This window comes from Binatus sp. (SeqCode) (genome assembly GCF_035272065.1).
Classification (GTDB): domain Bacteria; phylum Desulfobacterota; class Binatia; order Binatales; family Binataceae; genus Binatus.
In genome coordinates, this window is record NZ_DATEQZ010000036.1 from 1 (window position 1) to 57,671 (window position 57,671).

General features: G+C 62.1%; 49 protein-coding genes (1 of these 49 running past the window's edge). 14 read left to right on the plus strand and 35 right to left on the minus strand.

What is annotated here, in order from left to right:
• Positions 1 to 143: 143 nt before the first annotated feature.
• Positions 144 to 461 carry a metal-sulfur cluster assembly factor gene (locus VJX68_RS05885; protein ID WP_324094734.1) on the plus strand — a complete coding sequence of 106 codons (318 nt, stop codon included), beginning with the start codon at positions 144 to 146 and terminating at the stop codon, positions 459 to 461.
• Between the two features lie 197 nt (positions 462 to 658).
• A complete protein-coding gene (locus VJX68_RS05890; protein ID WP_324094735.1) occupies positions 659 to 1,027 on the plus strand; it encodes a hypothetical protein in 369 nt (122 codons plus the stop codon).
• A gap of 302 nt (positions 1,028 to 1,329) precedes the next feature.
• On the opposite strand, the gene VJX68_RS05895 is transcribed toward VJX68_RS05890, so the two are convergent.
• Entirely contained in the window at positions 1,330 to 2,943 is a 1,614-nt protein-coding gene (locus VJX68_RS05895; protein ID WP_324094736.1) for an FAD-binding oxidoreductase, read from the minus strand.
• Between the two features lie 251 nt (positions 2,944 to 3,194).
• Here VJX68_RS05895 and VJX68_RS05900 point away from each other — a divergent pair, with 251 nt between their 5' ends.
• Complete coding sequence (locus VJX68_RS05900; protein WP_324094737.1) at positions 3,195 to 4,037, plus strand: transglutaminase family protein; 843 nt, start codon at positions 3,195 to 3,197, stop codon at positions 4,035 to 4,037.
• Between the two features lie 307 nt (positions 4,038 to 4,344).
• Here VJX68_RS05900 and hpnR read toward each other — a convergent pair whose 3' ends face one another.
• Positions 4,345 to 5,874 carry a hopanoid C-3 methylase HpnR gene (hpnR, locus tag VJX68_RS05905; RefSeq protein WP_324094738.1) on the minus strand — a complete coding sequence of 510 codons (1,530 nt, stop codon included), beginning with the start codon at positions 5,872 to 5,874 and terminating at the stop codon, positions 4,345 to 4,347.
• 117 nt (positions 5,875 to 5,991) lie between these two features.
• Between hpnR and VJX68_RS05910 the strand changes: the two genes are divergently transcribed.
• From VJX68_RS05910 to VJX68_RS05920, 3 genes are all read left to right on the plus strand, one after another.
• Entirely contained in the window at positions 5,992 to 6,165 is a 174-nt protein-coding gene (locus VJX68_RS05910) for a hypothetical protein (protein ID WP_324094739.1), read from the plus strand.
• A gap of 383 nt (positions 6,166 to 6,548) precedes the next feature.
• On the plus strand, positions 6,549 to 7,562 hold the full coding sequence (locus VJX68_RS05915) for an aldo/keto reductase (protein WP_324094740.1): 1,014 nt from the start codon (positions 6,549 to 6,551) through the stop codon (positions 7,560 to 7,562).
• 138 nt (positions 7,563 to 7,700) lie between these two features.
• A complete protein-coding gene (locus VJX68_RS05920) occupies positions 7,701 to 8,114 on the plus strand; it encodes a VOC family protein (protein WP_324094741.1) in 414 nt (137 codons plus the stop codon).
• Positions 8,115 to 8,312: 198 nt separating this feature from the next.
• On the opposite strand, the gene VJX68_RS05925 is transcribed toward VJX68_RS05920, so the two are convergent.
• The 3 genes from VJX68_RS05925 to hpnK all read right to left on the minus strand — a co-directional run bounded on the left by VJX68_RS05925 (position 8,313) and on the right by hpnK (position 12,426).
• Positions 8,313 to 10,880, minus strand: a complete 2,568-nt coding sequence (locus VJX68_RS05925) for a M1 family metallopeptidase (RefSeq protein WP_324094742.1) — start codon at positions 10,878 to 10,880, stop codon at positions 8,313 to 8,315.
• A 106-nt stretch (positions 10,881 to 10,986) separates the two neighbouring features.
• Positions 10,987 to 11,520 carry a GNAT family N-acetyltransferase gene (locus tag VJX68_RS05930; RefSeq protein ID WP_324094743.1) on the minus strand — a complete coding sequence of 178 codons (534 nt, stop codon included), beginning with the start codon at positions 11,518 to 11,520 and terminating at the stop codon, positions 10,987 to 10,989.
• Positions 11,521 to 11,565: 45 nt separating this feature from the next.
• Positions 11,566 to 12,426: a hopanoid biosynthesis-associated protein HpnK gene (gene hpnK, locus VJX68_RS05935; protein WP_324094744.1), complete on the minus strand. Its 861-nt coding sequence runs from the start codon at positions 12,424 to 12,426 to the stop codon at positions 11,566 to 11,568.
• A 100-nt stretch (positions 12,427 to 12,526) separates the two neighbouring features.
• On the opposite strand from hpnK, the gene VJX68_RS05940 reads away from it, so the two are divergent.
• Positions 12,527 to 13,330: a phosphorylase family protein gene (locus VJX68_RS05940; RefSeq protein ID WP_324094745.1), complete on the plus strand. Its 804-nt coding sequence runs from the start codon at positions 12,527 to 12,529 to the stop codon at positions 13,328 to 13,330.
• On the opposite strand, the gene VJX68_RS05945 is transcribed toward VJX68_RS05940, so the two are convergent.
• From VJX68_RS05945 to VJX68_RS06005, 13 genes are all read right to left on the minus strand, one after another.
• Positions 13,287 to 14,081: an SDR family NAD(P)-dependent oxidoreductase gene (locus VJX68_RS05945; RefSeq protein WP_324094746.1), complete on the minus strand. Its 795-nt coding sequence runs from the start codon at positions 14,079 to 14,081 to the stop codon at positions 13,287 to 13,289. The genes VJX68_RS05940 and VJX68_RS05945 overlap by 44 nt on opposite strands.
• Positions 14,082 to 14,159: 78 nt before the next feature.
• A complete protein-coding gene (locus VJX68_RS05950) occupies positions 14,160 to 15,059 on the minus strand; it encodes a carotenoid biosynthesis protein (RefSeq protein WP_324094747.1) in 900 nt (299 codons plus the stop codon).
• An 8-nt stretch (positions 15,060 to 15,067) separates the two neighbouring features.
• Positions 15,068 to 16,072, minus strand: coding sequence for a hopanoid-associated sugar epimerase (hpnA, locus tag VJX68_RS05955; RefSeq protein ID WP_324094748.1), 1,005 nt, complete (start codon positions 16,070 to 16,072; stop codon positions 15,068 to 15,070).
• Between the two features lie 15 nt (positions 16,073 to 16,087).
• Positions 16,088 to 17,452, minus strand: a complete 1,365-nt coding sequence (hpnE, locus tag VJX68_RS05960) for a hydroxysqualene dehydroxylase HpnE (RefSeq protein WP_324094749.1) — start codon at positions 17,450 to 17,452, stop codon at positions 16,088 to 16,090.
• A gap of 1 nt (position 17,453) precedes the next feature.
• Positions 17,454 to 18,377 carry a presqualene diphosphate synthase HpnD gene (hpnD, locus tag VJX68_RS05965; protein WP_324094750.1) on the minus strand — a complete coding sequence of 308 codons (924 nt, stop codon included), beginning with the start codon at positions 18,375 to 18,377 and terminating at the stop codon, positions 17,454 to 17,456.
• Positions 18,358 to 19,284 carry a squalene synthase HpnC gene (hpnC, locus tag VJX68_RS05970; RefSeq protein ID WP_324094751.1) on the minus strand — a complete coding sequence of 309 codons (927 nt, stop codon included), beginning with the start codon at positions 19,282 to 19,284 and terminating at the stop codon, positions 18,358 to 18,360. Before hpnC ends, hpnD begins: the two co-directional genes overlap by 20 nt.
• A 4-nt stretch (positions 19,285 to 19,288) precedes the next feature.
• Positions 19,289 to 20,458 (minus strand): 1-deoxy-D-xylulose-5-phosphate reductoisomerase, encoded by a 1,170-nt coding sequence (locus tag VJX68_RS05975; RefSeq protein WP_324094752.1) that lies wholly within the window; start codon positions 20,456 to 20,458, stop codon positions 19,289 to 19,291.
• Positions 20,459 to 20,468: 10 nt separating this feature from the next.
• Positions 20,469 to 22,427 (minus strand): squalene--hopene cyclase, encoded by a 1,959-nt coding sequence (shc, locus tag VJX68_RS05980; RefSeq protein WP_324094753.1) that lies wholly within the window; start codon positions 22,425 to 22,427, stop codon positions 20,469 to 20,471.
• Positions 22,428 to 22,437: 10 nt separating this feature from the next.
• On the minus strand, positions 22,438 to 23,505 hold the full coding sequence (locus VJX68_RS05985) for an alcohol dehydrogenase catalytic domain-containing protein (protein ID WP_324094754.1): 1,068 nt from the start codon (positions 23,503 to 23,505) through the stop codon (positions 22,438 to 22,440).
• Positions 23,502 to 24,392 (minus strand): polyprenyl synthetase family protein, encoded by an 891-nt coding sequence (locus VJX68_RS05990; protein ID WP_324094755.1) that lies wholly within the window; start codon positions 24,390 to 24,392, stop codon positions 23,502 to 23,504. Before VJX68_RS05990 ends, VJX68_RS05985 begins: the two co-directional genes overlap by 4 nt.
• Before the next feature lie 106 nt (positions 24,393 to 24,498).
• Positions 24,499 to 25,503, minus strand: a complete 1,005-nt coding sequence (gene hpnH, locus VJX68_RS05995; protein WP_324094756.1) for an adenosyl-hopene transferase HpnH — start codon at positions 25,501 to 25,503, stop codon at positions 24,499 to 24,501.
• A 37-nt stretch (positions 25,504 to 25,540) separates the two neighbouring features.
• Positions 25,541 to 26,251 (minus strand): TetR/AcrR family transcriptional regulator, encoded by a 711-nt coding sequence (locus VJX68_RS06000; protein WP_324094757.1) that lies wholly within the window; start codon positions 26,249 to 26,251, stop codon positions 25,541 to 25,543.
• A 192-nt stretch (positions 26,252 to 26,443) separates the two neighbouring features.
• Positions 26,444 to 27,454 carry a Gfo/Idh/MocA family protein gene (locus VJX68_RS06005; protein ID WP_324094758.1) on the minus strand — a complete coding sequence of 337 codons (1,011 nt, stop codon included), beginning with the start codon at positions 27,452 to 27,454 and terminating at the stop codon, positions 26,444 to 26,446.
• Between the two features lie 214 nt (positions 27,455 to 27,668).
• Between VJX68_RS06005 and VJX68_RS06010 the strand changes: the two genes are divergently transcribed.
• The gene (locus VJX68_RS06010) at positions 27,669 to 27,908 is read left to right on the plus strand and encodes a hypothetical protein (protein ID WP_324094759.1); all 240 of its coding nucleotides are present in this window, start codon (positions 27,669 to 27,671) and stop codon (positions 27,906 to 27,908) included.
• A 13-nt stretch (positions 27,909 to 27,921) separates the two neighbouring features.
• Here the strand turns inward: VJX68_RS06010 and VJX68_RS06015 are convergent, their stop codons facing one another.
• The 4 genes from VJX68_RS06015 to truB form a co-directional block, all read right to left on the minus strand.
• Positions 27,922 to 29,184 (minus strand): M16 family metallopeptidase, encoded by a 1,263-nt coding sequence (locus VJX68_RS06015; protein WP_324094760.1) that lies wholly within the window; start codon positions 29,182 to 29,184, stop codon positions 27,922 to 27,924.
• 7 nt (positions 29,185 to 29,191) lie between these two features.
• Positions 29,192 to 31,285 (minus strand): polyribonucleotide nucleotidyltransferase, encoded by a 2,094-nt coding sequence (pnp, locus tag VJX68_RS06020; RefSeq protein ID WP_324094761.1) that lies wholly within the window; start codon positions 31,283 to 31,285, stop codon positions 29,192 to 29,194.
• Positions 31,286 to 31,442: 157 nt separating this feature from the next.
• Positions 31,443 to 31,712, minus strand: coding sequence for a 30S ribosomal protein S15 (rpsO, locus tag VJX68_RS06025; protein WP_324094762.1), 270 nt, complete (start codon positions 31,710 to 31,712; stop codon positions 31,443 to 31,445).
• 204 nt (positions 31,713 to 31,916) lie between these two features.
• Positions 31,917 to 32,810 (minus strand): tRNA pseudouridine(55) synthase TruB, encoded by an 894-nt coding sequence (gene truB / locus VJX68_RS06030; RefSeq protein ID WP_324094763.1) that lies wholly within the window; start codon positions 32,808 to 32,810, stop codon positions 31,917 to 31,919.
• A gap of 93 nt (positions 32,811 to 32,903) precedes the next feature.
• On the opposite strand from truB, the gene VJX68_RS06035 reads away from it, so the two are divergent.
• From VJX68_RS06035 to VJX68_RS06050, 4 genes are all read left to right on the plus strand, one after another.
• Positions 32,904 to 34,211: an NAD(P)/FAD-dependent oxidoreductase gene (locus tag VJX68_RS06035; RefSeq protein WP_324094764.1), complete on the plus strand. Its 1,308-nt coding sequence runs from the start codon at positions 32,904 to 32,906 to the stop codon at positions 34,209 to 34,211.
• 174 nt (positions 34,212 to 34,385) lie between these two features.
• On the plus strand, positions 34,386 to 35,771 hold the full coding sequence (locus VJX68_RS06040) for a M16 family metallopeptidase (RefSeq protein ID WP_324094765.1): 1,386 nt from the start codon (positions 34,386 to 34,388) through the stop codon (positions 35,769 to 35,771).
• Entirely contained in the window at positions 35,768 to 37,150 is a 1,383-nt protein-coding gene (locus tag VJX68_RS06045; RefSeq protein ID WP_324094766.1) for a M16 family metallopeptidase, read from the plus strand. The genes VJX68_RS06040 and VJX68_RS06045 overlap by 4 nt, the downstream gene beginning before the upstream one ends.
• A gap of 40 nt (positions 37,151 to 37,190) precedes the next feature.
• Entirely contained in the window at positions 37,191 to 37,691 is a 501-nt protein-coding gene (locus tag VJX68_RS06050; protein WP_324094835.1) for a DUF488 domain-containing protein, read from the plus strand.
• Here VJX68_RS06050 and uvrA read toward each other — a convergent pair.
• The 7 genes from uvrA to VJX68_RS06085 form a co-directional block, all read right to left on the minus strand.
• Positions 37,688 to 40,522, minus strand: a complete 2,835-nt coding sequence (uvrA, locus tag VJX68_RS06055; protein WP_324094767.1) for an excinuclease ABC subunit UvrA — start codon at positions 40,520 to 40,522, stop codon at positions 37,688 to 37,690. The genes VJX68_RS06050 and uvrA overlap by 4 nt on opposite strands.
• Positions 40,523 to 40,527: 5 nt before the next feature.
• A complete protein-coding gene (gene pdxA / locus VJX68_RS06060; protein WP_324094768.1) occupies positions 40,528 to 41,577 on the minus strand; it encodes a 4-hydroxythreonine-4-phosphate dehydrogenase PdxA in 1,050 nt (349 codons plus the stop codon).
• Positions 41,578 to 42,831: a peptidylprolyl isomerase gene (locus VJX68_RS06065; protein ID WP_324094769.1), complete on the minus strand. Its 1,254-nt coding sequence runs from the start codon at positions 42,829 to 42,831 to the stop codon at positions 41,578 to 41,580. It lies immediately after the preceding gene.
• Positions 42,818 to 46,393: a transcription-repair coupling factor gene (mfd, locus tag VJX68_RS06070; protein WP_324094770.1), complete on the minus strand. Its 3,576-nt coding sequence runs from the start codon at positions 46,391 to 46,393 to the stop codon at positions 42,818 to 42,820. The genes VJX68_RS06065 and mfd overlap by 14 nt, the downstream gene beginning before the upstream one ends.
• A gap of 121 nt (positions 46,394 to 46,514) precedes the next feature.
• The gene (locus VJX68_RS06075; protein WP_324094771.1) at positions 46,515 to 47,327 is read right to left on the minus strand and encodes a DUF72 domain-containing protein; all 813 of its coding nucleotides are present in this window, start codon (positions 47,325 to 47,327) and stop codon (positions 46,515 to 46,517) included.
• 68 nt (positions 47,328 to 47,395) lie between these two features.
• Positions 47,396 to 48,250 (minus strand): PDZ domain-containing protein, encoded by an 855-nt coding sequence (locus VJX68_RS06080; protein WP_324094772.1) that lies wholly within the window; start codon positions 48,248 to 48,250, stop codon positions 47,396 to 47,398.
• Positions 48,251 to 48,388: 138 nt separating this feature from the next.
• A complete protein-coding gene (locus VJX68_RS06085; protein WP_324094773.1) occupies positions 48,389 to 49,207 on the minus strand; it encodes a PDZ domain-containing protein in 819 nt (272 codons plus the stop codon).
• A gap of 130 nt (positions 49,208 to 49,337) precedes the next feature.
• Here VJX68_RS06085 and VJX68_RS06090 point away from each other — a divergent pair, with 130 nt between their 5' ends.
• The gene (locus tag VJX68_RS06090; protein WP_324094774.1) at positions 49,338 to 50,345 is read left to right on the plus strand and encodes a D-2-hydroxyacid dehydrogenase; all 1,008 of its coding nucleotides are present in this window, start codon (positions 49,338 to 49,340) and stop codon (positions 50,343 to 50,345) included.
• A gap of 189 nt (positions 50,346 to 50,534) precedes the next feature.
• Positions 50,535 to 50,999, plus strand: coding sequence for a GNAT family N-acetyltransferase (locus tag VJX68_RS06095; RefSeq protein WP_324094775.1), 465 nt, complete (start codon positions 50,535 to 50,537; stop codon positions 50,997 to 50,999).
• Between the two features lie 299 nt (positions 51,000 to 51,298).
• Here the strand turns inward: VJX68_RS06095 and VJX68_RS06100 are convergent, their stop codons facing one another.
• From VJX68_RS06100 to VJX68_RS06125, 6 genes are all read right to left on the minus strand, one after another.
• Positions 51,299 to 52,756 (minus strand): UDP-N-acetylmuramate--L-alanine ligase, encoded by a 1,458-nt coding sequence (locus tag VJX68_RS06100; protein WP_324094776.1) that lies wholly within the window; start codon positions 52,754 to 52,756, stop codon positions 51,299 to 51,301.
• Entirely contained in the window at positions 52,749 to 53,879 is a 1,131-nt protein-coding gene (locus VJX68_RS06105) for a serine hydrolase domain-containing protein (RefSeq protein WP_324094777.1), read from the minus strand. Before VJX68_RS06105 ends, VJX68_RS06100 begins: the two co-directional genes overlap by 8 nt.
• 26 nt (positions 53,880 to 53,905) lie before the next feature.
• Positions 53,906 to 54,832 carry a S66 peptidase family protein gene (locus tag VJX68_RS06110; protein WP_324094778.1) on the minus strand — a complete coding sequence of 309 codons (927 nt, stop codon included), beginning with the start codon at positions 54,830 to 54,832 and terminating at the stop codon, positions 53,906 to 53,908.
• An 80-nt stretch (positions 54,833 to 54,912) separates the two neighbouring features.
• On the minus strand, positions 54,913 to 56,217 hold the full coding sequence (locus VJX68_RS06115) for an MFS transporter (RefSeq protein WP_324094779.1): 1,305 nt from the start codon (positions 56,215 to 56,217) through the stop codon (positions 54,913 to 54,915).
• A gap of 208 nt (positions 56,218 to 56,425) precedes the next feature.
• Positions 56,426 to 57,409: an NAD(P)H-quinone oxidoreductase gene (locus VJX68_RS06120; protein ID WP_324094780.1), complete on the minus strand. Its 984-nt coding sequence runs from the start codon at positions 57,407 to 57,409 to the stop codon at positions 56,426 to 56,428.
• Positions 57,410 to 57,418: 9 nt separating this feature from the next.
• Positions 57,419 to 57,671: the 3' portion of a DUF2141 domain-containing protein gene (locus VJX68_RS06125; protein ID WP_324094781.1), read on the minus strand. It continues 209 nt past the right edge of the window; the window shows 253 of its 462 coding nt (coding positions 210–462); the start codon falls outside the window, past its right edge; the stop codon is at positions 57,419 to 57,421.

Consider the following 57,671-nt stretch of genomic DNA (forward strand, 5'->3'; position numbering starts at 1 on the left):
TGTCGTCGGCGTATGCGTCGATCGCCTGGTCGTAGAGTTCTTCTTTGTCGGGCATCTCGGACCTCCGGTGAATGCGCGCGCCGCACCTTGCGGGACCGCGGATTTCGCGCACACCCACCATCTTATATACTAGACTCCGCATTATGGAGAATTCGCCCGCACCGACCGAAGCAGACGTTTATGAAGTCCTGCGCGAGTGCTACGACCCGGAGATTCCCGTCAATCTGGTGGATCTCGGACTCATCTACGGCGTCGCCATCGACAACCGCGTCGTCAACGTTACGATGACGCTCACCGCGCCCGGCTGCCAAATGGGCATGATGATCACGCAGGAGATCCAGGACAAGCTGCTCGGCATTCCCGGCTGCGACGACGCCTGCGTCGAGATCGTCTGGGATCCGCCATGGACGCCGCACATGATGAGCGAGGCGGCGAAAAAACAGCTCAACCTCGACGACTAGCCCCCTGAGACCTTCGAGATGTAATGCGACTCTTCCATTCCATGTCCGCACTCTTGTTCTTGTCGCTGTTTGCACTTCCTAGTTACGGAGGCTCTTCGGAGGTTCAACTGTTTTCAGGACGTGCTGTTTCGGTCCGGGATCTTTGGCCCCCCAATCTTTTTTGGCCCAGCGAACCGACCGGAGCAAAGGGAAAGTCGGTGGCGGTACCTTCGCCGAACGGAAAAAAGAAGCTGATATTTCCAGGTGACTGGGTTGAAAAGGACGATACTGTCGCATACACCTTCTTCGCGGTTGTTGGGCAGCACCAATATCCGATACATATTGACGGCCATCTTTCTCCGCTCGTCATATGGGCCAAGGACTCATCCGGGGTGCTGTTTTCTTTCAGCGATGGCGGGGCGAACTGTTGCTATGAGACCAAGCTCATCTCATTCAATGGAGAGCACGTTAGCGTCATCGATCCAACCGCCCAGGTTGCGCATGACTTTATTTCCTACCGAGACAAGCTTGGCATTACGTGCAGGGCATGGCCCCACGAATACCCCAACCTTTTCCCAATAGGCTAGCTCGATCGGTCACACGCACTCATCGCGGCTGAGACCGTGCATCATAGCAACTGCGATTGTTGGGGTTCGTTCCGCGCTTACGAGATCGAGCTGCCGTCAGGCAGAATCGTGAACGCCATAAACCAGCTGCTCGCAAAGAAGATGTTCGACGGAAACCTTCCGTGGGATCTCTCGGAAGCTTCCAACGACGACTGGGATACCAATCCAAAATCGTGCCGCCCGCCGGATAATCAATCGCCGTGAGCATCTATTGCGACGCGGCGAAAAAACAACTCAACCTCGACGACTAGCGCCGGCTCCGCTCAGTCCGGATCGATCAGCACGCCCGGGTTGAGAATCCCGCGCGGATCGAGCGCGCGTTTCGCCGCCTTCAGCGCGCGCGCGAATCCATCCGGACGCTGCCGGTCGTACCACGGCCGATGGTAACGGCCGACCGAGTGATGATGCGTGATCGTGCCGCCCAGCCGCATCAGCTTGTCCGAGACCGCCGCCTTTATCTCGTCCCACTGCTCGATCTCCGAGCCGCGTTTGCCCGGCGCCAGAACCGTGTAGTACGGCGCCGGCCCGTCGGGATAAACGTGCGTGAACCGGCACGTGACCGAGCCCTTGCCGCACACCCGTGCGATTGCGTCGCGCGCGTACTCCATCACCTGGCGATGAAATTCCGGGAATCGCTCCCACGTGATCGCGGTCTCGAACGTGTCGCTCACCATTCCCATCGCGGCTACCGTGTCCATCAGGTACGGCGCGCTCAGAAACGCGTTGCGCCACGCTCCCGCCGATCCTTCGTGCGTCGCGTCGGCGTCGGTGCGAGTCTTCGCGGCGTCCGCCGGGATTTTCCCGCCGTGATCCGCGCAGCACTCCAGCGCGCGCTTCATCCATGCTTCCAGCGGATGGTCTGCCGACTCGAATGCGAGCACCAGCACGGCCTCATCGCCGTTGCCCGCGCCGGAATTGAAGGCCTCGCCTTCGTCGAGAACCCGGCAATTCGCGGGATACAGCCCCGCCTGCGAAATCTGGCGCACCGCCTCCGCCGCCTCGATCATGCTCGGAAACGGGATCGACGCGCCCGCGCGAAACGTCGGCCGATCCTGAAGCCGCATCCAGGCCTCGGTGATGATGCCGAGAATTCCTTCGGAGCCGATGAACATCCGGTCCGGGCTGGGACCTGCGCCCGAGCCGGGTAGCCGGCGCGATTCGACGACTCCGGTTGGAGTCACGACGCGTAGCGATTCGACGAAGTCGTCGATATGTGTGTACAGCGTCGCGAAATGGCCGCCCGACCGCGTCGCGATCCATCCGCCCAGCGTCGAGAATTCGAACGACTGCGGAAAATGACGAATCGTCAGGCCGTGCGGCTTCAACTGCGCGTCGAGCGCGGGACCATACACCCCGGCCTGAATTCGCGCGGCGCGCGAGACCCGGTCCACTTCCACGACTTTGTCCAGATGCATCAGATCGATCGAGACCGCGCCGCGATAACGGTCGCCCTCGGGTGCTTCGACTCCGCCGACGACGCTTGAGCCGCCGCCGTATGGAACCGCTGCAATCCGCGCGCCGTCGCACCATTCGAGCACCGCAGTCAGTTCTTTCTCATCGCGCGGAAACGCGACGACGTCGATCGGATTCGGATAGTAACGCCTAAACGCCCGCCTGAGATCGCGCGATCCCTTGCCGTAGGTGTGGCCGGCGCGATCGTGGATGCTGGTCGAACAAATCGCTTCGAGCGCCGCCGGTGGTTTCACCCGCGGCGCGCGCAGATTTAGCTCGCTTTCCATTGGCGCCGGCGTGAGCTCGATTGGCCCCAGCCCAAATCGCTGGGCGATTCGCTCGGCCATGTGTTTTTGCTGTTCGGGAGTCGGCCCCTGGTCCTCGTAGCCCCATCCCCAGAACTTTCGCCTGCGATTCTCGGCCATCGGATTGATCCTCGTGATACGCCAAAGTTGCTATATTTCAAGTTTGCTGACTGCCGCGATTTTGCGCCCGCCACGCCCGCGAGGGCAAACAACAAACACTGCGCACGGCGACGGTCAAGGTCGTCCGCTTCATACCGGAAGAATCGCCGGGTGAGATAGGACTATGGCTCGCCGATTGGTATAGATCGATCTGAAGAAATAGCCTGAGGCACGTGGAAACCCCGCAAGAATACTACCAGCGCAGTGGGCCGATGATGGCTCTGGGAGCGCACGCGGCCGAATTCAGCGCGCTGCCCGGGGACATCGCGTCGCTATGCGAAGTCATTCAAGGCGTGCTGATTCATCGCGACATCGCGCCTTTCTTGTACCGCGTCACACTGTCCGAAGAGGATCGCGCCGACGCGCACATCCGTCCGATTGCGCAAATGCTGACGCGGATTCATGCGCTCGACGCGCGCCCGCTCACGATCGCGCGCGAGCCCGCCCACCGACTGCCCAGTGTCTGTCGTCATTTCTCGCTGATGCTTTGCGCCATCCTGCGCGATCGAGGTATTCCGGCGCGTCCACGATGCGGCTTCGGCGCATACTTTGAGCCCGGTAAATTCCTTGACCATTGGGTATGCGAGTATTGGAACGCCGCGGATGCGCGCTGGATTTTGGTAGACGCGCAGCTCGACGCGATTCAGCGCAAACAATTCAAGCCGGACTTCGATACGCTCGACGTACCGCACGATCGCTTCATCATCGCCGGCGATGCGTGGAAACAATGCCGCTCGGGACGCGCGGATGCGAGCCGCTTCGGAATTCTCGACATGCACGGGTTGTGGTTCGTCGCCGGCAACCTGCTGCGCGACCTCGCATCGCTCAATCGAATGGAGATGCTGCCGTGGGACGTTTGGGGATTGATGGAGATGGGCGACGATGCTCTGACCTCCGAGAAAAAAACGCTGCTTGACCGCGTCGCTGCCCTCACGCTTGCGGGCGACGACAAGTTCGGCGATGTCCGCGCGATCTACGAGTCCGACGATCGTTTGCGCGTGCCGCCGGTCGTCTTCAACGCGCTCCGCAACGCCCCCGAACCAATCGCAACGTGAGAACTAGTTCGAGGCTTCGATCCTATCGGCGATTACGCGCAGCGCTAGCGCCTCAACAGCCGCGAGTGCCTCTGCACGGGTCTTGCCGTATGCAAGCACGCCCGGCAACTCGGGGACCTCGACTACAGCGCCCTACTTTCCCCCTTAACAAGTTCTAACAGGGACGAAGTCCCGCATCTTCTCTTGTCACCGGGTGCAGGGACCACCCCTGGCCGTGGCGACGGCAGCGCAGTATTAAGCCGTTGGCAGGGGCCGCGCCCGCCAACGGCGGGCGGCCTTACTACTGGGTGCAGGGGTCACCCCTGCCTCACCTGCCGCTGCCCGCGGCGGTGCCGACCGCGACTGGTTCCGGAGCCTGCGGATGCGACGGCTTCGGCATGTGTATATACAGCTTGTCGGCCGCTGGACGTCCGTCGCTATGCATCGACGGCGGGCGCATCGCGTACTTCACTTCCCGCGAATGCTCCGCGAGCTGCCGGTCGGGATTGTACACGCTGTTGAACTTCCACAGCATCTTGATGAAGTTGGTTTGCCCTTTGAGCGCGAGCTTGCCCGCGATCGACGCCACCGACTTCAGCGCCGCGAACCCGAGATGCTTGCGGTTGAGCACGTCCTGCGTCTTCACCAGCTCCTGGTAGAACTGCAGCAGCGGCAGCTTGGTCGGCAGCACCGCATGCTGGATGTCGTACAGCCGGTAGTCGAGCGTCGTCAGCTTGCGCGATTCCGTGAACCACAACTCCGTGCCGGGATACGGCGTCGCCACCGTCAGATGAACGATCTCCGGGATGCTGATCGCCCACTGGCGTATCACCTCGAAGCGCTTCTCGTCCCATGACGGGTCCGCGATCAGGTTGATCGCGACGGTCAGGCCGATCTCGCGCGCGACTTCGAGCGCCTTGAAGTTGACGCCCATCGACGAGCGCTTGCGATGCAGCTTCAGCCCCTCCTCGTCGATCGCTTCCAGGCCGAGGAACATGTACTCCATGCCGAGCTTGCGCCAGTAGCGGAACACTTCCGGATTGCGGCATAGCACGTCGGCGCGAGTCTCGAGGTAGTACTGCTTTTTGATCTTGCGTTTTTCGATTTCGTGGCCGATCGCAAACCCATGCTCGGGATGGATGAACGCGACGTCGTCGACGATGAAGACGTTGGGCTCCTTGATCGACAGCATGTCTTCTGCCGCGGCTTCCGGCGTCGATTTGCGGTAACTGCGGCCGTAGAACGTCCACGCGCTGCAGAACGAGCAATCCCACGGGCATCCGCGCGTGAACTCGATCGACGCGCACGGGTCGAGCACGCCGATAAAGTACTTGTTGCGCCGGCGCCCGAGGTCGCGCGCCGGAAAAAACTTGTCGAGGTCGTCGAGCATGACCGGCGTCGGTCCCGCCCCCTGCGTCGTCATCACACCGGGAACTTTCGCGATCGAGCCGGTGCCGATCGCGTCGAGCAACATTGGCGTCGCCGTCTCGCCCTCGCCGCGGATGACCGCGTCGATCGCGCCTCCCGCATGCTCGAGGATTTCGTCCGCGACGAACGAGCCGCTGTGCCCGCCGCTGAAGACGAAAATATCCTTCCTCAACCGCTTCACGTCTTTGGCGAGATCGATCACCTCGGGCACGTTGGCGAGATAGTTGAGCGAGAACCCCACCGCATTGGGGCGGAAGCTCTCGATCTCGGCGAATAGATCGCGATGCTTGAAAATCTGCAGGTCGATAATCCTCACGTCGTGGCCGGCCGCGCGCGTTGCCGCCGCCACCCGCTCCATCCCCAGCGGTTCGAGCCGCAAATAAATCTCGCTGTACATAAGCGGACTCGGATGTACGAATAGAACCCGCATAGACTCCCTCCGGCGCCGCCTGACCAATCGGCCAGCGGGATTGCCAGCATCCTAATATGCTGGCCGAGGCAAGGAAATAGCATGTCAAAAACCGCCGTCATGCTATTAATGATTCTTATGGCCACGAGCGACGCGCCTCGGCCGGGAAAGTACGTCTTCATCGCCGTCATCTTTATTGCGGTGTTGATCGACGCCGTGCTGTTCGCGCACGTGCGCGCAAATTTTATTCATGATCGCGGCTACGACGTCCGCCCGCGGCACCGCGCGGTCGCCAAGCCCGCCCCGCCCTGACGCCCTCGGATTTCAGGCACTGTTTGGGGATGAACTGTTCAGCCTGACCCCGGCGGATTTGGCGTGCTACACATACGCTATGGTCAACCGCCAGGATGTCCCGTACTCGCAAGTCTCGCTCGAAATCGGGCGACCCCCGCTCGCGGCAGAAATAGTTTTTGACGGAACAAAGCTAGCCATAGAGCGGAGCCGTCCCAAAACCACTACAGATGGTAGAAAATTGCTCTTCCCAGCTCTATTCGATCAACCGAAAAATCAGAATCGCGCCCGTCGCAGCCTGATCTCATTTCACTTCGGCCTTGACACGCGAGCGCGCGCGCCGGAGTTTTGGCTGAACGCCCGGAACTCCAATTCGAAAACCCGAAAAACAATTCGGAGAAACCATGCAGTACTCAAAATTGGGCAAGACTGGAATCACCGTCTCTCGCATCTGCCTCGGATGCATGAGCTATGGCGACAAGAAATGGCGCGATTGGGTGCTGACGATGGACGAGGCGCGCGAACACTTCGCCGCCGCCGTCGAGTCGGGGATCAACTTCTTCGACACGGCCAACGTCTATTCAATTGGCGTGAGCGAGGAGGTCACCGGGCGATGGCTCGGCGAGATGGCGAAGCGCGACGAGATCGTCGTCGCGACCAAAGTGCACGGCCCGATGGCGTCGGGTCTCAATCGCGCGGGGCTGAGCCGCAAGAATATTCTCGAAGCGTGCGACGCGTCGCTGCGCCGCCTCAAGATGGATTTCATCGACCTCTACCAAATCCACCGCTGGGACTACACGACGCCGATCGAGGAAACCCTCGAGGCGCTGGACTCATTGGTGCGCGCCGGAAAAGTGCGCTACCTGGGCGCGAGCTCGATGGCCGCGTGGCAATTCGCCAAGGCGCTTCATCTGCAGAAGGAAAACGGATGGCACCGGTTCGTCTCGATGCAAAACCATTACAACCTCGTCTATCGCGAGGAAGAGCGCGAGATGAATCCGCTTTGCATCGACAACGGCGTCGGCTTGATTCCATGGAGCCCGCTCGCGCGCGGATTTCTGGCGGGCAATCGCGACAAGGGCGGCACCGGTCCAACGGCGCGCGCCAAGACCGACGACTTCGCCAAGAATATGTACTTCCGCGAGTACGACTTCGAAGTGCTGAGCGTCGTCGAGCAGATCGCCAAACAGCGCAGCGTCACGCCGTCGCAAATCGCATGCGCGTGGATCCTGCAGACGCCCGGCGTCACCGCACCCATCATCGGCGCGACCAAGCTCGCTCATCTCAAGGAGGCGATCGCGGCCGTCGATGTGAAGCTCACCGCTGACGAAGTCGCCGCGCTCGAGAAGCCGTACCGGCCGCATCCGATCCTCGGCCACGAACAGCCAAGGCCGGCGCGGATGATCCAGGCGCGCTGAGCGCGGGTTTGTTTCACGTAAAACATTTAGAGTTCAGGAGAACCGACTGCGAACCCGCCAAAACCAAACCTTAAAGCGTTACTTGAAGTTTGATGGAGACGCTGCGGCGTCTGCGGGCATGGCAAATGGAGAAGTGAAATGGAAATTAACGGCGTAGCGCACGTGATGCTCACGGTCAGCAATTTCGAGGCGTGCTTTCCATTCTACGAAAAGCTGCTCATGTATCTCGGACTCAAGCCGGTAATTCGCAGCGAGCAGGTGCTGTACTGCGTGGGCGGAAAGACCGCGATGGGAATAGTCAGATGTGACGATTCGTATCGCGCGGAGAAATTCGAGCAGCGCCGCGTCGGGTTGCATCACGTGTGTCTGCGTGCGCGTGAGCGCGGCGATGTTGACGAGATTTACGGCTTCCTCAAGACGATCGGCGCAAAGATCGTACATCCGCCCGAGGACGGCCCGTGGGTGCCGGGATATTATTCGGTGCTGTTCGAGGATCCCGACGGCATCCGCCTGGAGGTCAACCACGTCCCGGGCAAGGGTCTGTTGGCGTAAAGTGATTGCGATGGTCGGGATGTTCGAACAGTAGCTCGCTTCTTTTCGTCATCCTGAGCGCAGCGAAGGATCTCGCGCGCGCCAGCGCGTGCCTGGCCAGCGCCGGAGGCCGGAGTGTCCGTCGAGATTCTTCGCCGCAGCGGCTCAGAATGACGGAAACAGATTCCGGACGAGGAAAGATCTCAGCGTCTCGCCAGCTCAACCCTTGAGCGTTGCATCCAGGTTTGCGCCTTCGCGGCGGCGGAAGCCGACCGCGACGCTCAGCCGCTCGAGGTGCTGATCTATTATCTTGCCGCCGAGCCGCACGCGATGCTCGCCGAAGAACTGCTTGACCTCGTCTTCGCGATCGAGCAGCGCCACCACGGCTTCGCACATCCGCGGCAGCGCGTTGTCGGGATACTTCTGAATCATCTCGTCCCAATGCGCGCGCGCAAAGTCCCACGCCTGGTAGCGGCACGCGGGGTTGAGCAGCAGCGAATGCATCAGGTACGGCGAATTCTGGGTTCGCACCTGCCCGTCCAGCGTCATCTCCATGGTTTTTTTCAGGAGATCTCGATTGCGGAAATTTGCCAGCGCAAACAGGAAGCGCTGCTCTTCCTGCGGCGTGCGCGGCGCTTTGAACTTTCGCTTGAACTCCTCGTAACGCGCGGCGTCGCCGCAATGCGCGAGGATGTTCACCAGCGCGGGCATCAGGTCGCGATCCGCGCGGTCGGGATTGGCCTCGAAGCGCGCGTACAGGTCGCGCGCGCGCTGCTGGACCTCGGGATCGTCGCCGAGCGTGCCGAGCGCGCCGATGAGCGTGCCGCGCAACTGGCGCACGAGCTCGCTCTCGCCGGACTTCGGCTCCCAGCCCAGCCGTGCGGCGGCGGGACCGGCGACCCCGCGCACCGCGGCGGCCAGCGCGGGCCGGTCGGCGTCGGACGCGATCAGGTCGAGGTATGCGAACGCACCGAGCAACGCGCGCCACACGTTGATGTCGGTCTCGCCGGTGAACAACCACGCCATCTTGAGGAACTCGCTGAGCGGGCCAAGTCCCGCGACGGTCGCCGCCCACGTATCGCTCACCAGCCCGAAGCGTTCGATCGGTTGCACCGCGCCGAGATTCCTGGTGATCGCCGCGAGCAGCGCCGGCGCATAGTGCACGCGATAAAAGCCGTGGCCGCCCTCGTTCAACAGCGCCCATTCAAGCTTGCCCGGGATGTCGAGAGTGGTCTCGCCAGTGGTGAGAATCACCTTGTGGGTCGAGCCGCCCTGGTCGGTCTTCGCGCGAACCATCACGGGCACATGCCAGAGCTGATGGTTGTCCTCGGCGAGATAGAAGAAGCGGCGCTGCGAGAGCTTGAGTCCGCGGCCGTTGGCAGCCGGCGCCGCCTCGATGATCGGAAAGCCGGGCTGGAAGATCCACGAGTCCATCATTTTGCGCACCGGCTCGCGCGACGCCGCCTCGAGCGCGTCCCACAGGTCGCCGGTCTCGGTGTTGTTGAATTGATGCTTGTTCAGGTAGAGGCGAATCCCGTCGCGAAAGACGTTGGCGCCCAGGAACTGCTCGAGCATCCGCAGCACGGCCGCACCCTTTTCATAGGTCAGGATGTCGAACATCGCGCGGCAGTCTTCGGGACTGCGCACCGTGTATTCAATCGGGCGCGTGCTGCGCAGCCCGTCGATTGACATCGCCGCCGCGCGCGAGACGCTGAAGCTCTCCCATCGCTTCCACTGCGGCTTCCACGCGTCGACGGCCAGCATCTCCATGAAGGTGGCGAACGCCTCGTTGAGCCAGATGCCGTTCCACCATCGCATGGTGACGAGATCGCCGAACCACATGTGCGCGTTTTCGTGCGACACCACGTCGGCGATGCGCTCGAGCTCGGCGCGCGACGCGGATTTTTCGTCGGCCAGCAGCGCGGTCTCGCGAAACGTGATCGCGCCCAGATTTTCCATCGCACCGGAGGCGAAATCGGGAATCGCGATCAGGTCGAGCTTGTCGCCGGGATACTTGAGCCCGTAGTAGCCGGCGAAATACTTCAGCGAGAACACGCCAACCTGCCGCGCCCAGCCGGTCAGCGACTCTTTGCCGGGAACGTGAACGATCCGCAGCGGCGTGCCCGCATCGGCCGGCGCGGTCGCGTCGAACTCGCCGACGATGAACGCGACCAGGTAGGTGGACATCGGGATCGTCTCCTTGAAGACGACCTCCTTCTTTGCGCCCGCCAGCTTGCGCTCGCTCTCCTGTCCGCCGTTTGAAATGGCGGCCAGATGCTCATCGACAACCAGCGTCACTTTATAACTCGCCTTGAGCTCCGGCTCGTCCCAGCATGGAAACGCGCGGCGCGCGTCGGTGGATTCGAACTGCGTCGTGGCGGCGACGTGAGTCTTGCCAGCAGCGTCCTGGTACTGGCTCCGATAGAAGCCGTGGAGCTTGTCGTTGAGGATTCCTCGGAACGCAATCTTCAGCCTCCATTCGCCGGGAGCAAGTTTCTCGGGGAAGCGGAGATGCGCGCGTTCCTTCGCGGGCTCCAGCTCGGCCTTGGCGACGACGGATTTTGCACCGCGCTCCGCGGCTACCTTGTCGATTTCCAGCTCGAGCGCGTTCAGCACGACGTCGTCGATCGCCTCGTTGACGACGACGGCGATATTCACCTCGCCCTGAAAGGTGAACGCCTTGAGGTCGGGCGTCAGGCGAATGTCGTAGCGCTTAGGCGTGACGTTCTTCGGCAGGCGATAATCCTGCGTAGTGTCAGCGAGGGGAGCCGCATCCTGATCGCGCATCTGGTCTCTCTTCCTTATATCCAGTCGAGTGTGAACGTGAAAAATTGCGGGACGCGCGCCCCGCAACCATTTAACCTAGTTCAAACAGCATCGGGGCGCGAGCAATTCATTCGCCGGCGAGTCGCAACGGGCGCTCCATCCACACGACGTCCCAGAAGCGGTCGAACTTGCGGCCGCATTCGCTGAAGACGCCGACCTCGGTGAAGCCGAACTTGCGATGCAGCTTGATCGATGCCTCGTTGGGAAGCGTGATCCCGGCCAGCAGGCGGTTGATGTCCTCATTCTTGAGCGCGTCGAAAAGTGCGCGATACAGGGTCGCACCGATTCCCCGCCCCGTCGCGTCATGCGCGCAGTAGATCGAAGTCTCGGCGCTCGTGTCGTACGCCGCCCGGTCGCGAAACGGCCCAGTGCCCGCCCAGCCGACGATCAGGCCCGCATCTTCCGCAACGAACAGCCGATGGCGGCGCGTGCCGGCATGCTCGTCGAACCATCGCGCGCGCTGCTCGACGGTCTGCGGTTCCAGGTCGAACGTTATGGGCGTGTTAACGACATAGTAGTTGTAAATTTCCGTCAGGCGCGGCAGGTCGTCGCGCACCGCAGGCCTAATCTTTACCTCCGCCATGAAAGTTGTCTCCTGCATGAGAGGTTCCGCCGAATCACAGGCAACGCCAGATGCAAAGTTGAATCAAGCGGCGAGTTTGCTTTTTGCAAGATCGGCGAACGTGATCAGCTCGATTCCGTTTCGGGCGATCGCATCGCGCACGCGCGGGCTAGTGAGAATCTCGACCTCGAGTTGCGCCTCGGCCGCGGGCGGGACTCCGCCGATATCGGCGGCCGGATGGAAATACAGTTCCGTAGTTCCGTCGCGGATACGATCGAGCACGCCGACGATGTAATCCTCGCTCAGATGACCGCTCTGGTGAAGTCCGAACAGCGCGTCGGTCGAGATGAGGCCGCGCTGCGCCATCATGCGGCTGGTTCGGCGCGAGAGCGTGCCGAAGATAAACGACTCGACGAGCTTGCGGGCAGCGTGATCCCGGCGCAGACGCAGCGTCGTCAACACGCGCTCGCGCGGGAGCCTGAGGCACGGCACTTTGTATTCGACGGCGAGGTCAACCAGAATATCAGCGAAGAGCGGATGGACGTGGAAATTCAAGTGGCCGTCGATATGGTTGAGGTAGCCGACGAGCTCGAGATGGCGCTCGACTTGCGCGCGCAGTTCGTCGGTCATCGCAGCGCGCATCGAGCGATCAAAAAAATATCGCATCCCCGCGCCGACGGGGCTGTCGATGAACTCGCCCGACGGACGCACGGCGGCGCCGAGTCGCGAGGCATCGAGCAGACAGCGTCCGCGGCAGACGACAGCATGCAAGCCGACGTCGAGCGCGGGATTGTCGCGCGCCATTTCAGCGGCGGCGCGCGCGGCGGGTTCCGCGACCATCAGGCTCGCACTGCGCAGAATTCCGTCGCGATGCGCCCGCATGATGCCGGCATTGACCTCGGGCGACAAGCCGAAGTCATCGGCGTTGACGATCAAGCGCTTCAAACTGCGACACCGCGATTGTCCAAAAACACGAGCACGATTTTGCTAGTATCGGTCGGTTCGCTCAAGCGTCGTTGCGGAATGCCAGAGTGAGATCACGAAATTGATTCTTCTCTTTTACGCGTTCGCGCGAGAGATCGCGCCGTTCAAGCGCCGGCTGCGCAATCGCACGCAGCTCGCCCTCGACGGCTTGCATGGCTTCCGCGCAGAGATCGGCGGCAAGGAGTTTGCCGTGGTCGGACACGGAATCGGACACCGCCGCGCAACCGAAGCCGCGCGGCGCGCGTTCGATCTGATACCCGGAGCACAGTTGGCGATCGGAACCGGCGTCGTTGGTGCACTTTCGAGCGGACTGAAGCCGGGCGATCTCGTCCTCGCCGATCGCGTGCTGACGATTCATGCCGACGGGCAGATGACCGAACAAGTGGCGGTGGTGGGTGATGCGCACATCCGCGCGGTCGGGCGCTCGCTTGCGAGCGCGGGGATTGCCTACTCGAGCGGCGCGATATTGACATCGCATCAGGTGCTCGCGACGGGCGCCGAGAAACGCCGCGCCAAGGAAAGCACCGGCGCGATCGCGGTGGACATGGAAACAGGCGCGATAGCCGCGGAAGCCGCCGCGCGCGGACTTCCCTTCGTCGCGATTCGCGCTGTGCTTGACGAAGTTGACGACGAAATCTTTGGGGCCGAGATGGCAGATGAGGACGGCAATGTGCGGCCGCTCACCGCGACCTCGTATCTGATCCGCAATCCGGCGACGATGCTCAAGCTGCCGCGGATGATGCGAAACCTCTCGCGCGCAGCGGCTTCGATCGCGGACGCACTCACGGCAATCGCGCACGAGGACAAGGTTCATCCCGCCGCTAAGCGTGCTCCCGCGCCGGCGGAGCGAAAGCGCCCGCGCTGAAGCCGCCGTCAATTGGGACCGCGATGCCAGTGATAAACCCCGCCTCGTCCGACGCGAGGAACGCAGCCAGCGCGCCAACCTCTTCCGGCTTCCCATTGCGCCCCAGCGGATGCATGTTGCCGGTGCGCTCCCACACCAACCGCGACGCGCCGGCGGGAACGGTGTTGCAATTCTCGGCGATCGGCGTCTCGATGACGCCGGGGCAAATCGACACGCATCGAATCTGGTGGCGCGCGAAGTCGAGCGCGATTCCCTTCGACATGATCACGACGCCGCCCTTTGCCGCCTGATAGGCGCCGAGATTCGGCACGCCCTCGATGCCCGCGCCGCTGGCGGTGTTGATGATCACGCCGCCGCCCTGCTTGATCATTTGCGGGATCGCGTACTTGCAGCCGAAAAATACGCCCTTCATACACACGTCCACGACCCAGTCCCACTCTTCCTCGCTCGTGTCCACGACGTTTTTGGGCACGAAGACGCCGGCGTTGTTGAACAGGATGTCGAGGCGGCCGAATGCGCGGATCGTTTCGTTGACCATGCGCTCGACTTCAGCGCCGACGCGCACATCCACTGAGACGGATTTCGCGACGCCGCCGGCCTTCTCGATCTCAGCCGCGGTATTGCTCGCGGTCTCCGCGCGCACGTCGGCGACCATCACCTTCGCGCCTTCATTCGCGAACCGAATCGCGCTCGCACGCCCGATTCCCGAACCGGCACCCGTAATCAAAGCGACCTTGTCCTTGAGCAGCATGCTAAATCACCTCGCCTGCGTGGTCGTAGCTCGATGACCGACGCTTGCCACACTCGGCGAAGATTTGGAAGCGCGCCGTTAGGCCGTCGCGCGGTGCAGCTCGTGCTTGCGTGCGCTCGATGGCTTCCAGACTGTAAGATCTCGCTCGTAGGAAAAGTCGGCGAGGTGGCGCTCGATAGCCGCGTCGTCGCCCCAGGATTCGCGGCGAGTCAGAATATGAATCGCGAGAACCGCGAACGGCAGGTAAATGAACACGCCGGCCCATCCGATATTAGGCGCGCCGATTCGAAACAGCATCGTGATTCCGAAGGTCACGATTCCCGCGTAGAGCGCCGGACCGAGTAGCGCGCGCGAGCGCATCGCGGGAAGGAGACCCGCCGGCCTGGTCGAACCACGATTGAGCGTCGCGTCGAGCCACTGGAAAATCGCGATCGTAATCGCCGCGACGAAATACCATCCCAAGTAGTTGCTGATCGGCACGCCGAAGTGCGGTCCCGGCGGGTCGTACCAGAATACTTTGCCGAGGAACCATCTGTCGCCGAGCACGCTCAGCGGATCGACGACCATATCAACCATCACCATGAACAGCGCCGCCATCAACCATACTCGCGGCGCCCGGCGAATTTCCCAGGTGTCGAGAATTCGGACGTCACCGCCCCGCCGATACAGTGGCGAACTGAGCAACAGCGCAACCGTGTAGCTGGCGAAAGCGAGAAACGTGAACGACAGCGAGTCCATGAAGGGAACGCCGAAGACCCAAATCTCGCGGGTGCGAGTGGCGTCGATATAATGATACAGGCCGAACGGGAATCCGTTGTGGACCGACGACCACTCGCATGCCAGCGACACGGCGTAGGTAAGCACCGTGAACAAAAGCGTCGTGCGCAGACCGAAGTTCACGATCGCGATAAACAAATAGCTAGCGAGGAAGATGAAAACGTACGGGCGCAGCGCGATCGTGGATAGCAGCAGATGCATCGCCAGGCTTACGAGGCGCTCTTCGCCGGCCCTCTGGAGCTGAAAAATTCGATAGCTGTCCCTATCGCCGCTTCGATCGGCCCCGGCGAGTATCCAAGTTCCGCGCGCGCCTTGGACGAGTCGAAGAACATTTTCTTTCGCGCCATCCGCACTTCGGTCAGGCTGGCGCGCGGCGCGCGACGCGTGACGGTGCGTGCAAACGCTTCGGCACCGAGCGCATAGCCGAACGCCACCGCGTAGGGAATTCTCATCTTCGGCGCAGGCATCCCGGAAGTCGCCGCGAGCCGCCCGAGAAATTCCTTGAGCGTGAGATTTTCGCCGCCGAGAATATATTTCTCGCCGACACGGCCGCGCTCCGCCGCCAGCAGGTGGCCGCGCGCGACGTCCGCAACACCGACGATGTTAAGCCCGGTCTCCACGTATGCGGGCATCCGCCGATTCAGAAAGTCCACGATGATTCTGCCGGTCGGAGTCGGCTTGAGATCGAGCGCGCCGATGGGCGTCGATGGATTCACGATCACCACCGGCGCGCCTACACGCGCGGCCTCCAGCGCCGCCTGCTCGGCCATGTACTTCGATCGCTTGTAATGACCCGGCATATCAGCGAGCGACGACGGTGTGTCCTCGCGTCCCACTCCCCGATGGGGAATCCCGAGAGCTCCAACCGTGCTGGTGTAAACGATTCGCGAAACTCCGGCGTCGGTTGCGGCCCGGATAACGTACTCAGTGCCCGCGACGTTGGTCGCATACATCGGCGCCGGATCGGTCAGCCACAGCCGGTAGTCGGCGGCAACGTGATAAACCTCGTTGCATCCGGTCACGGCGCGCGCGACGGAATCGAAGTATCGGAGATCGCCGTACACGATCTCGACCGGCAGACCGACGAGCGCGCTCAAATCCGCATTCTCGCGCGCGAGCACTCGCACGCGATCGCCACGAGCGAGCAGCGCGCGCACGACGTGGCATCCGACGAAACCGTTTCCACCCGTGACCAGCGCTAACTTAGTAGTCATTCGATTAGCCAATAGCTATTCGGCGGTCCGTGCGATGACGGCGCCGGCCGCGGCCCGTCCGGAAATCACGGCGCTCTCAATCGTGGCCGGCAGTTCTGTCTGTATCCAGTCGCCGGCCAGAAAGAAATTGGCGATCGGCGTGTTCGCGGTCGGACGCAACTGATGAGACCGCAGGTCCGGCGCCATCGTGGCGTTTTTCTCCTTGAGCACCAGTGACTTCACGACGGTGGCCGTGCGCGACGCGGGTATCATCGCGTGAAGATCGTTGATCACGATATCGAGGATTTCCTGGTTACTGCGATCCACCAGCTTCCGCGCACCGCTGATCACGAAGCTCAAGTAACCCGGATGCGCCTCGCCGCGTTGCGCGAATATCCGGCGTTTGTTGAATAGCCATTGAGTAGTAGTGCCGATAAAGCCGATGAACGGTGAATTAGTCACTTCGCGATCGAGCCATACGTGGACGCAGATGATGGGCGAGCTCGAAAGGCCCGTTAAGCGCGAGAAAAATGGATCCGCCACCGCGTTTTCAGGGAGGAGCCGCAATAACTGGGGCGCCGGCACTGCGCTGATGAAATTCGAAGCCTCAATTCGACGCCCGTCGCGCAGCCGCACGCTTGCGACATGGCCGCGCGCGCCGAGTTCCAGCATCTCGACGATCGAATGCGAAACGACCGTTCCGCCGGCGCGCTCGATCAATTGTTTGGCGCCCGAACAGTAGAGGTCGCTCAGCCCGACGCGCGAATAAACGAACGCCGAGTCGCGGCGGCGCGAAAAAAATGCGCGCTTGAGAACCTCGGCCAACAGTTGCGCCGACGATGCTTCCGGCACGTCATTGAGCGTGGCGATCGACATTGGGTACCAGAAACATTGGCGCGCGTGTTCCGATTGTCCGAGACGGTCCATAAGCTGCGCGACAGTGAGATTGCGCAGTTCGCCGCCGCCGAACCGTTTCATCGCGAGCAGGCGAAGTCCGCCGCACATAACGCTGATCCGCTCCGCCATACTGAGATGCCGATAGCCGAGCAGCGCGGCCGTCATGTGCAGAGGGCCGGGCAGCCGTGCCGTTTTCAGAACCGCGCTCTGGCCGGGACCCGCGAGCATTTCGATTTCCAGATCCTCCCGAAACACCAACTGGCCGTGGGCGCCGATTCGCTCGAGAAAGTCGAGCGTCTCAGTGTAACAACCCATCAGGACGTGCTGTCCGTTGTCGACGAAATCGCCAGTGTCCGCGTCAACGAACGAATATGCGCGCCCGCCGAGCGCGGGTTTGCCTTCGAGCACCGTGACCCGCACGCCGCGCTCGGCGAGCGCGACCGCGGCGCTCAGTCCGGCGAAGCCGGCGCCGATCACGACGGCATCTTTCGTTGCTGATGCCATTTTATCCGCGCAGGGCGCTGAAGCGTCCCTCGGCCCACGCGCGTCCGACCAGATAGAGTTTGTGCGGTGCGGACAGGCTGTGGCGGCGGTCGAGCACGCGATAGTTCGACTTGATGATTCGCTCGAGCAGCGCGGCGTAAATGAGCCGCATCGCCTCTGCCGTCAGCAGGGTTGCGCGATCTTCCGGCGCAAGTTCGCTCTGCGCCAGCGCGTAAAGCTCCCGCGCGCGTCTAGCCTCGAAGTCCATCAGCCTGACGAAGTTGGGCGAGTACACGCCGCCGAGAATTTCCTCCTCGCTCACGTTGAATCGCGCGAGGTCCTCCAACGGTAAATAAATTCGTCCGCGCTCAGCGTCCTCGCGCACGTCGCGCAGAATATTCGTCAATTGAAGCGCCAGCCCCAGGTTCTCCGCGTACAGCTTGGCCGACGGATTGCGGTAGCCGAATATCTCGATGCAGATGAGGCCGAGCGCCGACGCGACGCGATAGCAGTACGGCCGCAGCACGTCCCAGGTCTGATAGCGCTTGCGCGAGAGATCCATCTCGACGCCGTTGATGATTTCCTCGAACAACTCGCGCGGGATTTTAAATCGCCGCGCGCTGTCGGCGAGCGCACGAGAGAGCGCGCGAGTCGGTGCGCCTGCATAGACGCGGTCGAGTTCCTCGCGCCATCGCTCTAGCAGCAGCGCAGGCTCGCGAATCGCTTCGTCGTCGGCGATATCGTCGATGAAACGGCAGAACGCATAGACGGCGTGGAGAGCGCGGCGCCGTTCGGGCGGCAACAAAATGAACGCGTAGTAAAAGCTTGACCGCGAGCGCCGCGTGACTTGAGCGCACCGTTCATAGTCGGCATCGAGCGACGCGTCGTTGCGGACGCTCGCCTCTTCGAGGCCGGCGGCGCTGCGGTCAGACTTCAAGACGGCCACGGATCGCGCTCCATCCAAGTTTCAGGTAGTCGAGTTTCGCCAGTTCCGGACGCATCCGGAACACATCGTAGTTGACGCGATCGATCGCGCGCAGAATCGCGAGCCCGCCGCCCGCGAACATCACGATGTCGCGGCGCAGCCGCTTGTCTACGCTCTTGTGCAGTTCGCCGCCCTCGACGAGCATCGCGCGCGCGACCCCCGCTTCATGACGCATCAGATCGATGAACTCGCGCGACGACGTATGCGCCGCGAGGTCCGCCGGCGTCACTCCAAATCGTTCCATGTCGCGGCGCGGAAAATAAATTCGTCCTTTGTCGAGATCGACCGCAACGTCCTGCCAGAAATTTGCGAGCTGCAGCCCGCTGCAAATCAAATCCGACAGATGCTGCCGTTCCGCGTCGCGATAGCCGAACAAATAGAGCACCAGCCGTCCGACCGGATTCGCGGAGTAGCGCGAGTAACCGAGCAGATCGTCGAGCGTGTCGAAGCCTTTGAAGTTCACGTCGGAGCGAAACGCCGTCAGCAGATCCTTGAACGGCTCGCGCGGAATCTCGAAGCGGCGCACCGTGTCGGCGAGCGCGATAAATATGGGATGTCGCGGGGTGCCGGCGTAAGCCAGATCGAGCTCGCGCTCCCAATCGTCGAGCATCGCGAGGTCGTGATGCTCGTCGGCAAAATCGTCGGCCATTCGCGCGTACGCATAAATCGCGTACATGTGCGGGCGCATCGCGCGCGGCATCAGCCACGAGGCGACGGTGAAATTTTCGTAGTGCGACTTCGCCATCCGCGCGCAGAATTCGTAAGCGCTCGCGACGTCGAAGGTTCCCGCCGGTATCGACGCGTCACGCACCGCACCCGATTCGTACGGCGCCGCTCCGCCCTGCACGTTGGCCTGCGCGCTTGCCATCGTCTCAGGCTGCGACCGGCCGCGCTCCGACAAGTTCGCGCGCCGCGGCTCGCGCCCATCCGTCGGTCTCGAGGAGATCCTCGATCGTGCGCGCCGCGGAGTTGTGATGCCTATTCATCACCGCCTCGATGTGCCGCGGGATGTCCAAGAAGCGCACGCGTCCCACCAAAAAGCCCGCGACCAATTCCTCGTTGGCGGCGTTGAGGCACGCGGTCATCGTGTTCCCGGCGGCGAGCGCCTCGTACGCCAGCCGCAGACACGGGAAGCGCCGCAGGTCGGGCTCTTCAAACGTCAGCCGCGAATTTTCCGCCAGCGACAGCGGCTTCAGATGCGTCATCGGCAGCCGCTCCGGATAGGCGAGTGCGTACGCGACTGGAATCGCCATGTCCGGAATCGCCATCTCCGCGATAACCGAGCCGTCGATCATTTCGACCATCGAGTGGATCACGCTCTGCGGATGAATCACCACTGAGACTTCGGCCGCCTTGAGATCGAACAGCCAGCGCGCCTCGATCACCTCGAGCCCTTTGTTCATCAGCGTCGCGGAATCGATCGTAATCTTGCTGCCCATCACCCAGGTCGGATGCTTCAGCGCCTGCTCGACAGTGATCGATTCAAAACGATCGGCCGGCAGTTCGCGAAACGGGCCACCCGACGCGGTTAAAATTATCCGCTTCAACGAGTCGCGCCCGCGTCCTTCCAGGCATTGAAAGACCGCGTTGTGTTCACTGTCCACCGGCAGCAGCCGCACGCGATTCTCGCGCACCGCCGCCGTGATCAGCTCGCCCGCGATGACCAGCACTTCCTTGTTGGCGAACGCGATGTCCTTGCCGGTCTTGATGGCGGCGAGCGTCGGCTGCAAGCCCATCGCACCGACCAGCGCCGACATCACGAGCTTCGCTTCGGGATGCGTTGCCACGGCGATCGCGCCTTCGAGTCCGTGCACAATCGTAATGCGCTGCGCGCCGAGGCGCGTCGCAAGATCGCGCGCGAGTTCGGGCGTCGCCACCGACACGAGTTCGGGATGAAAGCGCTTCACCTGCTCCGTCAGCAGATCGAGATTGCGTCCCGCCGCCATTGCGACGACGCGAAACCGGTCGCTGAATCGCCCGACCACGTCCAGCGTCGTAACGCCGACCGAGCCGGTCGAGCCGAGAATTGTAATCGCCTTCATCGCAAACAGCTCAGTGCGGCGCCGTCTCCGCCAGCCGCTTTCGGAATCGCCCCAACGCCATCAGCGGAAAGTAATGCGGGTACATGTGGTAGCGAAGATAAAAGTGATTTGGAAATCCGTTGCCGGTCGATTCCCGCTCGTCCCACGCGTCCTCGTCGTTCTGGCGTTCTGAGAGCCATTGCGCGCCGTGCATCGCATTTTCGCTGATTCCTTCTTCGCCCGCGATCAAGGCGATCAGCGCCCACGCCGTTTGCGATGCGGTGCTGGTTCCGCGACCGTGCCACGCAGGATCCTTGTCCGACAGCGGGCTTTCGCCCCATCCGCCGTCGGGATTCTGCTTCGACTTGAGCCACGCGACCGCGCGCTTGATCCATGGCTCGTTGATATCGACACCGATCGCGCGCAGGCCCGAGAGCGCCGAAAATGTGCCGTAGATATAATTGATGCCCCAGCGTCCCCACCATCCGCCCGCCGGCGACTGATTCTTCTTAAGCCATTCCATCGCGCGTTTCGCCACCGGATGCTCGGTGCGGTAGCCGACCGCGCCCATCATCTCGAGCACGCGCCCGGTGAGATCGGGACACGACGGATCGGTCACCGCTTCAACGTCCGCGAGCGGCAAATGATTGAGCCACGTCGAATCGTTGTCAGCGTCGAACGCGGCGAAGCCTCCGTCCTTCGATTGCATTCCCATCACCCAGTTCGCGCCGGTGCGAATTGCGCGCTCCCTGGCCGCAGCATCATCGGCCTTTGAGTCGGCCATTATCGACAGGATCACTGCCGAATCGTCCACGTCGGGATAGCAGTCGTTGTAAAACTCGAATGCCCATCCGCCCGGCTCGAGGGCGGGCCGCTTCACCGACCAATCGCCCTTCTTGAAAATCTGGTGATCGATGAGCCACTGCGAGGTCTGCTTCATCGCGGGATGGTCGCCCGGCAATCCTGAGTCCAGCAACGCGCGCGCCGCGAGGCCGGTGTCCCAGTTGACCGACACGCACGGCATATACAAATCGTAGTCGCCGAAGTGCCAAATCAGTTCCTGCGAGGCCTCGATCGCCCGCTTCAGTACTGGATGGTCGTTGCGGTAGCCGTTGGCTTTCAGAGCCATCGCGCTCAGCAGGTAGCATGGCTCGATTCCACCCCACGAGCCGTTGGCCTCCTGATGATCGAGGAGCCATTCTTCCGTGTGGCGCAGCGCGCGGGCGCGTAGAGATTTTATTTTGTGCCGATCGTAGAAGCGCAGAGCCTTGTCGGCGAGGTTCAGCGCACTGCGCAGCGACAACAATTTTTTTCCGCGCGGCTGCTTGAACTTCGTGAAATGCGGCGGCTCGATGTACAGCTCGAGCACTCCGCGCTGGTAATCGATCTTTTTTTCGGGACGCGCCGCCTGCAGCATCATCAGTCCCATCAGCGTTCCGCGCGCCCACGAACCAAGCTCGTAAATGTTGAATGGGAACCAGTTCGGGAAGAGTGAGATTTCGACCGGCAGTGCGGCCGTGGCGTCCCAGGTGATCTGCCCCATCGAGGCCAGGTAAAATCGCGCCAGCGTGCCGCAGTTCACGATTCCGCCCTTCGACAGAATCCAACGCCGGGCGGCCGCCAGCGGCTCGTCGCCTGCGCGCATACCGGTGAGCTTGAGCGCAAAATAACTTTCGATCGTCGTCGAGAGATACCCCTCGCCGCCCTGGTAAAGCGCCCAACTCCCGTCGGGACTCTGCGTGTCGAGCAGATACTTCTTCAGGCGCGCCTCGGTTTCGACGTCAACCGTGTCCATAAAATGGTTGAAGATGATGAACTCCGCGTTCATCTCGGCGTTGGCCTCGAGCGGCGCGTGCCAGTAGCCCTCGGGCTTTTGCAGCGCGAGCAGCGCGCGCTGGGCGCGATCGACGGTGTAGTCAATCTTCGCGACGAACTCGTCGTGCGGCGACATCGCGATTGCCGTGTTTCCAATTTCAACAGCCTGACTCATATTTCATCCTTCATGGAATCACGGCGCACTTCAAAACCGCGCCGCGCTCGAGCATCTTGAACACTTCGGCCAAATCGCCCAGCCGCATGCGCGCGTTGACGAGCGCGCCCGCATTCAATGCGCGCCCCGCCAGCAATTCGTAGGCGCGACGCACGTCACGCGGACGAAAATGAAACGGCGCCATCAACGTCAGATTGTCGTAATGCATCCGCCGCGTATCGACGCTCAGCGCCGTGCCCGACGGACATCCGCCAAAGAAAACCACCCGCCCTCCGCGCCGCACCCGCGCGAACGCATCCTGCCATCCTTCGACATGCCCGGTGCATTCGATCACGAGGTCGGGACCGAAGCCGCCGTTAAGCCGCGCGATTTCCGAGGCAGCGTCGACGCTGGCCGCATCGATGACCCGGTCCGCGCCCAAGTCCTCCGCCCACTTCAGGCGCTTAATCCCCCGCCCGACGACCACCACTTCGCGCACGCCGGCCGCCTTCAGGACGAGCATGTGCAGCAGCCCGAACGCGCCGCCGCCGATGATTACGACGGTTTCGTTTTTTTCCGGGCGCGCCATCTCCTGCGCATGCACCACGCACGAGAGCGGTTCGAGCAGCGCGGCTTCCTCGAACGGCAGATCCGCAGGCTTGATAAAGGTGTTGCGCGCGACAACATGCGCCGGCAGCAGCAGCAGGTCGGCGTAACCGCCGTGCACCATCCGCCCGAGCGCATCGTCGCAAAGATTTTCCTGCCCGTGCTGGCAGTAAAAACAAATTCCGCACGGCGCGGTCGGCGCCGCCATGATCTCGTCGCCGGCCTTGAACGCGGTCACACCCTCGCCCGCTTCCATCACGACGCCGGAAAACTCGTGGCCGAACGGCATCGGAAGCTTCCACACCGGATGTCCGCGCCGAAATGTTTTCAGATCGGTGCCACAACTCAGCGCGCAACGAATTTGAATCAGCAACTCGCCGGGTCCGGGATGCGGCGCGACGTAGTTACGCAACTCGAGGCGCCCCGGCTCGACCAGCACGGCCTGGCGCGAATGCGTCCGCGCGATTTTCGCGGATGCTTCGAGCGCGCTCACAGCTTGCGCTCCACGACGAATGTCGCGATATGCCGCAGAGCGTCGGCGCGATCGCCGAATCGTTGCAGCGCGCGATGCGCCCGCGTTTCGAGCTCGCGCGCCAAATCCATGGAGCGCTCGATTCCAAGAATCGCCGGATAGGTCGCCTTACCGCGCTCGAAGTCTTTTTGCGTGCGCTTACCCATCTGCTCGGGCGTGCCTTGAACGTCGAGCAAATCATCGACGACCTGGAACGCCAGCCCGAGAGCGCGCGCGTACGCGTCGAGCGACTCGATCTGCGACGCGCTCGCGCCGCCGAGACGCGCGCCGCCGCGCACCGACGCCAGAAACAATGCGCCGGTCTTTTTGCCGTGCAGCTCTTCGAGTTCCTCGACCGTCTTCGACTTGCCCTCGCCGAGCAGATCGATCACCTGCCCCGCGACCATCCCGCTGGAGCCCGCCGCGGCCGCCAGCTCCGCAACTGTCTCGAGCACGAGCGCCGGTGACGCGCTCCTGTCCGCCGACAACGCGAGAACCTTGAATGCGTCCGTCAGCAGCGCGTCACCCGCGAGCGTTGCGATCGCTTCGCCGTAAACCTTGTGATTGGTCGGGCACCCGCGGCGGATATCATCGTCGTCCATGCACGGCAGGTCGTCGTGAATCAGCGAGTAGGTGTGAATCATCTCGACCGCGCACGCCAGCCCCATCGCGGCGTCGACCTTGCCGCCGACCGCCTCGCACGACGCGAGCGCGAGTACCGGCCGCAGCCGCTTGCCGCCCGCCAGCAGCGAGTAGCGCATCGCCTCATACAAGCGCGCCGCGGAGCCCGTAGGTTCCCCGACGCTTTGCCTAAGCGCCCGCTCAATCAGTTGCGCGCGCTCTTTCAAATAGCTGTGCAAGTCGAACACGTCTCGTCTCTTATCCAGATGCGGGTGACGCTGCTCTGAAAACCTGAATTTTTCGCGCGCGAAGATTCCCTCGGTGTGAGAGGGTTCACGAGTTGGCCGCGATTTCTCAAGCGACGTAGTGCCGCACCATCCGCCACGAGTCCTTCAGATTCTGGCCGAACTCGAGCGCCACCGTCCCCTCGAACCCCGAATGCAGCTTGCAGTCGCGGCAGCGGAAATCCTGCTTGGTTCGATAGTACTCCCAATCTGTCGCCGCATGCATCTCGTCGAGCGTCTTGTAGTGCCCGTTGGTGATGAGGTAGCAGGGCCCCTTCCACCCCCGCGGATTGCGCGTGACCGTCGTCCACGGACTGCACTGCATCTCACGTTTGCCGACCAAGTAGTCGAGGTAAATCGGCGTGTTGATTATCTTGTAGTCGTTCGCCATGTCGCGAACCTTGAAGAACTTCGCCGGCATCTCTTCCTTCTTCAGATACTCGTCGTCGTTCTGCAGCACCTGGTAATGATAGCCGGGACTGAGCAGCATGCCATCGACCCCAAGGTTCGTCAGGTACTTGACCATGTCCTCGAGTTCCTGGCCGCTGGTCTCGCGGAAGACCGTGGTGTTGGTCTGCACGCGGTAGCCCTTCTCCTTCAGCATCTTGATCATCTTGACGACGATGTCGAAATGCCCCTCCCTGGACAACACGCGATCGTTGGTCTCGCGCATCCCGTCCAGGTGCAGGTTGAAGCTGAGATAGGGACTAGGTGGCACCTGCTTGACGAATCGCTCGAGCAGGATCGCGTTCGTGCAGATCATCACGTGACGCTTTTGATCCTCGATCAGTCCCCGCGTCAGCGCCGCGATATGCTTGTACATCAGCGGCTCGCCGCCGCAGATCGACACGATCGGCGCGCCGGCTTCTTCGGCAGAATGCAGAGCCTCGTCGAGCGGCATCATGTCGCGAATCGTGTCCTTGTACTCGACGATTCGCCCGCATCCGATACACGCGAGGTTGCACGCATGCAGCGGTTCGAGCATCAGCACCAGTGGAAAATATTTTTCACCCGCCCGCTTCTTCGCGCGCATGTAGCGGCCCAAGTCGATCATTTGTCTCAGCGGAATGCGCATGCCTGTGCGTTCTCCTGGATCGTGTTGAAGAAAAAAGTCAGGCGGACGGCGCGCCGCCGCCCTCCGATGAAGATGTCCCCGACGGACCGAACAACCACTCGCCCACCATCGCCACCGCCCCTTCGGGGTCGATCGCGTTCGCACCCATGAACAAATATTCGATCAGCAATCCGTTCAGCGCCGACAACAGGAACGCCGCTGCCGATTCCGGCGACGTCCGCCGCACGCAGATTCCCTTCTGCTGCGCACTCGAGATCAGCTCGACCAGCATCGCGCGATATCCGCTGTAGAGCTTCAGCACCTGCTCGTTGAGACCCTCGGACAACTTCTGATCGTGGAGCATCTGCGCCAGAAAAAAACGCACCGAGCTGGCGTTGTCGCGCACGAAAGACAAGTACGACTCGACCAGCTTAAGAATCTGCTGGCGTTCGTCCATCGCCGCCGCTTCTTCGGCGAAGTCGATAAAGTACGGCTCGAGCAGACGGTTCAGCACTGCGACGAACAGCTCTTCTTTGGTCTTGAAATGCCAGAAAATCAGCGCCTTGCTGACGCGCGCCTCGCGCGCCACTTCAGACATCGACGTCTCATGGAAGCCGCGATTGGCGAACAGCTGCATCGCGGCCTTCAGGATCTCGTCGCGCGAATCCTGCGACTGTGCGCGCGGCCCTGCGATACCCACTTTGATCTGCGATACGCCCATATCTCCGCTCTGACTCCCCGCCTTACTCCTGTCGTCGCCCGTAGCCACGAAAATCCGCCCAATGCCCGCTGATTCGAGCCGCCGTAATCCTTGCGTCTCGAAAATCCGGCTAACCATTCGGTCAATGGAAACTTTACCGTCACACTCTCGAAAGTCAAGAGTGACAGTCCGAGCGGTCAGTCGGTCAGCGCGAGCCAAAACAGCTTACGGCCGCGAATTCGCGCTAACTATCCGATTTTACTAGAGTTTCATTTCAAGAGCGTTGTTGATAGACGATTTCCGCGCCGCATCGATTAGCATCAGCGCAACACGCGCCTCGGCTAGGTTGCGGTTTGCGACGGGCGAATCGGTTCCTTCGGCGACCGCTCGCTCGAACTCCGCCGCCACTCCAGCGAACCATGCCGAATGGTACGAATCGTCGGCCATGTCGGCGACAGACAAATCTTCAACCTTCCCCGACCGACCGGTAAGCATCACGCGATCTCCTTCAATCTCGAGACTGCCGCGCTCTCCATAGATAAGCGCCGAAGTCCGGCGAACCGGCGCGCGCCACGAAAGGTGTGCCCGGGATAACGCTCCACTCCCGAAACTGATTCGCACGTCGGCCACGTCGTCAACATCGACGCCAGCCGACGACTCGAGCCGCGCCGAAACTGACGCGGGCGGCTCTCCGCCGAGTAGCCAATACATCAGGTAGAAGACGTGCCATCCGTGATCGATCAGAATCCCGCCACCCGACGCCGCCAACGCCCGCCACTTCGCACCACTGCCGCCAGCACCGGCAGGCTCGGTCCTTAGCCGATCGATCGATACGAACCGAATAGCGCCCAGCCTCCCGTCTTCAATCGCTCGGCGCGCAACCGCATAAGCAGGCGCGTATTTCCAATTGTGCACGCACATCAAGACGCGCCGCTTCTCAGCGGCGAGCGCAGCAAGCTCATCGAACTCGCCAAGCGTGAGCGCAAGCGGCTTCTCGACGAGCACATGCGCCCCGGCGGCAAGCGCCGCGCGCACGGCCACGTGATGCAATCCCGGCGGACTCGCGACATCGACAAAATCGAGCGCCTCACCATCGAGCATCAGTTCGAGGTCGTCATACACGCGGACATTCTTGATGAGTCGAATCGCCTCGTGACGGCGCTCCGAGATCGGATCATGGATCGCTGCGATTGCAACATTCTCGCGCGTACGCCATCCAGCCAGATGCGCTCGCGCAGCAACCTCGCCAAATCCCGAAATAGCTCCCCGCAATTTTGCTCGACCAGCCATCCGCGCCGCTAAGTTTCAGCTAAACCTCCTGACCTCGCAACCTGCACCGCAGCCGCAACACGGCGGTGCAGTCGAAACGCGGCATCGCGGCTTCCCGATTTGGACCTGATTCATACACAATCATCGCAAAACCCGATGGCAACGCTCTTGCTCTCTTACCCAACGAAGGCTCAACAAGAGGGAGGACAGGCGAATCATGTTCGCATGGATTTTAATCGGACTTATCTCGGGATGGCTGGCCGGAAAGATTCTCAACGGCAACGGCTACGGCATGATGGCTGACGTCGGGCTTGGCCTGCTGGGCGGCGTGATCGGAGGAATGATCTTCGCAGTGCTGGGCGTGCAAGCGCACAACTTCATCGGCGCTATTCTGATGTCCACCGCAGGCGCCACCGCACTGGTGATAGCGACAAGAATAATCCGCGACGAAATCTAGGAATCTACAAGAATTACGCGAGCGGGGCGAAGACTTCGCGGCCGATTTTGCGGCCTTTGAGGTCGCCTAGCAGGACCATCGCGAGCTTGTCGGGTTGGAACCAGGATGATGCCAGCTCGACGATGTTGTCGTTGGTGACGGCTTCGATTCCCACCGATAATTCTTCGAGCGAGACGTCGCGGCGGAAATAGATCTCGTTGCGCGCGAGGCGGTTCATGCGACTGTCGGTGGATTCCATTCCCAGCAGCATGTTGCCCTGGAGCTGGCTTTTTGCGCGGGATAGCTCGGCTGGCTCGAGACCGTTGAGCTCTACCTTTCGAAGTTCGGCAACTGTGACTTCGAGGACTTCGTCGACCCACTCGGGATTGGTGCCGGCGTAGACGCCGAAGTAACCCGAATCAATGAACGACGAGATGAACGAGTAGATGCTGTAGACGCGGCCGCGCTTTTCGCGGACTTCCTGGAACAGCCGTGACGACATCCCGCCGCCGAGTGCGGTGTTGAGCACGTAGGCTGCGTAGCGCAGGCGATGCGACTGGCTGATGCCGGGGCCGCCAATGCAGATGTGCGCCTGCTCGAGTTTCTTTTCGCGCGTCAGCACGAGAGGCTTGTCCACCGGCGGCGAGAATTTTTCGACCTTGCCGTCACCGGCGACGCCGCCGAACAGTCCCGCGCATTTCGCGGTGAGGCGCTCGTGCTCGACCTGGCCGGCCGCGGCGATGAAGACACGGCTTGAGCGGTAGCGCTCCGCCATGAACGAAATCAGCTGCTCGCGGTCGATCTTATTTACCGTCGCGATTGAACCGAAAATCGGCAGCGCGAGCGGATGACCTTTCCAGAATTCTTCGGTGAACAGGTCGTGGATGAAATCGTCGGGCGTATCCTCGGCCTGGGAAATTTCCTGCAAAACAACCTGGCGCTCGCGCTCGATCTCGTCGGGATCGAAAACCGAGTCAAGGAAAATGTCCGCGAGCACCTCGGTCGCCATCTCGAGGTCCTTGCCAAGCACCTTGGCGTAGTAACAGGTGTATTCCTTGCCGGTGAAGGCGTTGAGCACGCCGCCGACCGCGTCGAAGGCCTCGGCAATTTGCGCGGCGGTGCGCTTCTCGGTGCCCTTGAAAAGTATATGCTCGATGAAATGCGAGGTGCCGTTTTCGGCCGGCGCCTCGTAGCGCGAGCCGTTCTCGACCCAGATGCCGATCGACGAGGAAACGACCTGCGGCATCGCCTCGGTAAGGATGCGCACGCCGTTTCCGATAACGCTCTTTTGAATCATTCGCGGACTAATTTCCCTTGCCTGGTTCCTGCTCGGCTTCGCGCATCGAGAGCCGGATTTTGCCGCTGCGATCGACGTCGAGCACCTTCACGTTGATCTCGTCGCCTTCGTGCAGCACGTCTTCGACGCGGCGGATGCGGTCGTTCGAGATCTGCGAGATGTGCAGCAGGCCGTCGGTGCCCGGCATTATCTCGACGAAGGCGCCGAACTCGACAATCTTGCGCACCGTGCCGTGATAGATTTTGCCGACTTCGGGCTCGGCGGTGATCGCCTGGATCATGCTGATCGCTTTTTCCATCGCGGTCCCGTCGGCCGACGCGATCAGCACCGTGCCGTCGTCCTCGATATCGATTTTGCAGCCGGTCTGCTCGACCAGTCCGCGGATTACCTTGCCGCCCGGGCCGATCACTTCGCGAATCTTGTCGGGCTTGATATGCAGCGTGACGATTCGCGGCGCGTAGCTGGAGACGTCCTTGCGCGCCGAGGGCAGCGCTTTCTCCATCACGCCGAGAATGTGCAAGCGCGCGTCGCGCGCCTGATGGAGCGCCTGGCGCATGATGTCCTTCGACACACCGCCAGCCTTGTTGTCCATCTGGATCGCGGTGACGCCAGCCTTGGTGCCGGCCACCTTGAAGTCCATGTCGCCGAGATGGTCCTCGTCGCCAAGGATGTCTGTGAGCACGCGGACCTTGTCGCCTTCCTTGACCAGGCCCATCGCGATGCCCGCGACCGGCGCCTTGGTCGGCACACCCGCGTCCATCAGCGCGAGGCTGCCACCGCACACCGTGGCCATCGAGGAACTGCCGTTGGATTCGAGCACGTCCGACACGACGCGAATCGTGTACGGGAAGTCGGCTTCGTCGGGAAGGATGGGAGAGAGCGCGCGTTCGGCGAGTGCGCCGTGGCCGATTTCGCGCCGCGACGGAGCGCGCAGAAACTTCACTTCCCCAGTCGAGAACGGGGGGAAGTTGTAGTGCAGCAGGAATTTCTTGAAGCGCTCGCCGAGCAGCGCGTCGATCTTCTGTTCATCGGACGACGTGCCGAGCGTAACGGTCGCGAGCGCCTGGGTCTCGCCGCGCGTGAAGACCGCGGAGCCATGCGTGCGTGGCAACACCTGCACGTCGGCGCTGACGTTGCGGATGTCGGTGGATTTGCGATCGTCGATACGCTTGTCGTCGTCGAGGATTGCGAGGCGAACGCGAGTGCGCACGAGGTAGTCGCAAGCGTCGACGATCTCCTTGGAGCGCTCGGGAAATTTCTCGGCAAGCTCGGCCACAACTTTGTCACTGACCGCGTACACGGCAGCGGCGCGTTCCTTCTTGCCCTTGGTGGCGAGCGCCTTCTCGATTCCATCGCCGATGCTCTTTTCGACCGCCTTCAACAGGGCGGCGTCGCGTTCCTTTACCGCGAACTCGCGCTTGGGCTTGCCCGCGCGGCGTTGCAATTCTTCCTGCATCGCGAATATCGGCTGCATCGACTCGTGCGCCGTGAACAGCGCTTCGAGGATCACCTCTTCGTCAACGATGTGCGCGCCGCCTTCCAGCATCATGATCGACTCGGGGCTCGCCGCGACGACGAGCGACACGTCGCTGCCCTCGAGCTCGGTGTGAGTCGGATTGACGACGATTTTGCCCTCGACGCGGCCCATCCGAACCGACGCGACCGGGCCTTTGTGCGGGATGTCGGAGACCAGCAGCGCGGCCGAGGCCGCAATCAGCGAGAGCATGTCGGGATCGTTGTCGCGATCGGCGGATAGCACGGTCACAATAATTTGGGTTTCGCGATCGTAGCCCTTCGGGAACAGCGGGCGCATCGCGCGGTCGATCAGGCGCGAGGTGAGAATTTCCTTTTCGGAGGCGCGCCCTTCCCGCTTGAAAAAACCGCCGGGGATTTTGCCGGCCGCGAACGTCTTCTCGACGTAGTCCACGGTGAGCGGCAGGAAGTCCATGTTGGGCCGCGCTTCATACTGCGAGACTGCGGTCGCGAGCACTACGGTATCGCCGTAAGTCGCAAGCACGCTGCCATGCGCCTGCTTGGCCAGGCGGCCGGTTTCGAGCGAGAGCTTGCGCCCCGCGAAATCAATTTCGAGTTTTTCGTACATTAGTGATACCTGAGGGAGGATTTGAGGCCACGCGACGATTGCGGTTTTTTCACTGCCCGCGAGGCGTCACAGAGGACGCGCCCTGTTACCTGCCAGAGTGGCAGCCAAGGCCCGCGCGCCCGATGTGTTGAGGGCGTCGCGGCAGAATATGTGCGGCCTATCTCCGGATGCCCAGCTTTTCGATCAGCCCTTTGTAGCGCGAGAAGTCGCGCGAATGCAGGTAATCAAGCAGCCGACGACGCTTGCCGACCAATCGCAACAGGCCACGGCGCGTGTGATGATCCTTCTTGTGCGCCGCGAGATGCTCGGTCAACTGGTCGATCCGGGCCGAGAGCAGCGCAACCTGAACTTCAGGCGAGCCGCTATCGTTGGTGGTTCGAGCGTTGGCTTGGATGACTTCCCGCTTACGGGCTGATGGAAGAGGCATTCGGAGTTCTTACTTTCCCTTTTTCCTTTATCTTTAGCCCACCCAAATTAACAGAGCCGGGACGGGGAGTAAAGGCGCGGGAAAATGGGCGGAAAGGAAGGAACTTGATTGTATGTGAAACCCGCGGTGGGTTTCACGCGTCGTTCGGCAGGGTGACCCTGCACCCAGTATTAGGCGCGAAATGTTGAGGACAACCTTTCGCTCTCAATCGGGGGGATTGAAGATGCGCTCGACTATCGCGGTCACGCGTGAGGTTGCCCGCGCTACTGCGATCAGTTCGCCGCCCTGCGATATCACTTTGAAGAGCGGTCCGTTCGGGGGAACCTGAGAATCAAGTGCGCGCGAGTCGCCGTTGCGGAGGCGCTTTTCAGCGGTGGTATCGACGACCAACTCAGGGAAGCCGACGAGCGCTTCGCGAAGAGAAATCAGGCGGGCTAGTGGCGCGCCGGAATCGAGGGCGGCGAGGATGTCGGCCAGCGGCGTCGCGTCGGCGATCGAGAAGGCGCCGTTGCGGGTGCGGCGGAGCTCGTCGAGATGCGCGACCGTGCCCAGCGCGATGCCGATGTCGCGTGCGAGCGAGCGAGCGTAAGTGCCGGGAGAGCAGGTCGTGACGAATCGGATCGTGTCGGGCGCTCCGCAAACGAGATCGAGGCGCTTGATCTTGACGCTGCGTTTTTCGGGCGGCGCGACGTCGTCGCCGCGGCGCGCGAGCCGGTAGAGCGGCACGCCGGCGCGTTTGATCGCCGAGTACACGGGAGGAACCTGCTCGATCGCGCCCGTGAATTGTGCAGAGACCCGCGCGAGTTTCTCGGCGGAGATTGCCGGCACCTCGGCGCGGCGAACTTCGGCGCCGTCGCGATCGAGCGTGTCGGTCTCGACACCGAGCCGGATCAGGCCCGCGTACTCCTTGTCGCCGCCATCGATGAACGGCGCGAGCTTGGTCGCCTCGCCAATCATGATCGGCAGTAAGCCCGTCGCGAACGGATCAAGCGTCCCGAGATGTCCGACGCGGGCCGGCTTCACGCGCGATTTGACGCGACGCACCACCTCCGCCGACGAAATTCCGGCAGGCTTATCGACCAACAGGATTGCGTTCATGACGAGAGCGTTGACCTTACCCGATAGCGACGCGGCGCTTAAGAGTATTCGATCCGCTCGAGCGGCAGAGATACGCTCTGGATCGTAGACGCTGTGGCATCATCCGCAAAGCATGTCGTGATCATCGGCGGTGGGTTCGGCGGGATCGCGGCGGCGCGGGCGCTCAAGCACGCGCCGGTGCGGCTCACGATGATCGATCGGCGCAACCATCACCTGTTCCAGCCGTTGCTGTACCAGGTTGCGACGGCGGCCCTGAATCCGAGCGACATCGCGTCGCCGATACGACGGATACTGCGGCGCCAGGGCAATGCCAGCGTGATTCTTGGCGAGGCGGTGTCGATCGACACGCGGCGGAAGATCGTGCAGCTAGCGGACGGCGAAGTGGCGTACGACTATCTGATCGTCGCGAGCGGCGCGACGCATTCGTACTTCGGGCACGACGAATGGCTCGAAGCGGCGCCCGGGTTGAAGACGCTCGAAGATGCGGTCGAGATACGGCGGCGCGTGCTGGTCGCGTACGAAGCGGCCGAGCGCGAGGTCGACGCGGCGGAAGTCGCGAACTGGATGACGTTCGTGATAATCGGCGCCGGGCCGACGGGGGTCGAGATGGCGGGCGCGCTCGCGGAGATTTCGCGGCGCGTGCTCGAGCGCGATTTTCGAACAATCGATCCCGGCAACGCGCGCATAATTCTTATAGAGGCGGGCCCGCGCGTGCTGCCCGCGATGTCTCCCGAATCGTCGGCGAGCGCGCGGCGGCAACTGGAGCGGCTGGGCGTCGAGGTCATCACGGATTCTCCGGTGACAGCAGTCGACGATCGCGGCGTCATGCATGGCGGCGCGCGGCTCGACTCGCGCACGGTAATCTGGGCGGCAGGCGTCGCAGCGTCGCCGCTGGGCAAGACTCTGGGAGCCGACGTCAAGCTGGATCGCGCGGGCCGCGTAATCGTGAATCAGGATCTTTTGGTCCCAGCAGCCGACAGCGTGTTCGTGATTGGCGATCTGGCGTCGATCTCGTCGGACGGGAAACCGGTGCCGGGTTTGTCGCCGGCCGCGATGCAGGAAGGGCGGCATGCGGCGAGGAACGTCACGCGCCTGATTCATGGTGAGCCGACGTTGCCGTTTCACTACCGCGACAAGGGTACTCTCGCGACGATTGGCAAAGCCGCTGCCGTCGCTGACATAGCAGGGCTGCATCTCAGCGGCCTGGTCGCATGGCTGATGTGGCTGTTCGTGCACATTTTCTTTCTGATCGGATTTCGCAACCGGTTCATCGTGATCGTCGAATGGGCGTGGACGTACGTCCGCAACGATCGCGGCGCGCGCCTGATCACGGGCAACGTCGAGCCGATGCTGGAGCGCGGTGAGAAACCAGAGAATCGAAAGCGGATGCTGTCGAAGTGACGCTCATAGGTGAACTCGCACTCAAGACTACACAAACAGAGCGTCGAGCAAGCTTGGCGCGGCGGGCCCGAGCAAAGTCGAATCGCCCCGCATCGAAAAAGATCCGGGTCCCTCGTTTGAATTTTTGATTCCTTGACTTGCTGGTGAGCGGCAGACTTAGATGATCTCATAGCTATGCGCATCACGATCTTTGGCAATCATCGCCGTCTCGTTCCGATGGCGGCGCTCGGTACCCTTCTATGCCTAGCCTCTTCAGTTCCCGCGCGCGCGGGAATTGCGGACGCGGTCAAGGCCCAGACGCTGCCCAACGGGCTCAAAGTGCTGGTGCTCGAGAATCACAAGGCGCCGCTGGCGACGTTTAACGTCTTCTACCGCGTCGGCTCGCGCAACGAGCACTTCGGCAAGACGGGCCTGTCGCATCTGTGCGAGCACCTGATGTTCAAGGGCACCAGGAAGCTCGGACCCGAAGAGTTTTCGCAAATAATCCAGCAGAACGGCGGCGAGGATAACGCGTTCACGGAATCGGACTTCACGGATTACTTCGAGACGATCAACAAGGATCATATCGACGTACCGATCACGCTCGAAGCCGATCGGATGGGCAACTTCGAGCCCAAGGATTTCGACAAGGAGAAGCACGTCGTGCTCGAGGAACGGCGCTTGCGCACGGACGACAATCCGGAGGACGCGCTCGACGAGATGGTACGCGCGCAGGCCTATGCGGCGCATCCGTACCACTGGCCGGTGATCGGATGGTTCCACGACGTTGACGGCCTGACGCTGGCGGACGCGATGGCGTATCACAAGATTTACTACTCGCCGCAAAACGCACTGATCGTGGCGGTCGGCGACTTCAACGCGGACCAGGTGCTGAAGCAAATCAGCGAGGCGTTCGCGGGAATCAAGAACGGCCCCAAGGCGCCGCCGGTGACGGAACTCGAGCCGCCACAAGAGGGAACCCGGCGCGTCGAGCTGCAACATGCGGCGAACCTGCCGGCGTTCGAAGAGGCGTATCACGTGCCGAATATCTCCAGCCCGGACAGCTACGCGCTCGAAGTGGCGTCGGAAATTCTGAGCGACGGGCAGAGCTCGCGGCTCTACAAGAAGCTGGTCGTAGAGAAGCAGATGGTGGTCGATATCGGCGCGGGCTACGACATGACGTCGTTCGATCCGGGATTGTTCATCGTGTCGGCGCAGATGCGGCCCGGCGTGACGGCGGCCAATACGCAGGTCGAAGTCGAGAAGGAACTCGCCGCGATGCGCGATGCTCCGGTAGGCGCGGAGGAATTGCAGAAGGCCAAGAATCTGGAGCAGGCGCAATTTGTGTTCGGGCAGGACTCGGTCATGCGCGAGGCCGAGATGCTGGGCGTGTACGAAATGCTCGGCGACTACCATATGGTCGATAAGTATCTCGACGGAATCGACAAGGTGACAGCGGCTGACGTACAGCGGGTCGCGAAGACTTACCTGGTCGCGTCCAACATGACTCAAGGCGTACTGGTGCCGACGGGAGTGCTGAATCACAGCGGCGGCGGACTGAGCGGCGGAGAATTGCGGTGAGCGGCGCGACGATGCGGATGAAAATGTTTGCGAGTGTCGCGGCGATGGCGGCGTTGGTCTTGGCGGCCACGCCGTCGCATGCGCTCGACATCAAGAAGATGACGCTGAGCAACGGCGCGACCCTGCTCGTCTCGGAACAGCATCAGCTGCCGATGGTGACGATGATGATCGAGTTCGACGCGGGAACGAGGCGCGATCCCAAGGGCAAGGAAGGGCTGGCCGACTTGACGGCGCGATGCCTTTCGCAGGGCACCAGGGAACTCACCGCGCCGGAGTTCGATCAGAAAGTCGATTTCATGGGCAGCTCGGTCGCAGTGGCGGCGGGCCGCGACTACTCGACGGGAGCGATGACGTCGCTGAAGAAGTACCAGGCCGAGACGCTGAAACTGCTGGCGGGAATTTTGACGGAGCCGGGACTGCGCGACGCTGATATCGAACGCAAACGCGCGGAGCAGGTCGCGGAAATAAAATCGGCGGAAGAGCAACCGGGCTACACCGCGGACGTGGAATTCACCAAAGACCTGTTCGGCGACTCGCCGTATGGACATCCGGGCGCGGGATCGTCGGAGTCGGTGGCGAAGCTCACCAATGACGACGTGCGCGGATTTTATCGCGACTACTACAAGCTCGGCGGCGCGATCATCGCGGTGGCCGGCGACGTGAACGCCGACGAAGTTAAAGTATCACTTGAGAAAGAACTGGCGGGCCTAACGGGTTCCGTCGCGCCTCAGGCTGAGCCCGCGCCGATCAACGTCGTGCCCGGTTTGCATGTGAAACTGATCGATCGGAACGTGATGCAAGCCAACATCATGATGGGCTCCGGCGGCGTTGAGCGGTCGAATCCGGATTTTTACCGGCTGAAAGTGATGAACTACATCCTGGGCGGCGGCGGATTTTCGTCGAGGCTGGTGAAGGTGGTTCGCAGCGCGCACGGGCTCGCCTACTCGATCAACAGCGGTTTCGAGCCGGGCAAATTCCAGGGCGCGTTCAGCGTCGGCCTTCAGACCAAGAACCAGAGTTCGAATGAGGCGATAGATTTGATACTGCAGCAGCTTCGCGAGATCCAGGAAAAACCGGTCAGCGACGCTGAACTGGAGGACGCGAAAAAGTTTCTCATCGGCAGCTTCCCGCTGGGGATCGAGCGGCAGAGTGCGATCGCATCGTTCATGGTGCAGATCGAGTTTTACGGTCTGGGGCTCGACTACGCGGAGCAGTATCCGAAGCTGATCGGATCGGTCACCAAGGATGACGTGCTGGCGGTTGCGAAAAAATATCTGCATCCCGATTCGATGATCGTGGTCGCGGTCGCGAACCAGGCCGACGCTAAGATCAAAACCGCGCAGATGGAGAAGGCAGCCGACGCCGGCAGCGCCCAATAAAGCCGCGCTGATTTTCACGATCGGACACTCGACGCATCCGATCGAGCGCTTTCTCGACTTGCTCGGCGAGCATCGCATCGCGATTGTCGCCGACGTGCGATCGTTCCCCAGCTCGAAACGGTGGCCGCAGTTCAACCAGGCGGAACTATCCGGATCGCTCGGGCGCGCGGGAATCGAATATCGATGGATCAAGCGGCTCGGCGGCAGGCGTCATTCGAAGCGCGACGACTCGCCGCACACGGCGTGGCAGCATCCAGCGTTTAGATCGTACGCGGATTACACCGAGAGTGCGGATTTCGATGATGGCTTGCGCGAACTGGTGGATGCAGCCACGGGCGCGCGGACCGCGTACATGTGTTCGGAAGGACTGTGGTGGCGATGCCATCGGCGAATCATCTCGGACAATCTGGTGGTGCGCGACTGGACCGTCGAGCACATCATGCCGACCCGGAAATTGTCGCCGCACGTGATCGCATCGTTCGCGCGCGTTATCGACGGGAAAATTATTTACGACGGTGTGGCCGCGACGAAATCAGACTAAGCGGCGGCGCGATGGTTTAGCGCCTGGCGCAGAAAGCCCGCGGTGTACGACGCCTTCACGCCGGCGACTTCCTCGGGCGTGCCTTTTGCGACAACCTGGCCGCCACGATCGCCGCCCTCGGGTCCGAGATCGATCAGATAGTCGGCGGTCTTGATGACGTCCAGATTGTGCTCGATCACGACTATGGTGTTGCCCGCGTCGGCGAGGCGGCCGAGCACGCCGAGCAGCCGCTTGATGTCGTCGAAGTGAAGGCCGGTCGTCGGCTCGTCGAGGATGTAAAACGTGCGGCCGGTCGCGCGCCGCGCGAGTTCCTTGGCAAGCTTGATGCGCTGCGCCTCGCCGCCGGACAGGGTCGTCGCGGACTGGCCGAGATGAATGTAATCGAGGCCAACGTCGCGCAGCGTTTCGAGCTTCTGCCGAATGGGCGGAACCGAGCCGAGGAATTCGACCGCGTCGAGCACGGTCATGTTGAGGACCTCGGCGATGTTCTTGCCCTTGTACTGAATCTCGAGCGTGTCGCGATTGTAGCGCTTGCCGGCGCAGATCTCGCAGGTGACGTAAACGTCGGGCAGAAAGTGCATCTCGATGCGAATGATGCCGTCGCCTTCGCACGCCTCGCAGCGCCCGCCCTTGACGTTGAACGAAAATCGCCCCGGGCCGTAACCGCGCATGCGCGCCTCTGGCAGTTGCGCAAACAGCTCGCGGATATGGGTGAAAAGGCCGGTGTAGGTCGCGGGGTTCGAGCGCGGCGTGCGTCCGATCGGGCTTTGATCGACGTGAATGACCTTGTCGAGATGCTCGACGCCCTCGATCGTCTTGTATGCGCCCGCACGCTCGCGGCTGTGATTAAGTTTCTGCGAGAGCGCGCGATACATCGTGTCGAGCACGAGCGTCGACTTGCCGGAACCCGAAACGCCGGTGATGCAGGTGAAGACGCCGAGCGGAATCGCGACCGTCAGATCACGCAGATTGTTTTCGTGCGCACCCTTTACGGTGAGCCATCGGCCCGAGAGCTGGCGGCGGCGCGACGGCACGGGAATTTCGACTTGGCCCGAGAGATACTTGCCGGTGAGCGAGTTCTCGTCGCGCATCACATCGTCAGGAGTTCCCTGCGAGACGACGTAGCCGCCGTGAATTCCGGCGCCGGGTCCCATGTCGATCAGATGATCGGCCTCGAGCATCGTTTCGCGATCGTGCTCGACCACCAGCACGGTGTTCCCGAGTTCCTTGAGGCGCTTGAGCGTCGCGAGCAGGCGCTGATTGTCACGCTGATGCAGTCCGATCGACGGCTCGTCGAGTATGTAGAGCACGCCGACGAGGCTCGAACCGATTTGCGTGGCGAGGCGAATGCGCTGGCCCTCGCCGCCTGAGAGGCTGCCCGACGGGCGATCCAGAGTCAGGTACTCGAGGCCGACGTCGCCGAGGAAATTCAGCCGCTCGCGAATCTCCTTCAGAATGAGCCGCCCGATTTCGGCTTCCTGCGCGCTCAGCTTGGGCGTGGCAAAGAACGCGAGCGCCTGCTTGATCGACATCGCCGTCACTTCGGAAATCGACTTGCCGTTGAAGCGCACGAACAGGCTTTCCTTCTTGAGGCGCGCGCCGGCGCAGGTCGGACACGGCCGCATGTTCATGTACGCCTCGAGAAACTCGCGCACGCCTTCGGACTCGGTCTCCTTGTAGCGGCGATCGAGCCACTGCAGCACGCCTTCAAAGGTCTTCGAGTACTCGGCGCGATGGCGTCCGCGCTGGTAGGCGAACTCGATCTCTTCGCTGCCGGAGCCGTACATGATCGCCTTGCGCACCTTGGCCTGGATTTCTTTCCACGGCTGATCGAGGCTGAACTTGTAGTGCCGCGAGAGCGCGTCGAGCACCGGCTGCAGATAGTTCATCGTCGCCCACGGCGCGATGGCGCCATCGGCGATGCTCAAGTCCTCGTTCTGCACGACCAGCTCGGGATCGAAATACATGATCGAGCCGATGCCCGAGCATTCCGTGCACGCGCCGTGAGGACTGTTGAAGGAGAACATCCGCGGCGCGATTTCCGGATATGAGATTCCGCAATCGACGCATGCGAAGCGCTGGCTGAAATAGATCTCGCTCTCGTTCTTCGGCCCGTCCAGGCGCTCGACCTTGAGCAGATCCTGCCCGTATTTGAATGCGACTTCGAGCGAGTCCGACAGGCGTTTCTCGATTCCTTTGCGGATCGCGAGCCGATCGACCATCACCTCGATAGTGTGGCGCTGATTCTTGTTAAGCACCGGCTCCTCGCCCAGTTCGTAGAGCTTGCCATCGATCTTCACGCGCACGAAGCCCGCGCGCTTCATCTCGGACAGTTCCTTGCGATATTCGCCCTTGCGATCGCGGACGATCGGCGCAAGCACGTGAATGCGCGAACCGTCGGGCCATCCCATGATCCGATCGACGATCTGCTGCACGCTCTGCTGAGTTATTTCGCGGCCGCAGTTGTAGCAGAACGCATGCCCGACCCGCGCGAACAGCAGGCGCAGGTAGTCGTAGATTTCGGTGATCGTGCCGACAGTAGAGCGCGGATTGCGCGAGGTGGTCTTCTGCTCGATGGAGATTGCGGGCGACAATCCCTCGATCGAATCGACGTCGGGCTTCTCCATCTGCTCGAGGAACTGGCGCGCATACGCCGACAGCGACTCGACGTAGCGGCGCTGGCCCTCAGCGTAAATCGTGTCGAAGGCAAGCGACGATTTGCCAGAGCCGGAGAGCCCGGTGATCACGACCAGGCGGTCGCGCGGAATCTCGAGATCGATATTCTTGAGATTGTGCTCGCGCGCGCCCTTGATGACGATTCGATCGGCCATCGCTCTTACGCCGCCGCCCGCCGCGCGATCTTTTCGCGGCCAATCGCGGCCCGCCACGCATACTCGATCGCGGCAATCATGCTCGACGGATTCGCAATCCCCTTCCCTGCTATGTCGAACGCGGTGCCGTGATCGGGCGAGGTCCGCACGAACGGCAATCCAATCGTGATGTTCACCGCGCGGTCGAATTCCAGCGTCTTGAGCGCAATCAAGCCCTGATCGTGATACATCGCAACCGCCGCGTCGAAACTGAACGCGCCCGCCTTGCGGATGAACGCGGTGTCGGGCGCGAGGGGACCGTATGCGTCGATGCCCTCGCGGTTCGCGCGTCGAATTGCCGGCGCAATCACGCGGATTTCCTCGTCACCGAACATCCCGCTTTCACCCGCATGAGGATTCAACCCGAGCACTGCGATTCGCGGCTGTGCAACGCCGAGCGCTCCGCGTAGGTGCGTCGAGAGCAGGCGAATAGTATCCAGCACATTGCGCTGCTTCAGTGCAGACGCCACTTTTGCAAATCCGATATGCGCAGTCACCAGCGCGATCGTCAGCTCGCCGCCCGCGAACATCATGCGCCACAGCCGGGTTCGCGACATCTCCGCCAGCAGCTCCGAATGCCCGGGAAAATGGTGCCCCGCGCGGTTCATCCAGTCCTTGCTGATCGGCGCGGTCACGAGAGCGTCGACCTCGCCACTAATCGCCATTCGCGCGCCAGTGACAATGTAATCATACGCGGCGCCGCCGCCCTCGACGGTAGGATGCGCCGGGCGAATTGCGCGCGCCGACAAGTTAGATATCGAAAGTACGCCGAGTCCTTTCGTCAGGCGAATCGGCGGCTCATCAGGATGCCACTCGCAAGGAGCCGGCACGTCGCGCAGGCGAGCGGCGGTCGCGCGCATCGCGGACAAGTCCCCGACCACCGCAATCGACGGCGCGCCGCGGCGTTTCGCGAGCGCCGAGCCCGCCTTGAGGATCACCTCGGGACCGACGCCCGCCGGATCGCCCATGCTGATCGCCAACAACGGCGGCGTCTTTCGTCTCGGCGCCGTCATCATCTAGTACATGGTCTCGACGTAGTGTTGCTTGACGAGATCGGATTCAACCCACTTCTCGAGCTGCTCGCTGGTCTGTTGATCGGTCAGTTGAGCGCGAATCTGCGCCTTGACCTCGCTGAGCGGGACAACACCGGGGACTTCGTGCTCTTCGAGCTTGACGATATGAATGCCGTGGCTGGTGCGAATTGGCGCCGAAACTTCGCCAGGCTTGAGCGGCTTTACCCCGGCCAGGATCGCGTCATTGATATCGCCCGGCGCGAACCATCCGAGTTCGCCGCCGTTGGACTTTGAGTCGTCGTCTGAATAGACGCGCGCGAGGTCGCCGAAGTCGTCGCCCTTGGCCGCACGCGCGCGAATCATCTCGGCCTTCTTCTGCGCGGCGGAGACCTGCGCGGGCGTCGGGTTCGCCTGCAGCGCGATCAGAATCTGCGCGAGCTTCAGACGCTCCTTGGTAATGGTGAAGTCGTCCTTGTGGGCGTCGTAGTAGGCCTTGATGTCGGCGTCGGGCACGTCGATCTTCGCGCGGACTTCCTGCTCGATCATCATCGCTTTTTCGAGGTCCAGCCGCGCGCGCTTACGCAGTTCATCGTAGCTCATCCCGCTCGCCTGCAGTTGCGCGCGGAACTCCGCGTCGCTCATGTGCTTTTCCATCCGCAACTGCGTGATGTACTTATCGACTTGCGCGTCGTCGACCTTGTCATCGTACTTCTTCACTTCCTGCTCGAGCAATTTTTCACCGATCAACGCCTTCACCGCGGTCTTGGCGGTGTCCGACGAAGCGAAATCGTCGGTGTCGATCGGCTGTCCATGCTGCGCCGAGAAATCTTTGACCTCCCGCATCGTGATCGGATCGCCGTCAACGCTGGCGACGACGCGATCCACCGCCGGCTTGCTCTCTTCCACCGCCTCATCCGCGGTCTCAGGCTGCTCGACCGGAGCAGGCGGCGGCGGTTCGTCCGTTTTCGCCTCGGCTACCGGACTCGGCGCCTCCGGAAAAGTTTCCTTGGGCGTCCGCGACGGGTTAACCGCTCCCGGCGAATCCCGCGGCACCGTCGGCGCCTGCGGCGCTGTCATGGCGGAAGAGCCTGCCTGCTTGAGAAACGCGTAAGACTCTGGTTTGAAGAAATCTATCGCGCAACCCGAAAGCGCGCCCGCCAGAACTATTGCCAACGCCGTCAGCACTGGCGCCGCGCCGCGTCGCGCGCCGGCGCGCGAGAACAATCTTTCGTTGTGCTTCAATCTAGTTGACGGCATGCCCGACTTTCGCGGCATGCCAGTTTTCCAACTTTTCACAGCCCGCCAGGGCCTGCAAGACGCCGTCGAGTTGCGCGAACAATTGCTCGTAATCTCCGGGCTCGATTCGCGCAATCACCTGGTACGACGGCGTCAGCCGCATCGTGCGCCGATTCTGATCCGCGAGCTTCGCGAGCAGCGTGGTATCCACCGGTGCGTCGGGATGAAACCGGATTTCGAGCTGCGAGCCCTTGAGAATCGCGCTCATGATCATCAACTGCTTCATCTGGCGTCGAACATTCATCGCCGCGATCAAATTCTCGATGAGCGTCGGCACCGGGCCGAAGCGATCGCGCATCTCGTCGCGAATCTCGCCGAGATCCTCCTCGCGATTCGCGCGCGCGAGCCGCCGATAGAGCACCAGCCGCTCGTTCTCGTCGGATACGTACGCCTCCGGGATGTACGCGGGCACCGCGATTCGAAGTTCGGGCTCGAAGTCGGGGCGATTCGGCTGGCCGCGCAGTTCAGCGATCGCCTCTTCCATCATCTCGGTATAGAGCTCGAACCCGACCGCCGCGATCTCTCCGTGCTGCTCGTGGCCGAGCAGGTTGCCGGCGCCGCGATGCTCGAGATCGGCCATCGCGAGCTTGAAGCCGCCGCCGCTCTCGGACTCGACCAGCTCGCGCAGCGCGTCGATTCGCCGCTTGGCGTCGCGCGTGATGATGTGTTCGCCGGGAATCAGCAGATACGCGTACGCTTTCTGGCGCGAACGGCCGACGCGGCCGCGCAACTGGTAGAGCTGTGCGAGACCGAAATGATCGGCGCGATTGATGATCATCGTGTTCGCGTTGGGAATGTCCAGGCCCGATTCGATGATTGCGCTGCACACCAACACGTTGACGCGCTTCTCGATAAAGTCGCGCATTACATCCTCGAGCTGGCGCTCCTTCATCTGGCCGTGCGCGATTGCGATTTTCGCCTCGGGCACCAGCGAGCGCAGATGAGCGGCCATGTAGTCGATATTCTCGACGCGGTTGTGAACGAAGAACACCTGGCCGCCGCGATTCAGCTCGCGCAGAATCGAATCGCGAATCGTGGCGTCGTCGAAATGCGCGACGAAGGTGCGAATCGCCTGGCGGTCCGGCGGCGGCGTCTGAATCACGGAGAGATCGCGGATGCCGAGCATCGCCATGTGCAGTGTGCGCGGAATCGGCGTCGCCGTCATCGTCAATACCGGCACCAGCTTCTTGAGCTTCTTGGTTCGCTCCTTGTCCACCACACCAAATCGATGCTCCTCGTCGATCACCAGCAAGCCCAGCCGCGGGAACTGCACGTCGCTCGACAGCAGGCGATGCGTCCCGACGATGATGTCGACTTTGCCTGCGGCGGCCGTCTCGATGACGGCTTTATTTTCCTTGTGGCTGCGAAACCGCGAGACCATCTCGACGCGCACCGGGTAGTCCTTGAAGCGCTCGCGAAACGTATTCCAGTGCTGCTCGGCGAGGATCGTCGTCGGCACCAGCACCGCGGCTTGCCGCCCGTCCATCACCGCGATGAACGCGGCGCGCAGCGCGACTTCAGTTTTGCCGAAGCCCGCGTCGCCGCAGATCAGGCGATCCATCGGCTTGACGCGCGTCAGGTCGCGGATGACGTCGTCGATCGCCGACTGCTGGTCGGGAGTCTCTTCGAACTCGAAGCGCGACGCGAACTCCTCGTAATCCGCGCCCGGCGCCGGATAGGCGTGGCCTTCCATCACCTCGCGTGCCGCATAGATGTCGAGCAACTCGGCCGCCATCGCGAGTACCGCCTGCCGCGTGCGCCGCTTGACCTTCTCCCACGAGCCGCTGCCCAGCTTGTCGAGCTTGGGCTCCGCGTTGTCGCCGCCGATGTATCTTTGAACAAGATTTATCCGCTCGACCGGTACGTACATCGTGTCGTTGCCCGCGTATTCGAGATTGAGAAAGTCGCCTTCGACGTCGGCGACCTTCATATGCCGTAGGCCGCGGTACTTCGCGATGCCGTGATCGATGTGCACGACGAAATCGTCGGGCTTCAATTCCTTGAGATTAAGCAGCGCGCCTTTCGCCGTCGGACGCCTGCGCCGTCGCGCGCGCGGCTCGCCGAAGATTTCCTCTTCGCTGTAAACGTAGAGCCCGTCTTCCTGCAAAACGACGCCGGCCGAAATCTCGCCCTCCACGATCGCCGGGCGGTAGTCCGGCCAGTCGAACAGCGCCGACAGACTTTTGCATTCGACGTTGACCTCGAGGTCCCACGCCTCCAGGTGACGGCGCAGGCGCGCCACCTGATGGGGGCCCTCGACGACCATCAGCGAACGTCCCTGCCCGCGTTGGACTTCGCGAAGTTCCGTCGCCAGCGGCTCGAAGCTCGGCGGCGTCCGCACTCCGCTCAGCTGATTCGACCCCAGCCGCAAGCTGTTCTGCGACTTGATCTCGACCGGCACCGCCCATCCTTCGCGCGGCGCGGCCATCGTCACCAGCGAGCCGACCTCGATCGCAGTGAAGTTTCCAAGCGAGCGCTCGAACGCGTCGGCGCCGACGAACAGCGAATCCGGCGCAGGATGAAACGCGGGCTTCTGTGCCGCCGCCGCGGTCTCGTTGTTTACGGTATCGGCGAAGCAATTTGCCTCGGCGAGGACGCGCCCCGGATCGACGAGCCAGAGCAGCGTGCCGGCCGGCATATAGTCGAACACGCTGTCGAGCGGGCGCCCGTACACGTACGGCATCAGCAGTTCCGCACCCGGAAACAGCAGGCCGTTCTCGAGCGCCTCGGACAACTCCGCGGCCTCCTTGCGCACCATGCCGATTTCCGCTGCGCGCAGCGCGACCCGCTCGCGCAGCTTCGGATCCTTCAGGGCAGACGGCGGCACGTAGCGCGTGCGCGTGATCGTCGCTTCGACGAGTTCAGCGCCCGAGCGCTGGCTGTCCGCATCGAAATGGCGAATTGAGGTGATCAGGTCGTCTTCGAGCTCGATGCGAATCGGGTCGCGGTACAGCGGCGAGAACGCATCGACGATTCCGCCGCGCACACTGAAGTCGCCCACCTCCTCGGTCTGCGGCACGCGCTGATAGCCGCATGCCGCGAGCGCTTCGACCAGGGCGTCGAGATCCAGCCGATCGCCAATCCCGACCTTGACGATCGATTCGTCGAAGACCGTGCGCGGAATCGTGCAAGTCATCAGCGCTTCGGCCGACGTGACGATCAGCGGCGACTCATGCCGCAGCATCGCGTACAGCGCCGCCAGTTGCGACGCCTGCGCGTCGGTCGGCGGCGACAATTGCGCCATCGGTTTCACTTCCCACGAGCGGATCAGATGCACCCTGCGCGTGGCGGCGTCGGCATCCGCGGCCTCACCGAGAAAAAATGCGACCTCGCCCGCGAGCGCCTCGGCTTCCGAAGCGGTTGACGTGACGGCGACGATCGGACGCGTCAGCCGCAGCCGCATCTCGCGGATCATCAGAGCGCCGGCCGCGCCGCGCAGTCCCATCACCGGGAATCGGCGTTCGGTATTTGCCGCCAGCCGCGCTTCGAGTTCGCCGGCCGCTTCTTTGAGGCTTCGTTGCAACTTTTTCCGATCCCAATACGCAAATTCGCCCTGCGGCGATGCGCGCGAGGAGCGCACACGCCGCTGGCGTGACAAAGATGATAGCAGAAAATCGCGCGCGAACGCGCGTCACGGGCGTCCTTCAAGCTGGCCGAGTCACTTCGCCTGGAGCAAGAAGATTTTTCTTTACCTTGGTATGCGATTCATGACCGGATGATTGCAATTGTTGCAATAGAACCTGAGCATCGCGGGGAGCGTGGCCCCCCGCGTCATTGTTGAAGTACGCATACACATCGCGTCGCCTGCCCAGAAATGCGTTCATGGTAGTCGCCCACTCCCGGAGTTCTGCATCAGAGTAGGACGACGCGAACATTTCCTTCGGTCCGTGAAACCGGAAATACATAAAGTCGGAGGTTGCGTTGACTTCAGGTACCGGGTACCGGCTGGAATGAGAAATCACGAGTGCGGCGCGATGCTTACGCAGAACCGCCATCATCTCTTTCTCGAAGCAGGACCGATCGCGAAATTCCAGCGCAAGACGTCGTGAGTCGGCGCGGCCCGCGTATTCCAGGAACTCAGCGACGCTTTCGAGATTTGACTCAGACGCCCGAAAATTCGAAGGAAACTGAAGCAGAATGGGTCCAAGTTTCTCTTTCAGGACAAGGACGCGATCAAGAAAATCGTGCCAGGACTCGTGCACGTTACGGAGACGCTTTATGTGAGTGATGTAGCGAGACGCTTTCACTACAAAGCGAAATTTCTCCGGCGTTTGCCGGTACCATGCCTCGCAGGCTTCCTTCGATGGCAGCCGATAGAACGTGTAATTGATTTCGACTGAGTTAAAGCGGCTTGCGTAGAAGGAGAGCCACTGCTTCGTCGGAAGCTCCTCGGGAAAGAAGGTGCCGCGCCAATGTCGGTAGTTCCATCCCGAAGTTCCTATGTAAGCGCGCGCCATCTGACCTGACTCTGGCTGAGAGCCAGCCTTTCAAGTCTAACACGCATACATCGTGCCGGTCGCTCAGTTCAATTCACCGCGCTTTCCGTCGATACTGACGGCGCCGCACCCGGCGACAGCCCCGGCGGCAGAATTATATTCCCCTTCGCATCGGTTTCGTGATCGATGTGCAGCGCAATCCGCATCGTGCGATGGTATCCGCCGTGCAACGGCCGAATCACCGTGATGTAAGTCGTGTCGCCCGCTTTGATATGGCCGAGCGCGCTCAGAATCTCATCCTTGTTGCGCACTCGCCTGTCGTCCACCGCGACGATCAGATCCCCGCCGGTACCCAGCGCGCCGGAGTTCCGCAGCAGCGGAAAAGTAATCAGCGCGACCGGGCCTAGCAGCACACTACCAAGCGCGCTCAGGTCGCCCGCCGGCGTGCTTCCTGTTCTCCCGATCAAACCGGCGCGCGCCGCGGGGCTGTTCGGATAGACGTTAACGACTTCCAGTCCGTGCTCCTCCATGCCGAGATAGCACTGCGTCGTATACTCGAGATCAACCCCGAGGTAGGGCCGGTGGTGATCGTCGTCGGGATCGTGCGGATGAAAATTGCGATTCAGCCTTGCGATTTCCGCTTCGCGCGCCTGGCGAAACGCGCGTTGCTCCGCGGTCTCGCGAGCGTCAGGCGCGGGAACCTTGGCCGACGGCTGTGGCGCGACTTCGAGCGTCGTCGACTCACCCGGCTGTCGCGCCGGGATGCTCCTCGTCGCGCCGTTACCCGGCTGTCCTGCCGGCAGGTGCAGATTCGCGGCGTCGTTGGTTTGTGCCGCTATCGACGGTGAAGCGCTCTCGATGGAAGTGTCCGCCGCGAGGAGCGCGCAGGGGTATAGAAGGACGACTAGCAGCGGCCAGCCGATGAGGACGCTCGGACTTCGCATGACCGATCACCTCGATGCGGATTTCTGCGCTCAGTCACGATAGTAAGTCCGATTTCAGCGAGGCTCAAGGCGGAAAAATACGCGTGCCGAAGCGCCGCCGCGGTACCGAGAGAAAAATATTGAAATGAAAACGCGATTCTAGTGCGTGAAGTTGTCAACGCCCGGTGGCGCCGCGTTCGCGATCGGCTCGCCAACCGCGCCGACCCGCACCGCAATTTTGAGCGTCCTGTGCGGCGCGCGCTCGTCCGACCCGTCCGGCCTGATTACCGTCAGGTACATCGTGTCCCCCGGCTTCAGCCGCGCCATCGCGTTTTCCAAATCGCTCTGGTCGCGCACGCGCTTGTCGTCAACCGCGACGATCAGATCTCCGCCCTGCCCCATCGCTCCGGTGGTACTCAGCGCTTTGCTCGCCAGTATCGAACCGCCGGGCAGAATTCCGCTCAGCGTCTCGACCGCCGCGCCGACCGCCGTCATCCCCGATCGCGCCTGCAAACCCGCCTGCGCGGCGGGACTGTTGGGATCGATTGTCAGCACCTCGAGCCCGTGCTCCTCGCCACCCTGGTAGCACTTCGTCACGTACTGCACGGTAATACCGAGATAGGGCCGCGCATGCGGCCTGTTGCTATCGCCGTTGCCATTGCTGTCGAGATCGCCGGTGCCGTTCTCGGTGCCGGGGCGGAAGTTCGGCTCGATCGAGGAGGTGCCCTCGCCCGGATTAAAGTTGCGGTCGCTGGGAATTACCTTGACGGCGGGTCTCGGCGCCACCAGGCCCGGCTGCGGCGCAATCTCGAGCGTCGCGTCGTCGCTGCCGCCCTGGCCCGCAATTCCGCGGGTGGTGGAGTTGGCCGCGCCCTGCGAACCGTCTTGCGAGTTCTGGTTCTGCGCGATCGCAATCTGAGAGAGCGCGAACAATGCGGCTATCGCGACTCCTAAGGTGAGTATCTTTTGCAGCTTCATTCTCAATGCGCGCGGCGCTCGATCCGATGAACAAGGAACACTGCAAATATAAGCCCGCCGCCTGATCTCCTCAAGCTGGACGATTTTTCCTTGAAGCTCGCGCGAACCCATGCGAGAGTTTGATGCGTTCATGAAAATAATTTCCACAGTCGCTCTACAACCCGCGCAGCGCGCCGCAATCCTGAACGCGGTGCCGGGAGCCGACGTGGCCGATCGCCAATTCCGAACGGTCGAGGAAGTGAGCGAGTTCGTCGCCGGCGGATGCGACGTGATGCTGACGTTTCGGGTGCCCAACGACATCGCGAATCGCGCGCGCGGGCTCAAATGGATTCAACTGCTCAGCGCGGGCGCCGATCACGTACTCGGTGGACCGCTCAAGGGCGGCGCAATCCCGATCACGACCGCGAGCGGAATTCATGCGACCCCGATCGCGGAATACACGCTCGCCTCGATGCTCGCGTATGCGCATCGGATACATCTCGCGATTCGAGCGCAGGTTCGCCGCGAGTGGATGCGCTCGGGCGCTTTCATGGCAGGTGTCGACGATATCCGCGGGCAGACGCTCGGCATCATTGGGTATGGCTCGATCGGCAGGGAAACGGCGCGGCTCGCGGCCGCGTTCGGGATGAAGGTGCTCGCGCTCAAGCGCGACCCGTTCGACCGCGTCGATCCCGGATGGTGTCCCGCGGGGCTGGGCGATCCCGAAGGCAAAATTCCCGCGCGCTACTTCGGTTCCGACGAGCGCGAAGCGATCCTCCGCGAATCAGACTACGTGTCCGTCACCCTGCCGCTCACCGACCATACGCGCAAGTTCATCGGCGAGCGCGAGTTTGCCGCAATGAAGCCCGGCGCGTACCTGGTAAACATCGGCCGCGGCGAAGTGATCGACGAGCGCGCGATGGCTGCGGCGCTGACTGCGGGCAAGATCGGCGGCGCAGGGCTGGATGTGTTCGAGCATGAGCCGCTCGAAGCAAGCAGCCCACTGTGGGATTTGGAAAACGTCATCCTGACGCCGCACATCTCCGGCGCCAATCGCGGCTACATGGACAAAGCCTGTGAACTCTTCATCGAAAACCTGAAACGCTTCGCCGCCAACCGCCCGCTCCTGAACCAGGTCGATCGCATTCTGGGCTACTAGAGTGGACCTTCGCGATGTCCTGGCCTGCCTTGAGTATAAGCCTTGTAGTACGCAGCACTCTGATGATGGTGCGTCGGCTGAGTTCGCGCCGACATGGTTACTCTGACTGCGAACTGAGCCAAAGAGAGAAAGCGCTGCCGAGTGTTCGGATCAGGTTTCAATTCTTTCAATGCGAGGCCTCGTAAGGCAATGGATGTCAAAGTCTCAATAGAGAGGGCGGATTCACCTGAGGTGCTCAATCTGATTGAAGAGCATAGGCGGAATATGCGGGCACTTTACTCGGACGGACCGGTCCATTCCTTCGACCCGCGGGAGGCAGCAGCACCCCCAGGGGTTTTCGTGGTCGCCAGAGTGCATGGTAAGGCAGTCGGCTGCGGTGCAGTCCGTCCATCAGATGGACCGGTGGGAGAGATAAAGAGGATTTTCGTGCGGCCTGAGTACCGCCGTATGAGAATCGCGGCGAGGATCATGACGCTGCTGGAAAGGAAGGGACTTGAGAATGCGTTCACGACGCTGCGTCTCGAGACGGGAACCAAGCAGCCAGAGGCGATCGCTCTATTCGAGTCCCTCGGCTATCGCAACATTCCTCCGTTCGGGGAATACGTGTTGGATCCATACAGTGTTTGCTATGAAAAGGATCTGTCGGCGAAGTAGCGCTCTGAATGGACTTCCTGATGAGCGGCGGAGGCGAACACGGGGCCGCTTTGCGACATCGCCCGCTGCCCCCGTCCTTCTACGACGCCCGGACGATCTCGCTTCCCACGTTCTCTCACTGACCGTCTCCCAGCGAATCCGGCACGGCGACCCCCAAGTTCTCCAAAAAGGACCTGAGAGCGAAGTGGCGTCCTCGCCATTTCGCGCTTAGCCTTCTTCTTCCTAACACTGGGTGCAGGGGTCACCCCTGCCGAAGGAAGCGTGAAACCCACCGCGGGTTTCACATTCAATCAAGTGATCTACGCTTCCCTATCCCTCAACGCCGCGAGCAATCTCTCCTTCAACCCATCGAACGGCCCATTCGACATGAACAGCGCGACATCTCCCACGCGCGCGTCGGCAAGCATCCGCTCCAGGATCTCATCGTTCGACGCGCACGCAATCGCCTTCGCACCACGCGCGCTGATCGCACCCGCGAGCGCGCCGGTTTCCAGGCGCTCGCCCGGCGCGATCGGATCGTTTTCCTTGAAATAGACGGGCCCCAGGTAAACGCGCGAGGCTTTATCGAATGCGGCCGCGAAGGCATTTTGAAAAACGTTGCGGCGGGCAGTGTTCGAGCGCGGCTCGAACGTCGCTAGTATCCGCCGGCCTGGGTACCGTTCGGCGATCGCCTCGAGCGTAACGCCGATCGCGGTCGGATGGTGCGCGAAGTCATCGACTACCGTCACTCCCGCCGCCTCACCGATCACCTGCTGCCGGCGCACGACGCCCTTGAAGGTGCGCAGTGCCGCCGCAATCTCGTCGCCGGAGACGCCAAACGCGCTCAACAGCACGTAAACGCCGAGCGCGTTGGCGACATTCATTCGGCCGCCGATCGGCAAATGGATCGATTCCTGGATTCGGACGCCGTTGCGCGCCGCCGAAAATCTCGCGCCGTCCGTGCTAATCGTAATTTCCGTCCCCCGGTATTCGCCCTCGCGCAGTCCGTACGTGAGCCGCCGTGCACGCGCCGCCGCGCTAACTTCGAGCGCGTGCGGAAAGTCGGCGCATACCGCGAGCACACGAGACGAATCCATCTGCTCGACCAGTGCGCGAAAACTCGATTTCACGTGCTCGAGATCGCGATAGATATCAGCGTGATCGAATTCCACCGCAGTGATGATCGCGCCGCTCGCTCTGTAGTGTAGAAACTTCGGGCCCTTGTCGAAAAACGCGGTGTCGTACTCATCGCCCTCGATAACGAAATCGGCGCCGCGGCCAAGCCGGTAGTTCGAGCCGAAATCGCTCGCGACTCCTCCCACCAGCATCGAGGGATCGCGCCCCGCCGCTTCGAGCACGTGCGCCATCATCGCGGTTGAGGTGGTCTTGCCATGCGTCCCCGCGACCATCAGCACGCGTTTGTCTTTCAGAAAAAAATGCCACAGCGCTTCAGGCATCGAGAGATACGGAATCGGCGAGGCGAGCAGTGCGACGGCTTCGGGATTGGTCGGCACGATCGCGTTGCCCACCACCACGAGGTCCGGCGCGGGCGACAGGTTCGCGGGCGAAAATCCCGTCATCAATCCGACCCGCGAATTTCGCAAAAGCGATGCCGTCGGCTCGTAGAGCTGATTGTCGGAGCCGGTGACCGACAAACCGCGCTCGACCAGCATCCCGGCCAGTGCAGCCATCGCGGTGCCGCCGACTCCTATCAGATGCACACGCCTGGCCGACGCTGGAATGCGTGCGAGGCGCGCTGCGCTGCCGGAATCAGCCACCGTCGAGCGCATCCATGATCAGATCGTGAATCTTCGGGCGGAACTCGCGAATCTTCTGATTGTCGCGCCGCGGATGAACGCGATTAGTCAGCATCGAGATCGCAACTTCGCTTTCAGGCTCGATCCAGATCGAGGTGCCGGTGAAGCCTAGATGCCCCACAGCCGCCGGCGAGAATCGATGCCCCGAGCTGGAATGTTCCGCCGACGGCGTGTCCCATCCGAGAGCCCAAGTCGAGCCGGGCACGGTCGCGTCGCGCGTCCAGAACTCGCGGATTATTTTCTGCGGCACGAAATCCGAGCGCCCGGCGTAGCATGCGACCAGCTCGCTGGCGATACGATCGACCTCGCGCACCGGCGCGAACAGTCCGGCGTGACCGGCCACTCCGCCCATCGCGAACGCGTTCTCATCGTCAACCTCGCCGATCAGCAGCCGCTTCCGGGAAGGGCATATTTCGGTCGGCGCGAACATGTCGGGGACCGGCTCCAGGCGCCGCGAGCGGACGTGCGAGATGTCGATGTAGTCAGTTGCGCGCAGCCCCAGCGGGCGGAAAATCTTCTCGCGGCAGAACCGGTTGAGCGCGACGCTCGCGACTTTTTCGATCGTCTCGCCGAGCAGGATGAAGCCGAGATCCGAGTAGATGGTCTTGGTCGTGGGTTGTGCCTCGGGTTTCTCGCGATGTATCTCCTCGTAGGCGAACTCCTTGGCGCCGTAGCTCGCCATGAAGTTGACCCGCCCGCTTTTTTCGATCTCCGCGATCCGCTGGTAGAACGGACGCCACGCCGCCAGGCCCGAGCAATGCGCCAGCAGATGCCGAAACGTGATGACGGTCTTGCCGTGCACGCCGAAGTTCGGGAAGAAGCGCGTCACGCGGTCGTCGAGGCGAAACTTGCCGTCGCGCGCCAGGATCATCACGGCAACCGTCGTCGCCAGCGCTTTGGTGAGGGACGATAGATCGTAGACGGTTTCGATTTTGGCCGGCGAGCGGATTGGCTCGATCGATCTGAATCCGAACGCGCCCTCGAACACGACGTCCGGGCCGCGCCGCACGACCACGGTCGCGCCGGGAATTACCCGCTGCTCGACCGCGTCGTTGAAAGCCTGCTCGACCTCACTCCATCCCAACAGCCAATCCTCCGCAAATCGTGCCGTTAGCGCGTAACGGCCGGCTCGGTAAAAACGATCCGGCACGCGGCGGAATCGATTCGCGCCACCACGCCGAACGGAATCGTAAAATTCTCGGTGCCATGCCCCGCCTCGACGCCGTACAGCACCGGGCATCCAAGGCCGGCGGTTTGTTCCGCGGCGAAGCGCGCAATCATCCGGCTCTCCTGTTCGTTTCCGTCGATCGCGCGAATCGCGCCGAAAACGATTCCCGCGACTCGGCCGAGCACTCCGCTTTGCCGCAACTGCACGAGCATCCGGTCGATTCGATACGCCTTCTCGCCCGTGTCCTCGAGAAACAAAATTCGACCGTCGAAGCGCGGCTCATAGGGTGTGCCAATGGTCGCGACCAACACCGACAGGCATCCGCCGAGCACTTCGCCCTGCGCATGCCCGGGATGCATCGCCTCGCGCGCCTCGAGCTCGAAGCCGTCGAGCTTGCCGCCGAGCAAGCCTCGCAAGTGCTCGAGCGCGCGCGGACTCAGGCCTCGCGCGAAATCCATCGCGACCATCGGCCCGTGAAACGATACCATTCCGGCGAAATCAACCAGCGCATTGAGGATGAAGGTCGCGTCCGAGAAGCCGACGAAGATTTTGGGCGTGCTTGCAATCGCCCTGAAGTCCAACAGCGGCAACAGTCGCCCGCATCCGTAGCCGCCGCGCGCGGAAAAGATCGCCTTGACCTCGGAGTCGGCGAAATATTCCTGAAGCTCGCTCGCGCGCTCGCGATCGTCACCGGCCAGGATCCCCGAACGCGCCAAAGCGCGCTCCGAGACTTTGACCCGATAGCCCATGGTGGCGAGCACGTTGACGCCGCGCTCGAGATGCGCCCGTTCGATCGCCGCGGCAGGCGCGACGACGGCAACGGTATCGCCCGCTTTGAGCGCGTTGGGTTTGATCGGTTTGCGATTCACGCTATCTCGCCCCGAATCCTACCAGATGGCCGCCGCGAACGCCCATCCGTTGCGCGAATTGCGCCGCTTCCGATTTCGGATCACTCGGCGACGGAAGGCGCGGCATGCTCCTCCATTCCGGTGAGCGAACCGACTTCGGAAAAGCCGAGCAGCGCGGCGGTGACCCACAAACCCGCGGCGCCGATTGCAATCGTCGGACGCAGCCCGATGACGCCGCCCGCGAGTCCCGCGACGAGCTGTCCACAGAGCACGCTGCCGAGGCGGACGAAGCGCAGGCTCGCGTTGACGCGGCCGAGCATCGGCTTGGGCGTGATCGTTTGGATCAGGCTGACGGCATTGATGAAGTACACCGTCGCGGCACTGTCACCGACTAGCTGCTGCGTGATCAGGATGGCCACCGATACGGGTCCACTGCCGCGCGCGATCGGCAGCAGCATGTACGCGACGCCCTCGATCGCGAGCCCGGCCACCATCGCCCTTCCGGTGCCGAGCACGTCAGCGGTCCTGCGCGCGGCCAACGCACCGAACAACGAGCTTGCACCGCCCATCGCGAAGATCACGCCGAGCACGCCGGGCCGAAAGCCGAGCGCGTTGACGACGTACAGCATGTAGAGCGTGCCAACAAGACTGTTTGCGAAGCCGCCCACGATCACGTTGACTCCGAATGCGCGCAGACGACCGTCGGTGAAGATAAGACGCGCGCCGTCGGCGATCTCGCGAGCTACACTGGCGTCGCGGGCGCGCGGCGCCGGCGCGGGTTCGGGCTTGCGGATGAGCGCGATCGCTAGCGCCGACGCGAGGAATGAAATCGCGTCGATCAGAATCGCGAATGGCGCCGTCAGCCACTCCACCAACCAGCCCGAAAGCGCGAAGCCGCCGGCTTCGGCGACTCCGGCGCTTGCGGTGAGCTTACTGTTCGCGTCGAGCAGATCTTCGCGCTCGACGAGCGAAGGCAGATAAGATCGATAAGCGACGTCGAAGAACAGATCGAGCGCCGAGTACGCGAGCATCACCGTGCAGAGCTGCACCATCGTGAGCGCCGCGAACATCGCCGCAATCGGAATCGTGCCCAATACGATGAAGCGGCCGATATCGGTGCCGATCAGAATTGGGCGGCGGCGGACGCGATCGACTAACACGCCGGCGAACAGGCCCAGTACCAGCGTCGGCACAATTCCGGCCGCGGCGAGGATGCCCATCTGGAATGGAGTCGCCTTGAGCGCAATCACGGCGGCAAAGCTGATCGCGACGTCGCCCATCCGCGTGCCGAACAGCGAGACCGTTTCTCCGGTCCAGAGCTTCATGAAGTCCGAGTGGCGAAATAACATGCTCTTGCGGTGCACGGCGGCGCCGATTGATTCGTTGTCTGTTTCGTTCGAGTGCATCGCAAATCTCACGCGCGGCGCGCCGCGCAGAAAAAGAAAAAGCCTCGGGCTTCGACGCCCGAGGCTCTTTCAAGCCAGCTTTCGAAGTATCCCTCACCCAGCAGGTAGATGTTTGATTGGGATGATGAGGGTGACTTTCACGGGATTCTCCGAGTTCTGGCTAAGGCGCGAGACTAATCTTGGCGCGCGAGCGGGTCAAGAAACCGGCTCAGTCGAACTTGAGAATGATTTTGCCGAAGTGCTCGCTCGCCTGCATGATGCGATGCGCCGTGGGCGCGTCCGCGGCCGAGACCACTTTGTAAATTTGTGGGCGCAACCGTCCTGCTTCGAGCGCGGCGCCGAATTGCTCGAGGAACGCCGCGACGATCTGCGCTTTTTCGGCGGCCGGCCGCATCCGCAAAGTAGAGCCGAAGATCTTCAGATGACGGCGCAGAACGGCCGCGAGATCGAGTTCGGCGCGCGTCCCGTTCATCAAGCCGATCAACACCAGGCGCCCGCCTTGCGCGAGCGACTCGATATTTCCCGCCAAGTAGGCGCCGCCGATGCTGTCCAGAATCACGTCGACGCCGCGCCCATCAGTCGTGGCCTTCACCGCCGCCGCGAACGGCCCGCTCTTGTAGTTGATCGCAACGTCGGCACCCAGCTTGCGGCATTGCTCGCATTTCTGGTCCGAGCCCGCGGTGACGATCACGCGCACGCCTGCTGCCTTGAGCAACGGAATCGACGCGGTGCCGATGCCGCTGCCGCCGCCGTGAATCAACCCGGTTTCGCCGCGCTTGATTCCGGCGAGCATGAAAAAATTAAGGAACACCGTCAGGAAGACTTCGGGGATGCCGGCGGCTTCCTCGAAACTCAGCGCCGCGGGAATCTTCATCGCGGACCCGTAATGCACCGCGGCCTTCTCCGCATAGCCGCCTCCGGGTATCAGAGCCATCGCGCGATCGCCGATTTTCCATCCAGGGGCCACAGCGACGCCGACCGCGATGACCTCGCCGGCGCATTCCATGCCAATGATTTCCGACGCGCCCGGCGGAGGCGGGTAAAATCCTTGGCGCTGCATAATGTCCGCACGATTCACCCCGGCGGCGCGCACGCGAATCAGGATTTCATCGGGCTTGATTGCTGGCTCGGCGACTTCGCCGATTTTGAGCACATTTTCATCGCCGGGTTTTTCGACGAGTACTGCTTTCATGAATTCACACTATCTATAGATCATCTTCACCGGTATCTGCTTCCAGCCGGCGCCGTCGTAGTGAAACTTACAATCGTCGAACGACGGCGCTTTGAACATGGGCACGATGTTGTTTGAAAATCCGTAGCCCTCGAGCGGATAGCCGATCATATTCGACTTGAATTTGCCGCTGCCGTCCTCGTCGTGAAAAAGCGTGACTGCGTAGTCGCCGGCCGGAAAAGCTCCACCGAAGACACACTCGCCGTTGGCGTTCTTAATCGGC

Bases quoted from the DNA above. Each gene is read 5' to 3' on its own strand.
- VJX68_RS05885 (WP_324094734.1), top strand. From the start codon at position 144: ATGGAGAATTCGCCCGCACCGACCGAAGCAGACGTTTATGAAGTCCTG.
- VJX68_RS05895 (WP_324094736.1), bottom strand. From the start codon at position 2,943: ATGGCCGAGAATCGCAGGCGAAAGTTCTGGGGATGGGGCTACGAGGAC.
- VJX68_RS05900 (WP_324094737.1), top strand. From the start codon at position 3,195: ATGATGGCTCTGGGAGCGCACGCGGCCGAATTCAGCGCGCTGCCCGGG.
- hpnR (WP_324094738.1), bottom strand. From the start codon at position 5,874: ATGCGGGTTCTATTCGTACATCCGAGTCCGCTTATGTACAGCGAGATT.
- VJX68_RS05910 (WP_324094739.1), top strand. From the start codon at position 5,992: ATGGCCACGAGCGACGCGCCTCGGCCGGGAAAGTACGTCTTCATCGCC.
- VJX68_RS05915 (WP_324094740.1), top strand. From the start codon at position 6,549: ATGCAGTACTCAAAATTGGGCAAGACTGGAATCACCGTCTCTCGCATC.
- VJX68_RS05920 (WP_324094741.1), top strand. From the start codon at position 7,701: ATGGAAATTAACGGCGTAGCGCACGTGATGCTCACGGTCAGCAATTTC.
- VJX68_RS05925 (WP_324094742.1), bottom strand. From the start codon at position 10,880: ATGCGCGATCAGGATGCGGCTCCCCTCGCTGACACTACGCAGGATTAT.
- VJX68_RS05930 (WP_324094743.1), bottom strand. From the start codon at position 11,520: ATGCAGGAGACAACTTTCATGGCGGAGGTAAAGATTAGGCCTGCGGTG.
- VJX68_RS05945 (WP_324094746.1), bottom strand. From the start codon at position 14,081: ATGCTGCTCAAGGACAAGGTCGCTTTGATTACGGGTGCCGGTTCGGGA.
- VJX68_RS05950 (WP_324094747.1), bottom strand. From the start codon at position 15,059: ATGCATCTGCTGCTATCCACGATCGCGCTGCGCCCGTACGTTTTCATC.
- hpnA (WP_324094748.1), bottom strand. From the start codon at position 16,072: ATGACTACTAAGTTAGCGCTGGTCACGGGTGGAAACGGTTTCGTCGGA.
- hpnE (WP_324094749.1), bottom strand. From the start codon at position 17,452: ATGGCATCAGCAACGAAAGATGCCGTCGTGATCGGCGCCGGCTTCGCC.
- hpnC (WP_324094751.1), bottom strand. From the start codon at position 19,284: ATGGCAAGCGCGCAGGCCAACGTGCAGGGCGGAGCGGCGCCGTACGAA.
- VJX68_RS05975 (WP_324094752.1), bottom strand. From the start codon at position 20,458: ATGAAGGCGATTACAATTCTCGGCTCGACCGGCTCGGTCGGCGTTACG.
- shc (WP_324094753.1), bottom strand. From the start codon at position 22,427: ATGAGTCAGGCTGTTGAAATTGGAAACACGGCAATCGCGATGTCGCCG.
- hpnH (WP_324094756.1), bottom strand. From the start codon at position 25,503: ATGCGCATTCCGCTGAGACAAATGATCGACTTGGGCCGCTACATGCGC.
- VJX68_RS06010 (WP_324094759.1), top strand. From the start codon at position 27,669: ATGTTCGCATGGATTTTAATCGGACTTATCTCGGGATGGCTGGCCGGA.
- VJX68_RS06015 (WP_324094760.1), bottom strand. From the start codon at position 29,184: ATGATTCAAAAGAGCGTTATCGGAAACGGCGTGCGCATCCTTACCGAG.
- pnp (WP_324094761.1), bottom strand. From the start codon at position 31,285: ATGTACGAAAAACTCGAAATTGATTTCGCGGGGCGCAAGCTCTCGCTC.
- rpsO (WP_324094762.1), bottom strand. From the start codon at position 31,712: ATGCCTCTTCCATCAGCCCGTAAGCGGGAAGTCATCCAAGCCAACGCT.
- truB (WP_324094763.1), bottom strand. From the start codon at position 32,810: ATGAACGCAATCCTGTTGGTCGATAAGCCTGCCGGAATTTCGTCGGCG.
- VJX68_RS06040 (WP_324094765.1), top strand. From the start codon at position 34,386: ATGCGCATCACGATCTTTGGCAATCATCGCCGTCTCGTTCCGATGGCG.
- uvrA (WP_324094767.1), bottom strand. From the start codon at position 40,522: ATGGCCGATCGAATCGTCATCAAGGGCGCGCGCGAGCACAATCTCAAG.
- pdxA (WP_324094768.1), bottom strand. From the start codon at position 41,577: ATGATGACGGCGCCGAGACGAAAGACGCCGCCGTTGTTGGCGATCAGC.
- VJX68_RS06065 (WP_324094769.1), bottom strand. From the start codon at position 42,831: ATGCCGTCAACTAGATTGAAGCACAACGAAAGATTGTTCTCGCGCGCC.
- VJX68_RS06075 (WP_324094771.1), bottom strand. From the start codon at position 47,327: ATGGCGCGCGCTTACATAGGAACTTCGGGATGGAACTACCGACATTGG.
- VJX68_RS06080 (WP_324094772.1), bottom strand. From the start codon at position 48,250: ATGCGAAGTCCGAGCGTCCTCATCGGCTGGCCGCTGCTAGTCGTCCTT.
- VJX68_RS06085 (WP_324094773.1), bottom strand. From the start codon at position 49,207: ATGAAGCTGCAAAAGATACTCACCTTAGGAGTCGCGATAGCCGCATTG.
- VJX68_RS06090 (WP_324094774.1), top strand. From the start codon at position 49,338: ATGAAAATAATTTCCACAGTCGCTCTACAACCCGCGCAGCGCGCCGCA.
- VJX68_RS06095 (WP_324094775.1), top strand. From the start codon at position 50,535: ATGGATGTCAAAGTCTCAATAGAGAGGGCGGATTCACCTGAGGTGCTC.
- VJX68_RS06115 (WP_324094779.1), bottom strand. From the start codon at position 56,217: ATGCACTCGAACGAAACAGACAACGAATCAATCGGCGCCGCCGTGCAC.
- VJX68_RS06120 (WP_324094780.1), bottom strand. From the start codon at position 57,409: ATGAAAGCAGTACTCGTCGAAAAACCCGGCGATGAAAATGTGCTCAAA.